Below are 57092 nucleotides of genomic sequence, written 5' to 3'. Positions count from 1 at the left end.
TCTCGACACTGCGCAAGTGGGGGATCGACTACGAGGACCTGTCCCGGGTGAACCCGGGGATCGTCGTGCTGCACATGACCGGTTTCGGACGGACAGGGCCTTACGCAGACCGGCCTGCGTTCTCCCGCATCGTCGAGGCGTACAGCGGGCTGACCTATGCGACGGGTGATCGGGACGGCCGGCCGATGCCTGCCGGAGCGCCGATCGCCGACCATGTCGCAGGCGTGTACGGCGCGCTGTCCCTCATGCTGGCGCTGTTCCACCAACGCACGACAGGGCGCGGACAGCTCATCGACCTGAGCCTGGCCGAGTCGCTGATTCGGGTGCTGGACGGCTACTACGTCGGCTACGTCGAGACGGGCTATGTGCCGGAACGATCGGGTACGGCCAACCCGGTCATCGCGCCCCATGACACCTACGAGTTCGCCGACGGCGTGTGGGTGCAGCTGCCGTGCAGCACGCAGAACATGTTCGAGCGGTTGTGCTCGATCCTCGACCTCGGGCATCTGGTCGACGACTCCCGGTTCCGGACCAACGCGGAACGGGTGGCCCACCGTGAGTCGCTGGACGGCGAACTCGTTCCCCGGTTCGCGGCGATGTCGAGCGAGCGGTTCCTGGCGCTGGCCGACGAAGCCGGCATCGCGGCGGCTCGGGTCAACTCGGCCGCGGATCTCCTCGGCGACGAGCATGCCGTCGCGCGAGGCATCCTCGAAGAGGTGTACGACGAGAACCTGGGTCGTCTGCTGCAGATGCAGGCCGTGGTGCCGCGGCTCTCGGTCTCGCCCGGCGCCATCCGTTGGCCAGGTCGCGAGATGGGCCAGGACACCGACACGTTGCTCGCCGGACTCGGCTACGACGCCGAGCGCATCCGCGCCCTGCGCGACAGCGGAGTCGTCTGAGTCCTCGCCGCCCCGCCGGTGCGCCGGCCCTCCGCGTACGACGACAGGTCGTCCGTGCGCGGCAGCCTGCCCGCGCGCGGTCGCAGCAGGGCAAGTGCGGCCGGTGTCCCTTGTGACCCTTGACACAAGGCGCGGATCAGGTAAATTGTTGGCTGACAACCAAGTGTGATCTCAGTGAAAAGGAACCACCGGATGAGATCGAGAATCCGCCGCCTCGCGGCATCAGTGGGATCAGTCGTCATGGTCGCCGCACTCGCGACCGCCTGTGGCGGGACGGCGCAGTCGGACGGCGATGCCGGGAAGCCGGCCAAGGGCGGCACGCTGCGCGTGGCGTTGGCGGCCCAGCCGTCGTCGTTCAACCCCGTGCTCGGGAACTCGGGCAGTGCTGACTTCATCGTCCAGTACTCGATCTTCGACACGCTGACGGAGTTCAACTCCGAGACCGGCGAGGTCGACCCGCGGCTTGCCGAGTCGTGGACGTTCAGCGACCCGACGACCTTCGTGATGACGTTGCGCGCGGGCGCGGCGTTCCACGACGGGTCGCCCGTGGACGCCGAGGCCGTGGTCTGGTTCCTGAACCACGCCCGCGGGCCGGAGGGGGGCGGTGCCCAGGTCGACTTGGCCAAGGTCGAGTCGGCGGAGGCGACGGGCGAGCTCGAGGTCACCGTCCAGCTGACCGAGCCGTTCACGGGCCTGCCATGGGTCCTCTCCGGCCGCTCGGGGATGGTGATGTCCCGCGCCGCCTACGAGAAGGACCCGGAGGGCTTCGCCCAGCACCCGGTGGGAGCCGGACCCTACCGCTTCGTCAGCTACAAGAAGGGGGCCAAGATCGAGCTCGAGCGATTCGAGGACTACTGGAACCCCGACGGGATCTATCCGGACGCGGTCGAGTTCACGATCTTCCAGGAGCCGACGACGATCCTCAACGCCATCAAGAGCGGCGAGCAGAACCTGTCCTTCAGCGTCTCCCCGAAGGACGTCGCGCAGCTCGAGTCCGATCCGAGCGTGAACGTGACCACGGGCAGTTCGTACCTGTTGGACCAGATCCACATGAACCGCTCGAAGAAGCCGCTGAACGATCCACGGGTACGCCGGGCGCTCTCCCTCGCCCTGGACCGTGACGTCTTCGTCAAGGCCGCGACCTTCGGACTGGGCGAGCCCGGCTACCAGTTCTTCCCGGAGGACAGCCCTGCGGCCGCGCCGTCGATCGCCGTGGACAACGCCCCTGACCTCGACCAGGCTCGCTCGCTGATGGCGGAGGCTGGCTACGGCGACGGCGTCGGTCTCACGATGCTGACCCAGACCAGTGAGATCGAGGTACGCAAGGCGGAGGTTCTGCAGGCGCAGCTCGCCGAGATCGGCGTCGAGTTGGACATCCGACCGACCGAGTTGACCCAGGCCGTGGCGGAGATGTTCCAAGACCAGTCGGCGGATCTGTTCTTCGCCTACGGCGTCAGCCGCGCCGATGTCGGGGACACGATCAACGCCACCTTCGGCGCGGAAGCGTTGTACAACCTGCCGCACGAGGAGCACCCCGCGGTGATGGAGAAGCTGGCGGAGGCCAACGCGACCTCGGACATCGCCGAGCGCAACAAGCACCTGCAGGCCGCGGCCGAGGCGATCGCGGACGAGAGCCTGCTGCTGCCGGTGGCCTTCAACCCCTTCATCGCCGTCACGACCTCGTCGGTCCACGGAGTGCGGGTGGACGCGGTGCTCAAGCCGCGACTCGACGGCATCTGGATCGAGAACTGATCCCACGGACCCAGGGCGCCGGGGCGGTCGGCGGCGAGCCGCACCGACCGACCCGGCGCCTCCCGAGACACCACGAAGGAGTGTGGGCGGTCTTGCTTCGGACATGTGTGCAGCGAGCGGGTTCCATCGTGCTCACCCTCGTCTTGGCGACGGTGATCACCTTCGGCCTGCAAAAGCTCGTCCCGGGCGACCCGGCCCTGGCGATCGCGGGAGAGGACGCGACCGCGCAGCGGGTCGCCGAGATCCGGGCTGATCTCGGTCTCGACCGCCCTTTCGTGGTGCAATACCTCGACTGGCTTCGGGGAGCAGTGACCGGGGACCTCGGTACGACGATCCGCGGTGACGCCTCGGTCTGGGATCTCATCGGCCAGCGTCTGCCGGCCACCTTGACCCTCGCGGCAGTGGCACTGCTCTTCTCGATCATCATCGGTGTCGGCGCCGGCGTGGCGGCCGCCTTGCGGCACGGCTCGAAAGCCGACACCGCCGTCACCGCCGTCGCGACGCTGGGGGTCGCCGTACCGAACTTCTGGCTCGGGATGGTTATCGTCGTCGTGTTCGGCCTCACGCTGAACTGGCTCCCGGTGAGCGGCTATGCCCTGCCCTGGGAGGACTTCGCCGCGTGGGCACGACACGTGACCCTGCCGGCGATCGCGCTGGGCACCGCCGGAGCCGCCGAGATAGCGCGCCAGGTGCGCAGCGCCCTCGTCGAGGTGCTCCGGTCGGACTTCATCCGCACGCATCGGGCCAAGGGCCTGCCTCAGCGCGCGGTGGTGTGGCGCCACGCGATGAAGAACGCGAGCCTGCCGCTGGTGACCGTCGTCGGACTCCAGATCAGTCACCTGCTGGGCGGCACGGTCGTCATCGAGTCGGTGTTCGCCATCCCGGGCATCGGGAGCCTGATCGTCCAGTCGGCCAACCAACGGGACTACCCGGTGATCCAGGGCGTGGTGTTCGTGACCGCCCTGCTGATCATCCTCACCAACCTGGCCGTCGACCTCGTCTACCGCTATGTCGATCCACGGATCGGCGTCCGGCCGGCACGACGGGCCGGGCTGAGGCGAGCACAGCGAGGAGTCACGGTATGAGCGCGTCGACGAGTCGTGTCACCGGCGTGCCCGGGACCGGCGGCCTGCGCGCCGTACCGCTGCGACTGTGGCTGTGTCTGGCCGTGCTCGCCGTGCTCGCCTGCTGCGCGCTCCTCCCGAACGCGCTGGCACCCTATGACCCGAACGCCCAGGATCTCGGCAACATCCTCGACTCGCCGTCGAGCGCCCACTGGCTCGGGACCGACGACGTCGGCCGCGACGTCTTGAGCCGGCTCATCGCTGGTACGCGCACGTCGCTCGCAGCCGGCTTCATCGCCGTCGCGGTGTCGGTGCTGATCGGACTGCCGGTCGGTATCGTCGCCGGCTACTTCGGCGGCTGGGTCGATGCTGTGCTCATGCGGGGGGTGGACGCGGTCCTGTGCTTCCCGCCGCTGATCCTGGCCCTCGGTGTGGCGGCGGCGGCCGGCCCCGGACTGGTCAACTCGATGGCCGCCGTGGGCATCGTCCTCTCGCCGTCGTTGGCGAGACTGATCAGGGCGCAGGTGCTCGCCGTCAAGGAGCGGCCCTACGTCGAGGTCGCGCGGTCCTTCTCCTGCGGTCCGTTCCGTATCGTGTTCCGCCACATCCTGCCCAACGCCATGCAGCCGGTGCTGGTCCAGGCGGCCATCTTCCTGGGGGTGGCGCTCATCGCCGAGGCCATCTTGAGCTTCCTCGGCCTGGGTGTGCAGCCGCCGGCCGCGAGCTGGGGCTCCATGCTCTCGCGCGCCTTCGCGTTCATGCCACAGGCGCCGCGCCTGATGTTCCCGCCCGGCATCGCGATCGTGGTGACGGTGCTGGTCTTCAACATGATCAGCGACCTCGCCCAGGAACGATTCGACCCGCGTGCCCGGGATCGGCGCGCGTGAGGCCACCCAGATGAGGGAGTCCCCCATGAACGGCAGTGAAGCCGTCCCGCCGAGTGCGAGCCTTCCGGCCGCGCCGACTCTGCGGGTCGAGAACCTGAGCGTGTACCTCCGGTCGCCCGCAGGGGAGGTGCAGGTCGTCCGCGACGTCAGCTTCACCATCGGTGCGGGTGAGGCGGTGGGGATGGTGGGGGAGAGCGGCAGTGGCAAGTCGGTCACCGGTCTGGCGCTCATGCGGTTGCTCGACCCCGCCAAGACCCGTGTCGAGGGGCGGGCCTATCTCGGCGGGCGTGACATCCTCGCGCTTCCCGAGCGGGAGATGCGTGCCGTCCGCGGACGGGAGATGAGCATGGTGTTCCAGGAGTCAGCGACTGCCCTCGATCCGGTCTTCACCGTCGGGACGCAGCTGGTCGAGACGATCCGGGCGCACCGCGACGTGTCCGTGAAGCAGGCGCGGCTACGCGCGATCGAGCTCCTCGACGCGGTGGGCATCGCGATGCCAGCGCGACGTTTCGGCGAGTATCCACATCAGATGTCGGGTGGCATGAAGCAACGCGTCATGATCGCCATGGCCCTGGCCTGCGACCCGGACCTGATCATCGCGGACGAGCCCACCACCGCCGTGGACGTGACGATCCAAGCGCAGATCCTGGACCTGCTGGGACGGCTGAGCAGGGAGCGGGGCGTCGCGATCCTGTTCATCACCCACGATCTCGGTGTCGTCGCGGAGTTCTGCTCCCGTGCTCTCACGATGTACGCCGGAGAGGTGGTCGAAGTGGCGGACGTCGCTGGCCTCCTGGCCGCGCCGGCCCATCCGTACACCGCCGGTCTGATCCGCGCGATCCCGCGTGCCGATGACAAGGGCCGTGACCTCTACGAGATCCGTGGCACGGTTCCGTCGCCCACCGAGATGCCGGGTGGATGCAGGTTCCGGCCGCGGTGCGACCACGCCGGCGACGTCTGTGGCAACGAGCAGGCACTGGTGACCATCGCGTCCGAGCGCAAGGTCCGCTGCGTCCGGTCGTCCGAGATCGAGTTCGAGGGGGTCGGATGACTACCGCAGCCGAGGATGTTCCGTTGCTCGCCGCGCGCGATCTCCGGGTCGACTTCCGTGTCGGTGGTGAGCGACTGCGCGCCGTCGACGGCATCACCTTGGACGTCGCCAGGCGGGAGACGCTCGGGTTGGTGGGCGAGTCGGGGTCCGGCAAGTCGACCTTCGGGCGAGCGGTCATGGGTCTGGTTCCGCTGTCGGGCGGGCTTCTCACCTATGACGGTGTGGACCCCAGCGACCTGGGGCGTCGCGAGCGACGACAGCTGCAGGCCCGCTATCAGATGGTCTTCCAGGACTCGTCGGCCACGCTCAACCCCCGACGAACCGTGCTGGACAGCGTCATCGAGCCGCTGGTCGTCCATGGTCGCCTGTCGTCCCGGCAACGTCAGGCTCGAGCGGTGGAGCTGCTGGAGCGCGTCGGTCTCTCCGAGGCACACGGACGTCGCTACCCCCATCAACTCTCCGGCGGCCAGCGGCAGCGGGTCAGCATCGCCCGTGCGCTCGTGCTCGACCCCGAGCTTCTCGTGTGCGACGAGTCGGTGGCCTCGCTGGATGTCGCATTGCAGGCACAGGTCCTCAACCTCCTGAGCGCGCTTCAGCGGGAGCTCGGGCTCTCGTTCGTCTTCATCACCCACGACCTCGGGGTGGCCGGGCACATGTCGGACCGCCTGGCGGTGATGTACCTGGGCTCGCTCGTCGAGATCGGCCCCGCGGGCGCGGTCACTTGCGATCCCCGTCATCCGTACACCGCGGCGTTGCTCTCCGCCCAGCCGGAGCCGGTGGTGGGCGGCCGGTCACGGGAGCGGATCGTGCTCACGGGTGAGCTGCCCAGTCCGACCGACCCGCCCTCGGGCTGCCGCTTCCGCACTCGTTGCCCCATGGCCCAAGACCGCTGTGCCGAGCAGGCGCCGGAGTGGCGCGAGGTGGCGCCGGGGCATCGGGTGGCCTGTCATTTCGACTTTGACGGTCGATGGGACCTCGCCACGATCGGCACGAGAGCGTCGGTCGGCTCGGTCCCTCCTGGACCGCCGGTCGCTGCCAGTTGAGCGGACGAGAGTACTGTTGTCAGTACCAATCACGTTACTGAGGTACTCAATCTGCTGGGAGGAACCATGCCCGCTCGCCGCCTGATGGCGTCCGAGGAGACCGCCGACCTGCTCCGCCTGGCCCGCCAGCTCGCCACCGACGAGCTGCTGCCGCGCGCCGCCGAGGCGGAGGCGGCGGGCGTCTTCCCCCGCGAGGTGTTCCGGCTGCTCGGCCGCTCCGGCTTCCTCGGCCTGCCCTACCCGGAGGAGGTCGGGGGTGCCGGGCTGCCCTACGAGGTCTATCTGCAGGTGCTCGAGGAGATCGGCGCCGTCTGGTCGAGCGTCGGGGTCGGTGTCTCGGTGCACGCCCTGAGCTGCTTCGGCCTGGCCACCTTCGGCACCGACGAGCAGCGCGCGGCCTGGCTCCCCGAGATGCTGGGCGGCGAGCTGCTCGGTGCCTACTGCCTCTCCGAGGCCCATGCGGGATCCGACCCGGCGGCCATGCGGACCCGCGCCCGCCGCGACGGGGACGCCTATGTGATCGACGGCGCCAAGGCCTGGGTGACCCACGGGGGACAGGCCGACTTCTACAAGGTCATGGCGCGCACCGGCGACGGCCGCGGTGACATCTCCTGCTTCCTGGTCCGCGGCGGCACGCCCGGACTGAGCGCCGACCCGCCCGAGGACAAGATGGGCCTGATGGGCTCGACCACCGCGACCATGCGCTTCGAGGGGGTCCGGGTGCCCGTCGAGCAGCGCCTCGGCGACGAGGGTCAGGGCCTGCGGATCGCCCTGGCCGGCCTCGACGCGGGCCGGCTCGGCATCGCGGCCGTCGCGACCGGCCTGGCCCAGGGTGCCGTCGACCGCGCCGTGGCCTACGCCCAGCAGCGCGAGGCGTTCGGACAGCGGATCATCGACCACCAGGGCCTGGCGTTCGTCCTGGCTGACATGGAGGCGGCCGTCCAGTCCGCCCGCGCGACCATGCTGCACGCCGCCCGGCTCAAGGACCTCGGACTGCCGTTCTCCCGCGAGGCCTCGATCGCCAAGCTGGTCGCGACCGATGCCGCGATGAAGGTGACCACCGACGCCGTCCAGGTGCTCGGCGGCGCGGGCTACACCAAGGACTTCCCGGTCGAGCGCTACATGCGCGAGGCCAAGGTGATGCAGATCTTCGAGGGCACCAACCAGATCCAGCGGATGGTCATCGGCCGCTCGCTCGACCGCGAGTCCGGCGGCGCGATCGTCAGCGCCTGAGCCGCGGCCTCTCCGGGGCCCGAGCTGCGTCGTACCCGGCATTCGGGTCGGATCCGGGGCGGTCCGGCGACCCGGATGCAGGGTAGGACGTCCCTGGCCGGTCCCGGCACGCCCTAGGGTGGCGCCGTGAGCGACGCGGAGCTGCCCGAGCCGGTGGAGCGCCGGCTGCAGCGGCTGTGGGCCGAGGCGGCCGAGCGGGGCGGGCCGATGCCCAGCGAGATCGCGCTCGCGTCGTCGCTGGAGATCAGCCGGCCCGCCGTACGCGAGGCCCTGGTGCGGCTGGAGGAGCGCGGCTTCATCCATCGCCGCAAGGGTGCTGACACCGCGGTCAACAGCTCGCTGCTCGGCATCCCCGCGCGCTTCGAGCAGCGCCTCGAGAGCGCCGAGCTGATCGCCGCCATGGGCCGCACGCCGTCAGTGCGCGTGGTGTCGGCCGAGATCGGCGAGGTCACCTTCGACGAGGCCCGCGAGCACGACGTCTCGCCGCGCCAGTCCGTGTTGCGCACGACCAAGGTCTGGTCGGCTGACGACGAGCCGGTCCTCGTGGCCCGTGACGTGGTGCCGGTCCTGGCCCGGACCGACCCCGCCGGCCTCGACCCCGCGACGCCGATGCCCGAGCTGGCCCGGGTCTTGGTGGGCGAGCAGGTCGGCTGGGAGCTGGTGTGGCCCGGCGCCGACGGACTGTCCGAGGATGAGGCCGTCCTGACCGGCCGCCCGGTGGGCGAGCCGGCCATGACCCTCGACGCGACGGGGATCAGCCGGTCCGGCACGGTCTGCTACTGGACGCGCGAGCTGCACCTGCGCGGCGCCTTCCGCTACGCGCTGGTGCGCCGGGCCGACTGGTAGTCGCTACCTCTGCAGCCGCGTCGTCGTCTCCGACTCGGCGACCACCCGGCCCTCCCGGATCACCCACCGCGGCCGGGCGTGCTCGGTGAGCACGTCGCGCAGCCGGCCGTCGGGGTGGATGCAGAGGTTGGCCGGATTGCCCTCGCCGATCGCGTGGTCCGGTACGCCGAGCACGTCGGCCGCGCGCGTCGTGATCATGTCGAGCAGCAGCCGCTGGTCGGCGCCGGTGAGGAAGCGGAGCGTGTGGGCGGCCAGGAAGGCCACCTCCAGCATGCTGTGCCGGCCGAACGGGTAGTACGCGTCCTCGATGTCGTCCTGGCCGAGCGCGACCGGGATGCCGTCCTCGAGGAACTCCCGCACCGGCAGGTGCAGCGGGCCGGTGTGCGGGTCGGACACGAAGCCCAGGCCGGCCGCCTGGGAGAGGTCCATCAGTCGCTGCAGGGTGGGCTGCGGGTAGGTCGCCAGCGCCCGCGCGTGGCAGGCGACCCCGCGACCCTCCAGGCCGTGCTCGAGCATCGACTCGGCCAGCATCTGGGTGGTCCGCAGTCCCGGGTCGCCCGCGTCGTCGACCAGCATCGCCACGCGCCGGCCCTGCTCGGCCGCGAGCCGACAGGCCCAGGACACGTGCGCCTGCGCCTCGGCGTCGGTCATCTCGATCCAGGGGATCCCGCCCACGACGTCCGCGCCCATCCGCAGCGCCTCCTCGCACAGCTCGGCGGCGCCGGGGTCGCGGAGCAGCCCGTCCTGCGGGAAGGCCACGACCTGGAGGTCGAGCAGGTCCCGGTACTCCTCGCGCACGGCCAGCACTGCCTCCATCCCGACCAGCCGGGCGGTGGTGTCGACGTCGACGAACGCCTGGATGTGCAGCACCCCGTGCGCCACGGCCGCGTCGAGCGCGCGCCGGATGTTGGGCTCGAGCCAGTCCCGGTCGTACTGCCGCTTCACCTGGCTCGCCTCGCGCACGATCGAGCGCAGCGCGGCACCCATGTTGCCGGACGTGTACGCCGCCAGCGCGCCGTCGCCCGCGCGGTCCAGCGTGTGCACCTTCTCCAGGTGCATGTGCCCGTTGACGAAGGACTCGGTGACCAGGCCACCGCCGGCGTCGATGGTCCGTGCGGCTCGCGCGCCCTCCGGGGCCGTGGCGCCGACGTGGGCGTAGCGGCCGTCGCGGATCCCCAGGGCGACGGGGGATCCGTCGGCCAGGCGGGCGTCGGTGACGAGCAGGTCGTACGCCGCGCTCATGCCGCCGCCTCGAACGCGATGGACTCCTGCAGGGTGAGCCCGCGGCGCAGGGTGTTGCCGACCGGGCAGGTCTCGATGCCCTGCCGCAGGGCGTCCTGCTGGTCGGCGGTGAGGTCGCCGTGCACCGTGACCTCGGCGATGATCCGCGAGATCCGCAGCTCCCGCTCGCCGGGGTCGAGTGGGCCCGAGGTCGGTCGGTTGATCCGCAGCGAGAGCCGGATCTCGGCCCGGTCGTAGTCGAAGCCGTGCTGGCGGGCGACACCCCGCAGGGTGCCGGCCATGCAGCCGCCGAGGGCGGACAGCACGAGACCGAACGGGTTGGGCGCCGTACCGCCGCCCTCGAACTCGCGCGGTTCGTCGATGACGACGGTGTGCTCGCCGCCGACGACGGCGAGCGAGGCGAAGTCGGCCAGGCTGTGCACGACGACATCGCGGTTGGCCGACGCGTGGGTGGGTGCGGTCACGGTTCCTCCCGGGGTTGACGATTTGTCTGACAAGACAGTCGTCACCTGTCAGACAGGTGTCAAGGGCTCGGGGCGGGTCCGGCCACCGGCTCGTCAGGTGTCGACGAGCCGGGGCAGGCGTTCGGGTCAGGACTTGCCGTCGAGCTCACTCGTCCAGGCGTGCCAGGACCTCGGAGCAGTGCTGTCGGAGGGCGGGCAGGGTCCGCTCGGCCACTTCCGGAGTGCCCGGCGCATCGGCGATCTCCGCCAGCGCGGTCTCGAATGCCCCGGGGAAGGCCTCGGCCATCGTTGCGACGCGCTGGGTGAGCAGGTCGGTGTCGAGCTTGAGGATCCCGGCGGCCTTCCGCCACTGCTTCCCCCGGATCCTGCTGAAGATCCGTTCGCCGCCGATCGAGAGGGCGACGGTGCGCTCGACGGCTTCGGGGTCGTAGGTCAGCCCCGACGCGAGGTCGTAGAGCGGGGCGATCGAGCGATTGCCGTCGGGAGCGAGGATGAGCGAGATGTTCTTGGCATGGCCGTCCGGGGCGCCGGCGACCAGGTTGACGGCCAGGAAGTCGGCCAGGGCGCGGAGGCCGTCCTCGGGATCCGTCAGCTGCTTGCGGACCAGGTCGGCCATGTCGCGGAGGCCCGGGCCGCCGACCGACTCGTACTTCCTCTCCGGAAGGCGCCCCAGCGCTTGGCAGAAGTCTTCCTGATGGAGGCGGAACACCTTGTCGAAGACGGTCACCCGATCGAAGCGGTCGATGACGATCGCCCACTGGTCCTCGAAGGGCAGGAGTCGGCTGTCCGCGACGCTGACGCCGGTCGCGGCGGCGGCGCGCATGGTGACGTGCTCGACGAGGGCCTGGTGGTGCAAGACCTTGATGCCGGGCTTGATGATGTGGGTGGTCGCAGCCGAGCCGCCGGCCTCGTGCCACTGGTCCTCGAGCCAGGTGAGGGCGAACTTCTCCTGCTGCCCGCCGAGCGACCAGTGCTCCCCTGGCGTCGTCCAGGAGGCGGGCTGATCCTGCAGGATGCGTAGGCGGTCCGCGATGTCGTGCTCGGTCAGCGGCGTCAGCTCGGCCGCACGCTGATGGAGCTCTTCCGCACGGCCCTCTGGGGTGAACTGGACGGCGCCCGGGCAGTCCCAGCCCATCGCCGCTAGGAGGCCGAAGGCGTCGTCGGGCGCGATGTCGAGGCCGGCTGCCCATCGCTGGCGGGTCTGGAGATTCTCGGGAGCAGTCCGTGCAGGTACGGAAGGACGCGATCGGCTCGATAGCCCTGGGGCGTGATGGGAAGGCGTGACGACAACGGTGCGCGCCCCGACGCGGCGTACTCGGCGGTGTAGGTGAAGTCGGGATCGTCGGAGCCGGTGCGCTCGAGGTGCCCGACCAGCTGACCGTAGAGGAGGACGGTCAGCCGCTCACTCATCGTCATCTCGACGCTCGGTGGCGGTCCAGGCTCGAGACCGAGCATCCATGTCGCGATGGCGTCGGGTCAGGAGGGATTCCAGGGCGGCGGCGTACGCCGGGTCGTTCGGCCCCTCCGGCGTCGGCTGTTCGTCGTCGGTGGACGCCCGGCGGAGGACCAACGTGAGGTCGAGGGCGCGGAGCAGGCGCATGACGCTCTCGAGCTCCGCCGTGCGGTGGCCGGCCTCGAGGCGGGCGAGCCAGGATCGGGAGAGGGAGGCGCGCTCGGCGAGTGCCTGCTGGCTGAGGCCGGCGCGTTTGCGCTCCGAGCGGACAGTCGAGCCCAGCTTGGTCCAGTCGGGAATCTCGATGTCGGGCATCCGTGCCTCCTGATGTCTTCGTACGAGGACATCATCTCTCTGTCCTCGTACGAAGACAACCTGTCAATGTCCTCGTACGAGGACAGGCGCGACATGTCCTCGTACGAGGGACGGAAGAGGTCAGAAGTTGCCCTCGACCGGTACGACGCCGGCGCGGTGCCGCTGCGCGAGGTCGGCGTAGTAGGGGGCATTGGTCTCGACCCAGAACTGGGCGCCGGTGCCCTCGATGGGCCGCTTCGCCTCGGCGGGCGCCCCGGCGGCGAGCACGCCCTCGGGGATCGCGGTGCCGGGCGTGATGACGGCGCCGGCCGCCACGAGCGAGCCCGCGCCGATGGTGGCGCCGTCGAGGATCGTGCTCGCGTTGCCGAGCAGCGACTTCTCGCCCATGGCGTCGCCGTGGAACACGCAGCCGTGGGCGACCGTGGCGTTCGGGCCGATGTCGACGACCACGTCGGGGGCGCCGTGGACGACCGAGTTGTCCTGGATGTTCGAGCCCTCGCGCACGATGATCGTGCAGATGTCGGCGCGGAGCACGGCGCCGTACCAGACGCTGGCGCCCTTCTCGACGCGCACGTCGCCGATCAGTGTCGCGGTCGGCGCGACGAACGCCTCGGGGTGGACCTGGGGCCGACGGCCCTCGAACTCGTAGAGGAACACGGCCCCACGGTAGGGGGCGGGAGGGGGCGGCCCGCAGGCGGTGCCGCCACCGGTCCCGGCCTGTCCCCGGCCCGAGCCCGGCACGGCCCGGTCCGGCGGTCAGGGCCGCAGGTCGAGGAGCCGCTTGACCTTGCCCTCGCCGCCGAGGCCGGTGAACTCCGCGAGTGTGCCGGCGGGGACCAGCTCCACGCCGACCCGGGTGCCGAAGGCGGCCTTGATGCCGTTCTCCATGTCCTTCTGCAGCGCGGGGTCGCTGCCGGTGACCCGCTGCTCGACGCGGACCGTCATCACCTCGCGGGAGCCGAGTCCCTCGCCCTCGACGCCGACCACGCACAGGAACTCGCCGGTCGTCCGCTCGTCGCCCATGACGACGTCCTGGGCCGCGCGCGGGAAGACGTTGTTGGCGCGGAACTTCACCATCTCGTCGCTGCGGCCCAGGAAGCCGGAGAACTTCGCCGTGCGGATGCCGCAGGAGCACAGCTCGCGCGCTCGGGTCTGGATCAGGTCCTTGAGGTCGTAGCGGATGATCGGCGGCACCGAGCGGTGCAGACTGGTCACGACCAGGTTGCCGGTCCGGCCGTGCCCGAGGACCTCGTCGGTCTGCGGGTCGAGGATCTGGACCACCGCGGTGTCCTCGTTCATGTGCATGCCGTCCTGCGCGGCGCACTCGAACCCGATCAGGCCGACCTCGTGGGTGCCGTAGTTGTCGTAGACGGGCACGCCCCAGGTGTCCTCGAGCAGCCGGCGCAGGTGCCCGGCGGTGTCGACGCCGAGGTAGGAGTGGATGAACCGGGTGGCCAGGTCCCGCCGGAGGTCGATGCCGGCCTCGTCGGCTGTCTGCGCGAGGATCTTGAGGTACTCGCCGAAGGCGACCCAGCCGGTGGTGCCCCACTCGCGGGCGAGCTCGAGCTGGCGCAGGCTGCTGGTGACCAGGCCCGAGCCGGTGGTCATCGAGATCGCGCCCAGCCAGTTGTAGGCCGCGGTGTGCGCGCACCAGGCGATATTGGCGAGGCTGTTGGTGAGCGTGATCTGGAGCAGCTCGTGGGGACGGGCGCCCTGGGCCCACAGCGCCCGGGCGTACTGGACCGCCTGGACCTCCCAGGCGACGGGGTCGAACAGCGTCGGCCGGGGCAGGCCGGTCGTGCCGCCGCTGGTCTGCAGCTTCAGCGGGAGGCTCGGGTCGGCCAGGGCGAAGGCCTGGTGCGACCCGAAGGGCGGCGCGGACTCGATGCTCTCGCGCAGGTCGTCGCTCGTGAACGCCGGAACGGCCGCCAGGTCGTCGAGCCCGCGCACGTCACCGGGCTCGAGGCCGGCGGCGGACCAGCGGTCGCGGTAGAAGGGGATCCGCCAGGCCTCGGACATCCGGGCGAGGAAGCGCGTCTCCTGCAGGGCGCGCAGCTCGTCGTCGCTCATCGCCGCGGTGTGCTCGGCGTAGTGCGGCGGGGGCGGGAAGTCCGCCATGAAGGCCGGCCAGTCGACCGACGACCAGTAGTACGGGATCGACGTGCTCGTCATGCCGCGGGACCTGCCTTCTGCATACTCGACTCCATGGTCAGTTTTCCGACTAGCCGGACGGTAATGTGAGCCCGCTCTCGCGTCAAGAAGACGATCCCGGCGCCTCGCCGCAGTTGACAACTGTGCCGCGCGTCACTCAAAGTATCGACGACTTGGTCGAAAAAGCGACCGACGGGTTGGATTCGGGGATGACCCGGTGACTACGCCGAGAGGGATCGAGATGAGGAAGACATGGCGCAGCGGCCTGCTGGCGGCGGGTCTGCTGGCGTCCGCCGGACTGACGGCGGCGTGTGGCGACAGCGGTGCGGACAGCGGTGACGACGCGTTCGTCATCGGCGTGATCGAGGACAAGTCGGGCGGCTCGACCTTCTACTCGCAGACCTCGGTCGGCGCGCTCAAGGTGTTCGTCGACGCGCTCAACGCCGGTGAGACCGGCTACGGCGCCGAGCTGGTCGGCTCCGAGAAGGGCATCCTCGGCCAGGACGTGGACCTGATCTTCGAGGACGACCAGAACAACCCCAACAACACCACGCTCAAGGTGCGCTCGCTCCTCGACCGCGGCGCCGACGTCATCTACTTCACCTCCGGCTCCAGCTCCACGCTCCAGGGCCGCTCGGTGTGCACGCAGGAGAAGGTCTTCTGCTTCGCGCCGACCAACGTGAACGCGGCCATCGTCGAGGCGCCCAACAACGAGTTCGTCTTCACCGCGGCACCGCCGTCGAGCCTGTCCGCCCAGGTCTACGTCGACGCCTGGAAGGACGCCGGATACCGGACGATCGCCTTCTTCGACGAGGAGACGGCCACGTCGGTCGCCGTCGCGGACGCCTACAAGGCCGTCGCGGAGAAGGCCGGGCTCGAGGTCGTCGCCGAGGAGACCCTCGCCGCCGGCGGTCGCGACGTCACCGCGCCGGTCGCGCGCGTGCTGGAGAAGGACCCGGACGTCGTGTTCGACGCCACCCAGCAGGCCGCCGAGGCCGGGGCGCTGTTCAAGGGCCTGCGTCAGGCGGGCTCGACGGTGCCGATCTGGTCCCAGAACTCCCTCACCGCGCAGCCGCGCGCCTGGGAGATCGCGGGCGCGGCCATCGACGGTGTGCTGGTCGTCGACCCGCTGTCGCCCACCAACCCGCGCGCGGTCGAGGTCGGCCAGCTGCTGGCCGACGGTGGCAACGACGAGCACCTCACGTTCATCCAGACCTCGGTCTGGGACGCCCTGTTGCTGACCAAGAAGGCCTTCGAGGACGCCGGCGAGCTCGACGGCGCGAAGGCCGTGGCCGCGCTGGAGGAGATCACCGACTTCCCGGGCGCGACCGGCCAGGAGAGCTTCCGCTACTCCTTCTCCGCCGACCGGCACAACGGCTCCCGGGCCGACCAGAACGTCGTCGTCGAGTTCGCCGACGGCAAGCCCGGCAAGCTGCCGGCCGAGCTGCAGCCGGCGGCCGAGTAGCCCATGGACCTGCAGGTTCTCGTGTCGGGCGCGCTGGCGAGCTGTCTCTACGCCACGCTGGCGCTCAGCTACTTCCTCATCGTGCGGGCGACCCGGCTGGTCAACTTCGCGGTGGGCGGCTACGGCGTGTTCGCCGGCATCGGGATCGCCTACCTCGTGGCGCGGGGGTGGCCGACGCTCGGGGCGGTCGTCGCGGGCCTGCTCGCGGCGGTGGTCCTCGCCGTCGCCACCGAGCTGATCGTCGTACGCGTCATGGAACGACGTCAGTCCGGCCTGGCGACGATCGAGATCGCCATCGTCGCGGTCCTCTTCGTGATCGAGCAGGGGGCGGGGCTGCTGTTCGGGCGGCAGCCCACCCTCGTGCTCACCTGGCTGGAGGGCGACGTGCGGATCGGGGACACCCGGGTCCCGCACCAGGCCATGCTGACCCTGGCGCTCACGGTGCTGGTGTTCGGCGCCGTGGCCTGGTGGCTGTCCCGGGCCCGGTTCGGGCGGATGCTGCGTGCGGTCGGCGACAACCCCGGTGCGGCTGAGGTGCTCGGCCTGCCGGTGGCGCGGGTGCGGGCGATGGGCATGGTCGTGGCCGGACTGGCCGCCGGTGTGGCGGGGGTGCTCGCCACGACGCAGTCGGCGCTGACGGTCGAGGCCGGGACGTCGTTCACCCTGCTCGGGTTCATCGCGCTGGTGCTGGGCGGCACCGCCCACGTCTGGGCGCCCCTCGCCGGAGGTGCCCTGCTCGGGTTCCTCGAGGCGCTCAGCGCCCGGGTGCTCGGCAACGACGTGCGCGACTACATGCTGCTCGCGCTGGTCCTCGTCGTCTTCACCTTCCGACCCAAGGGTCTCTTCGCCGTGAGGGAGCGGACATGATCGACCGCCTGCGACGCGCCGCCTTCAGCGGCTCCTCGATCGCGCTGGTGCTGGTGGTGCTCGGCCTCCTGTACGCCGGCAGCAGCGCCTACCGCCAGGAGCTGGCGATCCTGGCGCTGACCTACGCCTTCCTCGCCGTGGGCATGTACCTGCCGCTGGCCCTGACCGGGCAGCTCTCCCTCGCCTACAACGCCTACTTCGCCATCGGCGCCTACGCCGTGGTGATCTGGTCCAACGAGACGACCTCGGCCAGCCTGTACGCCGTACCGGTCGCGGTGGCGATCTCGATGGCCGCCGCCCTCGCGCTCGGGCTGGCGACGGTGCGCCTCACCGGCTTCCACCTGGCCGTCTCCACGCTCCTGTTCGGCATCGCCGTGCGGCAGTGGATCCTCTCGGAGGACGAGCTGACCGGCGGAGTGCTCGGTCTCGGCGGCGTCCGCCCGCCGGAGCTGTTCGGCTGGGCCCCGGACCGGGACGCGATGGTCGTGGTCGGCGCGCTCGCGCTGTGGACGATCTGCGTCGCGGTCGGCCGGGTCCGGCGTACCTCGGTCGGTGTCGCCCTCCGCGCCCAGCAGGACGCCCCGGCGGCCGCGGCCGCGGCGGGATTCCCGGCCCGGGTGTCCTCGCTGCTCACCCTGGCCGTCGGCGCCGGGGTCGCGACGCTCGGCGGCTGCTTCTTCGCCTATCTCAACGGCTTCGTGCTGCCCGACTCGTTCACGGTCTCGGTCGCCTTCCTGGTGCTGTTCATGCCGGTGCTCGGTGGCCTGCGCACACCGTGGGGCGCCTTCCTGGGTGCCGTCCTGGTCATCTGCTTCACCGAGGCCTTCACCTTCTTGAAGGGGCCCGGCGCGCTGACCTTCGGCGCCCTCACCCTGGTGGCACTCGCCCTGGCGCCGGCCGGACTGCTCGGGCTCCTCGCCGCCGGCTCGGACCGGATCGGCGACCGGCTGCGGCGGCGCGGGGGAGCGGACCCTGCTCCCCGGGACCGCGACGAGAGCGACGAGAGGAAGGCGGTGTCGGCATGAGCGCACTGCTGGAGGTCCGCGGCGTCACCAAGAGCTACGGCGGCGTCGAGGTGCTGCGCGGCGTCGACCTCGCCGTCGCCCAGGGTGAGATCCACGGCCTCATCGGCGCGAACGGCGCCGGCAAGTCCACGCTGATCGACATCCTGTGCGGCCAGAACCGCCAGGACGCGGGAGAGATCGTGCTCCGGGGCCGGCCGCTGACGGGCAGCCCCGGCCGGCGCAGCCGCGGCGGGCTCGCGCGCACGTTCCAGCAGCCTCAGGTCTCGGCGGCCCTGACGGTCGCGGAGAACATCTCGCTCGGCCTCGCCGGCCAGGAGCTCGCCGGGCTGCCCCGGATCGTCGGCCGGATCGCCCGCGACATCCTCACGCCCCACCGCTCGGTCGACCCGCGGGTCGTGGCCGCCGCGGAGGCAGTGGGCCTGGACCGGCTCGACCGGCTCGTCGGGTCGCTGTCCTTCGGCGAGATGCGGCTGGTCGAGGTGGCGCGGGCCTTGGTGGCCTCGCCCTCGCTGATGCTGCTCGACGAGCCGTTCCCCGGCGTCGGCGACCGCGGCCTCGATGCCACCCTCGCCGTCCTGCGCCGACTCCGCGCCGCCGAGCACAGCGTGCTCCTCGTCGACCACAACGTCGATGTCGTGCTGGGCCTCGTCGACCGGGTCAGCCTGCTCGTCAAGGGCGTGATCGCGTTCGTCGGCACGCCGGCCGAGTGCCAGCGCAGCGAGGTCTTCCGCAGCGTCTACCTGGGAGAGCGAGTCCGATGAGCCAGTCACTCCTGTCCGCCGAGGGCATCGGCGTCACCTACGGCAAGGCCCGCGCGGTCCACGACGCCGGCCTGTCCTGCCCTGCGGCCACCGTCACCGCCCTGCTCGGGCCCAACGGCGCCGGCAAGTCGAGCCTGCTGCACGCCCTGATCGGCGGCGTCCGCGGCGCCGGCGGTTCGGTCCGCCTCGCCGGGGAGAGCCTCGACGGGCTCAGCCCCAATGCCCGCACCGCGCGGGGCGTCAGCCTCGTCCCGCAGGGGCGCCACGTGTTCCGGTCCCTGTCGGTCGAGGAGAACCTCGCCGTCATCGCGGACTCGCTCCGGCTCCCCCGGGAGACCATCGGCGAGGCCCTCGACCGGTTCCCGATCCTGCGGACCCGGCGCAAGGTGCTGGCCGGCCTCCTCAGCGGCGGTGAGCAGCAGATGCTCGCCATCGCCCGGGCGCTGATGTCGGGCCCACGGGTCCTGCTGCTCGACGAGCCGGCGCTGGGTCTGGCGCCCAGCATCGTCGACGAGCTGATGGCGACCGTGCGCGAGGTGGCCGGAGCCGGCGCCGCCGTACTGATCGCGGAGCCGTCCCTGGCGACCCTGCGCATCGAGGCCGACCACGGGCTGGTCATGCAGCGCGGCCGGGTGGTCGCGCGCTGTGCCGGGGCCGAGCTCGACCAGACCTACCACGACGTCCTCGGCGTGAGCGTGTGAGCGCCGCGCGTCCCACCGCACCAACCCACCAACCGACACAGGAGAACAATCCGGCATGAGCGTTTCAGTCAACGGCATCAACATCGCGGTCCGCGACCTGCCCGCCGCGACGGACCGTTACGAGCGGCTCTTCGGGGTGAAGGGCGAGCACGTCGGTCCCGAGGGCTTCGCCTTCCCCGGCCTCGAGGGCACCAAGATCGACCTCGACGGCTTCATCCTCAATCTGATCACCTCGACCGAGGACGGTACGTCGGTCGCCCGGTTCCTCGAGCGCAACGGGGAGGGCGTGTTCCTCTTCTCGGCGAAGGTCGACGACATCGACGAGGCGGTCGAGGAGCTGCGCGCGATCGGGATGCCCCCGCTCCTCGCCGAGACCATGCGCGGCGACTACGGCGCGGTGAACTTCATCCACCCGCGTGAGCTCAACGGCGTCCAGCTGGAGCTCATCGAGCACCCCTGAGCATCGAGGCCGAATCCTCGCCGCTCCGCGCGCCCGTCCGCCGGTACGTCTATCTTCTGGAGTTGTGACTGATGTTTCTGACCCGACCGGAGAGGACACGGCCGTGTCGGTGCGCAACGCGGTGATGCGCGAGCGGATCACCGGCGCCGCGGCCCGGCTGTTCCAGACGCGGGGCATCGGCGGTGTCACGATGCAGGAGGTCGCGGCGGAGGTCGGCCTGTCCAAGGCCGCCCTCTACCACTACTACCAGAGCCGTGAGGACCTGCTGCGGCACATCTTCGGCGACTGGGCGCGCGGGGAGGTCGAGAGCCTGCGGGCCATCGCGGAGTCGAGCGACGACCCCGCCTCCAAGCTGGCGGCGTTCGTCCGCCTGCACCTGAACTCGCTGGTCGACAACCTCGATCTCTACTCGCTCTCGTTCCGCGAGGAGGCGCAGCTGCCCGAGGACGTGCGGGAGGAGTTCCGCGCGCTCAAGCGGGACAACGACGTCCTGGTCGGCCGGATCATCCGGGAGGGGATCGCGTCCGGGGCCTTCGAGCCCGTCGACGAGAAGCTGGCCGTCTTCGGGATCGTCGGCATGTGCAACTGGCTGTGGAAGTGGTACCGGCCCGGCGTCGGCAAGAACGCCGACGAGATCGCCGAGACCTTCTCGCACCTCGTGCTGCACGGCCTGGTGCTCGACACCGCGGCCGGTCAGGACGCCGAGGAGTCCGAGCCGGGTGCGGGCGCGCTCGCCTACCACGCGCGCGCGATCCGCCACCACACCCGCCAGCTGGAGCTGCTCCTGCCCGGTCAGTGAGGCGGCGCCGGCACCCGCCGGGCGACGTACGTCTCCGCGACCAGGGTGAGGACCGGCTCGCCGGACCTGGAGGTCAGGGTGCACGCGAGCCGGACCAGGCCCATCGCCGGCCGGTCCAGGGTCACCGACTCCACCCGGGCGACGCCGGTCAGCTCGGTGTCCGCCCGGACGGGGCGGAGGAAGACCGCCTCGGTCAGGGCACGTCCCGCGACCACGTGCCAGTGCGCGTAGACGGACTCGACGCACAGGCGCTGCAGCACCGCGAGTGACTGGATCCCGCTGGCGATCACGCCCGCGAAGCGCGGGTGCGCCCGCTGCGCCGGGTCGACGTGGAACGGCTGGGGGTCCCACGCCGCAGCGAAGCCGACGATGTCGTCCTCGGTGAGGGTGTGTCGCCCGAGGCGGTACGCCGTGCCGGGCGCCAGGTCCTCGGCGTACGCGCGCGCCGGCGCTGGTGGGTCGATCTGTCCGGCGGTCATCCGCCCTCCTCGTCAGCGTTCCTCGGTTTCCTCGGGCGCCTTGACGGACGTGGCTGCCCATGCCGACAATACGTGAGCGACCGCTTAGTCGAAAATGCGACTCAATGGTCGGATTCCGAACCGCGACCTGGAGGACCCCGTCATGCCCGAAGCCGTCATCGTCTCCACCGCCCGCTCGCCGATCGGCCGCGCGGGCAAGGGCTCGCTGCGCGAGCTGCGTCCCGACGACCTGGCCGCACAGATGGTCCGGGCCGCGCTGGCCAAGGTCCCCGCGCTCGACCCGCGCGACGTCGACGACCTGATGCTCGGCACCGCCCAGCCGGCCGGCGAGGGCGGCTACAACCTGGGCCGGGCCGTCGGAGTCCTGGCCGGGATGGACCACCTGCCCGGCGTGACCGTCAACCGGTACTGCTCCTCGAGCCTGCAGACCACCCGGATGGCGCTGCACGCCATCCGCGCCGGCGAGGGCCACGTGTTCATCTCCGCGGGCGTCGAGACCGTGAGCCGGTTCGGTCACGGCATGGCCGACGAGAACCCCGGGACCCACAACCCCTTCTTCGCCGAGGCGGAGGCGCGCACCGTGGCGCGCACGACGGAGGGAGCCGGGCGCTGGACCGACCCGCGTGACACCGGCGCGCTGCCGGACCTCTACATCGCGATGGGCCAGACCGCCGAGAACGTCGCCCAGGTCACCGGGGTCACCCGGCGCGAGCAGGACGAGTTCGGCGTCCGCAGCCACCAGCGCGCCGAGGCCGCCATCGCCGACGGCTTCTTCGAGCGCGAGATCACCCCGGTGACCCTGCCCGACGGCCAGGTCGTCCGCACCGACGACGGCCCCCGCCCCGGTACGACGATCGAGGGGGTCGAGCAGCTCAAGCCGGTCTTCCGCCCCGACGGCACCGTGACCGCCGCCAACTGCTGCCCGCTCAACGACGGCGCCGCGGCGCTGGTCGTCATGAGCGACACCAGGGCCGCGGAGCTCGGCCTGACCCCGCTGGCCCGCATCGTGGCGACCGGCGTGTCCGGCCTCTCGCCGGAGATCATGGGCCTCGGTCCGGTCGAGGCCAGTCGGCGGGCGCTGGCCCTGGCCGGCATGAGCATCGGCGACATCGACCTGGTCGAGATCAACGAGGCCTTCGCCGCCCAGGTCATCCCGTCCGCGCGCGAGCTGGGCGTCGACGAGGACCGCCTCAACGTCCACGGCGGCGCGATCGCGCTGGGCCACCCCTTCGGGATGACCGGCGCCCGGATCGCGACGACCCTGATCAACGGCCTGCAGGCCCGCGACCAGCAGTTCGGCCTCGAGACGATGTGCGTCGGCGGGGGCCAGGGCATGGCCATGATCCTGGAGCGGCTGTCGTGACCGGCGCCCGCCACGGTCGGAGGTACGACGGCCGCACCGTCGTGGTGACCGGCGCCAGCCGCGGCATCGGGCTGGCGATCGCCCACCGCCTGGTCGAGGAGGGCGCCCACGTCTGCATCACCGCCCGCAAGGAGGGCCCGCTCGCCGAGGCCGTCGACGCCCTCGGCGGGCCGGAGGTCGCGCTCGCCGTGGCCGGCTCGGCCGACGACCCCGAGCACCAGCAGCGCGCCTTCGAGGAGACCGCGGGGCGGTGGGGACCGGTCGACTTGCTGGTCAACAACACCGGCGTCAACCCCGCCTACGGCCCGCTGCTCGAGGTCGACGAGCGCTCCGCGCGCCGGATCCTCGACGTCAACCTGTGGGGCGCGCTCGGCTGGGCCCGGCGGGCCTGGGAGACCAGCTTCGCCGAGCGCGGCGGCGCTGTCGTCAACGTCGCCTCGGTGGCGGGCGTGCGTCCCGCCGAGGGCATCGGGTTCTACGGCGCCAGCAAGGCCGCGCTGCTGCACCTCACCCAGCAGCTCGCCTCCGAGCTGGGCCCGCGGGTCCGGGTCAACGCCGTCGCGCCCGCGGTCGTCCGGACCCGGTTCGCGACGCCGCTCTACGACGGCCGCGAGGAGGATGTGGCGGCGGCGTACCCGTTGGGGCGGATCGGGGAGCCGGAGGACGTCGCGGCCGCCGTCGCCTATCTCGGCTCCGGCGACGCCGGCTGGGTCACCGGCCAGACGCTCGTCGTGGACGGGGGCCTGACCCTCGGCGGGGGTGTGTGACGGGTCAGGAGCCGGCGGCCCGCAGCCGGTGCTCGGCCCCGCGCCACGGCTTGACCCAGGTCATGTCCTCGGGCCGCAGCGGTTCGCCGCAGGCGCTGCAGGTCTCGGCCCGGGTGGTCTCCTGGCCGCAGGTCTCGTGCCGCAGGGCCATGTGCCCACCGCCCTCGGGCAGCCGGGTGTGCTTCTCGCCCCAGAGCGCGAGCTGGTGGAGCAGCGGGAGCAGGTCGGCGGCGGCCTCGGTGGCGACGTACCGCTGCCGGGTGCGGCCGTCGCGCACGTAGTCGACGGTGGCGAGCAGGCCCGCCTCGCGCATCGCCCGGAGCCGGCGGCTGAGCACCGCCTCGGAGATGCCGAGGTTGTCGCGCAGCTGCTCGAACCGGCCGCTGCCGTGCAGCACGTCGCGCACGATCAGCAGCAGCCACGGGTCGCCGAGCACGTCGAGGGAGCGGCGGACGGGACAGTAGTCGGCCGACCAGTCGGAGCGCAGGGCCATGCGTGCTAGCGTACCGGTCTGACTTCGCTCAAGAAAGCCTGCCATGACGTTCACGACCGCCCGGCCCGCCACCCGCCGCGGCCTCCACCCCGCGTGGGCCGTGGCGGCCGTGGCCTTCCTCGCGCTGATCGGCGCGGCGGGCTTCCGCGCCGCGCCGGGCGCGCTGATGGTGCCGCTGCACGACGAGTTCGGCTGGTCGACGAGCGTGATGTCGCTGGCGGTGAGCATCAACCTCGTGCTGTTCGGGCTGACCGCGCCGTTCGCGGCGGCGCTGATGGACCGGTTCGGCATCCGGCGGGTCGTGGCCGCGGCGTTGAGCCTGGTCGCGCTGGGCACGGGCGGCAGCGTGCTGATGACCGCGTCCTGGCAGCTGCTCGTGAGCTGGGGCGTGCTCATCGGCCTCGGCACCGGCTCGATGGCGCTGGTCTTCGCCGCGACCATCGCGAACCGTTGGTTCGAGCAGCGCCGCGGACTGGTGATGGGCGTGCTGACGGCAGGCTCGGCGACCGGCCAGCTGATCTTCCTGCCGGTCGTCGCGGCGCTGGCCGAGGGCGCGGGCTGGCGCCCGGCCTCCCTCGTCATCGCGGGGGCCGCGCTGGCCGTCGTACCGGTGGTGCTGCTGGTGCTGCGCGACCACCCCGCCGACCGCGGCGTGCTGCCCTACGGCGCCGACGCCTCCTGGACGCCTCCGCCGCCGGTCACCGGCAGTGCCACCCGCCGCGCGCTGGGGGGCCTGGCGTACGCCGCGCGGACCCGCGCGTTCTGGGCGCTCGCCGGCGCCTTCGCGATCTGCGGGGCCACGACCAACGGCCTGATCGGCATCCACTTCATCCCCTCGGCCCACGACCACGGGATGTCGGCCACGACGGCCGCCGGCCTGCTCGCCGTGGTCGGCGTCTTCGACATCGTCGGCACCGTGGCCTCCGGCTGGCTCACCGACCGGTTCGACCCGCGGATGCTGCTGGTCGCCTACTACCTCTTCCGCGGCCTCGGCCTGCTCCTGCTGCCGAGCCTGCTCGCGGACGCCGTCCACCCGAGCATGGTGCTGTTCATCGTGATCTACGGCCTCGACTGGGTCGCCACCGTGCCGCCCACCGTCGCGCTGTGCCGCGAGGCCTTCGGCGAGCGCGGCACCATCGTCTTCGGCTGGGTCTTCGCCGCCCACCAGCTCGGTGCCGCCGTCGCCGCCCTCGGGGCGGGCGTCATCCGCGACACCCTCGGCGCCTACACCTGGGCCTGGTGGGGCGGCGCGGCGCTGTGCGCCGTCGCCGCCGTCCTGTCCCTCATGCCCGCCCGGCCCGGCGCCCGAATTCACCGACCCGTCGCAGATTGAATCTGAGAACGCGCCGACCCGGCGCAGATCAAATCGCAGAACGCGCCGACCCGGCGCAGATTGAACACACGACAGTTCAGTCTGGGCCGGGTCGGTGTTGATCTGGGTTCAGTCTGGGCCGGGTCGGCGTTGATCTGAGTTCAGTCTGGGCCGGGTCGGCGTTGATCTGAGTTCAATCTGCGACGGGTCGGGGTCAGTCCTTGATCTCGCAGACGACCTCGCCGTTGCCGATCGTGGCGCCGACCTCGGCGGACAGGCCGGTGATGGTGCCGGCCTTGTGGGCCTTGAGCGGCTGCTCCATCTTCATCGCCTCGAGGACGACGACGACGTCGCCCTCCTCGACCGTCTGGCCGTCGGTGACGGCGACCTTGACGATGGTGCCCTGCATCGGCGAGGTGACCGAGTCGCCGGAGGCCGCGGCGCCGGCCTTCTTGCCGGCCGCGCGCTTCGGCTTCTTCGCGCCGCCGGCAGCGGCGCCGGCGCCGAGCCCACCGAGGCCGGCGGGGAGGACGACCTCGATCCGCTTGCCGCCGACCTCGACGACGACCTTCTGCTTCTCGCCAGGCTCCTCGGCCTCGCCGGCGGCACCGCCGTACGGCGTGATCTGGTTGTCGAAGTCGGTCTCGATCCACGTCGTGTAGACGTCGAAGGAGCCCTCGCCCGACGGCGTGGACGCGCCGACCCAGGCCGGGTCGTTCACGATGACCTCGTGGAAGGTGATCGCGGTCGGCATGCCGTCGACCTCGAACTCCGCGAGTGCCCGGCGGGACCGCTCGATCGCCTGGGTGCGGCTGGAGCCGGTGATGATCAGCTTGGCGATCAGCGAGTCGAAGGCGCCGGGGACGGTCTCGCCGACCTCGTAGCCGCCGTCGACGCGCACGCCCGGGCCCTGCGGCGGGTTCCATGCGGTGAGGGTGCCGGGCGCCGGCATGAAGTTGTTGCCGCCGTCCTCGGCGTTGATCCGGTACTCGATCGAGTGGCCGCGGATCTCCGGGTCGCCGTACCCGAGCTCCTCGCCGGCGGCGATGCGGAACATCTCGCGGACCAGGTCGATGCCGGTGACCTCCTCGGACACGCAGTGCTCGACCTGGAGGCGGGTGTTGACCTCGAGGAAGGAGATGGTGCCGTCGGCGGCGACGAGGAACTCGCAGGTGCCGGCGCCGACGTACCCGGCCTCGCGCAGGATCGCCTTCGACGACTCGTAGAGGCGGGTGTTCTGCTCGTCGGTGAGGAACGGCGCGGGCGCCTCCTCGACCAGCTTCTGGTGGCGGCGCTGCAGCGAGCAGTCGCGGGTGGAGACCACGACGACATTGCCGTGGGAGTCGGCCAGGCACTGGGTCTCGACGTGGCGCGGCTTGTCGAGGAACTTCTCGACCAGGCACTCGCCGCGACCGAACGCGGAGATCGCCTCGCGGGTCGCGGACTCGAACAGCTCGGGGATCTCCTCGAGGGTGCGGGCGACCTTGAGGCCGCGACCGCCACCGCCGAAGACCGCCTTGATGGCGACGGGGAGGCCGTGCTCCTTCGCGAACGCGACGATCTCGTCGGCGTCCTTGACCGGGTCCTTGAGGCCCGGGGCCAGCGGGGCGCCGGCGGTGAGGGCGATCTGCTTCGCCTTCGCCTTGTCGCCCAGGCCCTCGATCGCCTGGGGGGAGGGGCCGATCCAGATCAGGCCGGCGTCGATGACCGCCTGCGCGAAGAGCGCGTTCTCGGCGAGGAAGCCGTAGCCCGGGTGCACCGAGTCGGCGCCGGACTGCTGGGCGACCTCGATGATCTTGGCGATGTCGAGGTACGTCTCCGCGGGCGTCGAGCCGCCCAGTGAGTACGCCTCGTCGGCCAGGCGCACGAACAGCGCGTCGGCGTCCGGCTCGGCGTACACGGCGACCGAACCGATACCCGCGTCCTTGGCGGCACGGATGACCCGCACCGCGATCTCGCCACGGTTGGCGATCAGGACCTTCTTCAACGACATGGTGTGGCCTTCCAGTTCAGCGGGGCAGGGCGCTGGCGCGCCAGGCGCCGCGTCCGGGGTTCGGGTGGGAGCTGGCGGTGGAGCGCAGGCGGCGAGCCGGGTTGGTCCACTCCGAGCGTGGTGCCTCGGGCGCCGGCGCGCCACCGCCGACTGCAGAGAGCACGGCGACGATCGCGGCGACCTCCTCCGGCGTGGTGCCCGGGGTGATGACACGGAGGAGAGGCACGGAGCTCGCTGCGCTCGCGCTGTCCATCTGTTCCGGCGGAGCCAGGCTCGCTTCGCTCGCGGCTGCGCCGGTCACAGCGGGATGTTCCCGTGCTTCTTGGGCGGCAGGACCTCGCGCTTGTTGCGCAGCAGGCGCAGCGCCTTGACCACCTCGGCGCGGGTCTCCGACGGCTTGATGACGCCGTCGACGTAGCCGCGCTCGGCCGCGATGTAGGGGTTGGCGAGCGTGGTCTCGTACTCGTCGATCAGCTCGGCCCGCTTGGCCTCGACATCACCGCCGGCCGCCTCCAGCTCGGCGAGGGTACGGCGGTGCACGATGTTCGCCGCGCCCTGGGCGCCCATCACCGCGATCTGTCCGGTCGGCCAGGACAGGTTGATGTCGGCACCGAGGTGCTTGGACCCCATGACGTCGTAGGCGCCGCCGTAGGCCTTGCGGGTGATGATCGTGACGAGCGGGACGGTGGCCTCGGCGTACGCGTAGATCAGCTTGGCGCCGCGGCGGATGATGCCGAGGTGCTCCTGGTCGACGCCGGGCAGGAAGCCCGGGACGTCGACGAAGGTCAGCACGGGGATGTTGAAGGCGTCGCAGAACCGGACGAACCGGGCGGCCTTCTCGGACGCGTCGATGTCGAGCGTGCCGGCGAACTGCATCGGCTGGTTGGCGACGACGCCGACCGAGCGGCCCTCGACCCGGCCGTAGCCGACGATGATGTTGGGCGCGAACAGCGGCTGCACCTCGAGGAAGTCGCCGTCGTCGACGATCGTCGCGATGACGTCGTGCATGTCGTAGGGCTGGTTCGGCGAGTCCGGGATCAGCGTGTCGAGCGCGAGGTCCTCGGCGCTGGGCTCGAGGTCCGCCGTGTCGTCGTACGTCGGCGCCTCGTCGAGGTTGTTCTGCGGCAGGAAGGCCAGCAGCGCCTTGACGTACTCGAAGGCGTCCTCCTCGTCGGAGGCCATGTAGTGGGCGTTGCCCGACTTGGTGTTGTGGGCCCGGGCGCCACCGAGCTCCTCCATCGTGACGTCCTCGCCGGTGACGGTCTTGATGACGTCGGGGCCGGTGATGAACATCGCGGAGGTCTGGTCGACCATGATCGTGAAGTCGGTGACGGCGGGGGAGTAGACGTGGCCGCCCGCGCAGTTGCCCATGATCATCGAGATCTGCGGGATCACGCCGGAGGCGTGCACGTTGCGCTTGAAGATCTCGCCGTACAGGCCGAGCGAGACGACGCCCTCCTGGATCCGGGCGCCGGCGCCCTCGTTGATGCCGATGATCGGGCAGCCGGACTTGATCGCCAGATCCATGACCTTGGTGATCTTCTCGCCGTAGACCTCGCCGAGCGAGCCGCCGTACACCGTGAAGTCCTGTGAGAAGACGCAGACCTGGCGACCGTCGACGGTGCCGTAGCCGGTGATCACGCCGTCGCCGTACGGACGGTTCTTCTCGAGCCCGAAGGCGGTCGAGCGGTGGCGGGCGAACTCGTCGAGCTCGACGAAGCTGCCCTCGTCGAAGAGCAGCTCGATGCGCTCGCGGGCGGTCTTGCGTCCCTTGGCGTGCTGCTTCTCCTGCGCCTTGGCGGCGGGAGCGTGCACGGCCTCGTCGGTGCGGCGGTCGAAGTCCGCCAGCTTGCCCGCCGTCGTGTGCAGGTCGATCTCCGTCATGAAACTGAGTATCATCCATTGATACTGGAGTTCACAAGTAGCCAGCGCTCAGGAGCGGAGTGGGTGTGACGCAATCGCGTGAGGAGGACCGTCGCGGCAGGAGTGCCGCCGCGGCGATCGTCGACGCCGCGTTCCGCCTGTTCCACGAGTTCGGGTACGACGAGACCAGCGTCGACGACATCGCGGCTGCCGCGGGTGTGAGTCGCAGCTCCTTCTTCCGGCTGTTCGGGTCGAAGGAGATGGTGATCTTCCCCGAGCACGACGCGATCCTCGCGGCGGTCGAGGAGCGGCTCGCGGCCTCGACCCAGAAGAGCGCCATCCTCGCGGTCTCCGACGCCGTGCGGGTCGTCCTCTTCCACTACATCGCCGAGGGCCCGCATGCCCGGCGGCGCTATCAGCTGACCTCCACCGTGCCCGCCCTGCGCGAGCGGGAGCTGATCAGTGGGGCCCGCTACCAGCAGCTGTTCCGGCAGTACATCAGCGCCTGGGGGGACGGCTCGGAGGAGTCCGAGCGCCGCGCCGAGCTGATGGCCGCCGCCGTGGTCGCCTCCCACAACCACGTGCTGCGCCGCTGGCTGCGCGAGGAGTGCGAGGACCCCCACCTCGAGATCGATGAGGCGATGGCCCAGGTCAACGCGCTGTTCGCGCCCGACCCCGTCGCGGCCCCCCGGGCGATCGTCGTCGTCCGGACCGATCAGGATCTCGACGCCGTCGCGGAGCAGCTGCGCTCGCTGTGAGGCCCGACCGGGCTGGACGAGCGGCGCGGGGGTACCGCGGCGCCATGCCGAGCGTCGAGCGCGTCGTCTTCGTCCCCCGCCCTGTCGAGAAGGTCTGGGACTACCTGACCGACTTCACCACGACCGAGGAGTGGGACCCGCCGACCGTCAGCACGGTGCGCACCGGAGGCGACGGCGGCGTCGGTACGACGTACCGCAACGTCTCCACCTTCCTCGGGCACGAGACCGAGGTGGAGTACGAGGTCGTGGCCTGCGTCCCGCACGAGCTCTTCGAGCTCACCGGCTCGGGGTCCGGGGTCGACCTCCAGGACACCCTGCGGTTCGCCGAGGACGACGGGCTCACCACGGTGACCTACCGGTCGGAGATCAACCCGCAGGGCGTGGCCAAGCTCGCCTCCCCGTTGGTCAAGGGCGGCCTGGAACTGCTCGCCACGAAGGTCGCCGAGCGGCTCGAGGAACGCCTGCTCCGCCTCTGAGACCGCGGGGACGCCGCCGGCGGGCTGTCGAACGGAGGAGTAATTCCGGTCAGGGTGAAAAAGGGCCGGTGGATCTCTCGCCAAGAAGCCCACCGAGAGGACAGGATGTGGCCTGGCGCACATCCGCGCCTTCTCTCTCGGAAGGGTCCACCCATGCCTCAGCTCAACCGGCGGCTGCGTGCCGCCAGTGTCGCGGTCGCGGCCGGCCTCACCCTGGCTGGCCTGTCCGCGACCGGATCCGGCGCCCTCGCCGCGCCCGGTTCCGTGCCCGGCGCCGCGCCCGTCGACGGCCCGCCGTCCACCCCGGTGCCGATCGGCACGCCTGACGGGGTCGTGTCGGCGTACCTCCTCAACGCGAAGAAGGCCAACCCCGGCCAGACCCGCCTGGTCGAGCGCGCGGTCGCCCGGGCCGGTGGCGTCGTGGTGCAGACCTGGCCGCAGATCGGCGTCGTCGTCGCGCACAGCGACCGGGCAGCCTTCCGCCCCGACGTCCGCGCGTACGCCGGCAACGCGCTCGAGTCGGTCGGCGCGACCCGCACCGTCCCCGTCAGCGAGGGCACGCCGGACGGCGTGCAGGCGCCCTGGGGCCCGGGTCGCGGCCAGGACCACTCCGCCGCTCCCCGGACCGAGGGCGACGCCGGGTCCGAGGCCACGCTCGCCGTCACGCCCGACCCGCGCGAGGCCGAGCAGTGGGACCTGCGGATGATCAAGGCCGACCGGGCCCACGAGATCACCGACGGCTCCCGTGACGTCGTCGTCGGCGTCCTCGATTCCGGCATCGACCCCGACCACCCGGACCTCGTCGCCAACATCGATGTGCGCGACTCGGTCAACTGCAGTGACGCCGGCCGCCCGGACACGTCGCCGACCGGCTGGCACCCGACCACCAGCGACCACGGCACCCACGTCGCCGGCACCATCGGCGCGGCGCGCAACGGCACGGGCATCGTCGGCGTCGCGCCCGGCGTGCGGATGGCCTCGGTCAAGGTCGTCAACGACGCCGGCTTCATCTACCCGGAGTACGCCGTGTGCGGGTTCGTCTGGGCCGGCAGCCACGGCATGGACGTCACCAACAACAGCTACTACGTCGACCCGTTCGAGTTCTACTGCGACGACCAGCCCGACCAGTACGCCGCCAAGGAGGCCGTGCGTCGCGCGGTCGCCTGGTCCACCGGCCAGGGCGTCGCGCACGTCGCGGCGGCCGGCAACTCGTCGTACGACCTGGCGAACAAGACGGTCGACAACGGCAGCCCGGACGACGCCGACGTCCCGGTCCAGCGCACCATCAACAACGGCTGCCACGACATCCCGACCGAGCTGCCGGGCGTCGTGACGGTGTCCTCGCTGCAGCGGTTCCCGGCGGACACGATGGAGAACCGGCTCTCCGGCTTCAGCAACCGCGGCCTGGGCGTCATCGACGTCGCCGCCCCCGGCTCGGCGATCCTGTCGACCATCGTGAACAACAACGGGTACGGCCTCAAGAACGGCACCTCGATGGCCTCGCCGCACGTGGCCGGCGTGCTGGCCCTGATGAAGTCGGTGCACCCCGGCTGGACGCCCGCGCAGATGGTCGCCCGGCTGCGTGCCCAGGCCGACGACCACCCCTGCGGTACGACGACGGCCGGGGCGCCGTGCGTCGGGACCGATGCCGAGAACAGCTACTACGGCGACGGCGTGGTCGACGCGCTCGACGCCGTGAGCTGACCCGGGACCGGGGACCCGGGTCGACCGGTGGCCGCCTGCGGGCGGTCACCGGTCACCAGGCAGACTCGATGCGTGACCACGACCAGCGCGCCGCCGAGCGAGGAGTCCGCCGAGGACCCGTCCGCGTTCGACCGGTCGCTCGTCCCGTTCCTGATGAACTACAAGTTCGGTCTCGACGAGATCCTCACCAAGATCAACATCCTGCGTGAGGAGCTGGCCTTCCGGGGGACCGGGAACCCGATCGAGCACGTCAGCTCGCGCCTCAAGACCCCCGAGAGCCTGCGGGTCAAGGCCGCGCGGATCGGCTGCCCGCTCGACCTGGACGCGATCGGCGAGCAGATCGTCGACATCGCCGGCGTCCGGATCGTCTGCAGCTTCATCGCCGACGCCTACCAGGTGCTCGACATGCTGACCACGCAGCCCGACGTGACGGTGCGCGCCATCAAGGACTACGTCGCGAACCCCAAGCCCAACGGCTACCGCAGCCTGCACGCCATCGTCGAGATCCCGGTGTTCCTCTCCGAGACCGCCCGCACCGTGCCGGTCGAGCTGCAGATCCGCACCGTGGCGATGGACTTCTGGGCCAGCGTCGAGCACAAGATCTACTACAAGTACGCCAAGGACGTCCCTGGCGAGCTGGTCGAGGAGCTGTCCGCCGCCGCCCGGGTCGCCCACGACCTCGACACGCGGATGGCCGAGCTGCACCGCATCGTGCACGGCTGATCCCTGGCCGGGGAGCCGCGCCCTAGGCTCGACCGGGTGAGCCACGAGTTCGTCGTCATCGCCGGCGCGGGTCTCGGCATCAGCATCGCGGCCGCGGCCTTCGCGCGGCGGACCGGGGTCGCGGCGCCGCTGCTCCTCGTCGCCCTCGGCATCGCCGCGAGCCTGGTCCCCGGTACGCCGATCCTGGAGGTCGACCCCGAGCTGATCCTGGCCGGCGTACTGCCGCCACTGCTCTACGCCTCGGCCGTCCAGCTGCCCGTGCTCGACCTGCGCCGCAACCTGTCCCTGATCAGCTGGCTGTCGGTCGTGATGGTCATCGTCTCGTCGGTGTGCGTCGGGCTGCTGGTGCACGCGGTGTTCCCGTCGATCCCGCTCGCGCTCGGCATCGCCCTGGGCGCCGTGGTGAGCCCGACGGACGCCGTCGCCGCGACCGCGGTCGGACGCCGGGTCGGCCTGCCGCCGCGGCTGATGACCGTGCTCGAGGGGGAGAGCCTGGTCAACGACGCGTCCGCCCTGGTCGTGCTGCGTACGGCGGTCGCGGTGGTCGGCACCAGCACCGCGTTCAGCGTCGGCGGCACGGTCGGGGACTTCACCTGGGCCGTGGCCGGCGCGGGCCTGGTCGGCTGGCTGGTCGCGTGGGCGACGGTGCTGGTGCGCGAGCGCCTCGACGACCCGGTGCTCAACACCACGATCTCGTTCATCACGCCGTTCCTGGCCTATGTGCCGGCCGAGGAGGTGCATGCCTCCGGCGTGCTGGCGGTGGTCGTGGCCGGACTGGTCACCGGCGCGATGGGCGCGAAGCGGTTCAGCGCCCGGGACCGGCAGACCCAGACCACGACCTGGGCGACGATCAACTTCATCCTGGAGAGCGGCGTCTTCCTGGCCCTCGGCTACCAGCTGCCCGCCCTGGTCGACGACGCCCGGGCGGAGACCAGCGCCGGCCAGGTGGTCGGCATGGTGAGCCTGGTCCTGGCGGCACTGGTCGCCCTCCGGTTCGCCGGCCTGGCCTGGCCGGCACTGGTCGGCCGGTTCGGCCCCGGCGACCGCCGCGCCCGGGCCCGGGAGCGACTGGACCAGATCGAGCAGCACGTCTCCACCTGGGAGCCGAAGGACGACCGTGAGGAGAACCGGCTGCGCTGGGCCCGCCGGCGGATCGCGCGCGCCAGCGCCGACGTCGCCTTCGAGGAGCGCGAGCCGATCACCGCGCGTGGCTATCTGGTGCTGGCCTGGGCCGGGATGCGGGGCGTCGTCACGCTGGCCGCGGCGCAGACGATCCCCAGCGACACCCCGCACCGCAACACCGTGGTGCTGGTCGCCTGCCTGGTCGCGATGGTCTCGCTCGCCCTGTTCGGACTGACCCTCCCGGCGCTGATCCGCCGGATGCGGTTCCCGACCGACGACCCGGCCGAGCGCCGCGACGACGTACTGACCCTGATGCGCCAGATCGGCGAGGACGCGACCGACGCCCTCGGCCCGCTCGACGAGCAGCGGATCGACGGGGAGCCGCTGGACCCCGAGGTCGTCGAGGTGCTCAAGGACCGGTTCCTGCCGATGCTCCTGGCCGGGGTACGCCGCGGCGCGGCGAGCCGGCCCGGGCAGCGGGAGCAGGCCTTCATCATCCAGCGCCGCTACGTCGACGCGCTGCGCGACGGGCTGCTGCGGGAGCGATCGGTCGGCGCGTTCAGCACCGAGACCTACAAGCAGGTCGAGGCGATCCTCGACCGGGAGGAGCAGCGGCTCGGCTCGGCGACCGGGTGACATCCGGGGTGACAACCGTCGCGGTGGCTCCGCGACGGGTGACGGCGTGCCCACAATCCCTCCATGCACAGCAGGCTCCCGGTCGTCCGGCGCACCACGGAGTTCGACGCGCTGGTCGAGCACCGGCTCACGCGCCTGCGCCGGGAGATCGACGAGGCCCGGGACCGGCTGGCCGACGAGCCCGAGATCGAGATCCTGACCCATCTGTGTGGGGTCCTGACCGGTCTGGGCGACGCCCTGTCGCGCCAGGCGGGCGCGCGGTGACCGCCGTGGGTTCACGGGGCTGAACCCTCTCCGGCCTCGTGGGTTCACCCGGTTGAACCGTCCGCCCGGTTCGGGGTAGATGCCGGGGGAGATCGGGGGCGATGCCGTATCCCCCGGCAGCGTGGGTCGGTATCCGTGGTGTCGGGCCGCGCCGCCCTCCCCTCGGGACGGGTGCGTGGCCTGCCCTCCTGCACCGACTCGGAAAGGTCCCCCCACCTTGAGGAAACTCCTCCCCGGTCTCTCGCTGGCGCTCGTCGCCGGCGCGGCGGCCGTCGTACCCACGGTCGCGCTGGCTCCGCCGGCCGCCGCTGCGCCCGGGAACCCGGGCGTCCCCTCCGCTCCCGTGGTGATCTTCCACGAGGACTTCGAGAACGACATGGCCGACGGCGAGGTGGTCACCCTCGACGACTACGTCGGCGCGAACGGCGAGACGTACGCCGCCGAGGGCGCATGGGCCAACCCCGCCCAGCAGAACGGCTTCGTGCTCGACGGTACGTCGAGCGATGCCGCCCAGCAGGCGGTCGGCAACACCGGCAGCTACGGCCAGCTGCGGAACCTCGCGACCACGATCGGCGCCGTGAACGGCTCCGTGCCGCCGGAGTCGAACCACGCCGCGGCCGCCTTCACCGGCGGCGGGGACCCCGGCCCGAACCTGGTCGAGTTCCGCACGGAGCAGCCGATCGCCTACAACGCGACCAACCGCTTCCTCACCTTCTCCGCCAACACCTCGGTGATCAACTGCCACGCGGCCCACCCGCTGCTGCGGTTCTACCTGGACAACGGCGTCACCGAGATCCCGGTCGGGGCGAGCGCCCTCGACCCGTGCCCGAACGGCGCCCGCACGGTGACCTCCGACGGCATCCTGTTCTCCGGCACCGAGCTGGGCGTGGTGCTGCGCAACGAGCAGGGCAGTGCCTCCGGCAACGACCACGCCTACGACGACATCGTCGTCAGCGACGCGACCCCGCAACTGGACAAGGCGTTCGCGCCGGGGACGACGCCGGCCGGCTTCCCGACGACGCTGACCTTCACGGTCACCAACACCTCCGAGCTCGCGGCGAAGAACGGCTGGTCGTTCACCGACAACCTGCCCACCGGCCTGCAGATCGCCCCGGAGCCGCGGTTCACGACCGACTGCGCCAACGGCACCGTCACCGACGGCGGCGCCGCCGGCGACACCAGCATCGCGGTCGAGGGCGACCTGACCGCGGGCCAGGAGTCCTGCACCCTGTCGGTCGACGTGGTCGCCCCCGGCGCCGCCGTCGGCGACACGTTCACCAACGACGCGTCGAATATCGACGACCTGGTCGGGCTCTACCCGCCGGGACCGAGCACGCTGACCGTCGGTCCGCGAGCGCTGCCCGAGATCGGCTGCGAGCCGGCCGACGCGCGCGCGACCCAGCGGTGGTGGTACTTCGGCGCCGGCGCCGGTCTCGACTTCGGCACGTCCGGTACGGCGGCGCCGTCGGTGACCCCCGCCACCGGCGTCAACTCGGTCGAGGGCACCACGGTCGTCACCGACGCGGCAGGCAAGCTGCTGTTCTGGTCCGACGGCGTCAAGGTGCTCAACAAGAACCACCAGGTCATGCCGAACGGAGCCGGCCTGACCGGCAACTCGTCGGCCACCCAGACGGTGGCGGCCTTCCCGTCGCTCAGCGAGCCCGGCACCTACTTCGTGGTCGCCACCACCGGCGCCTCCGAGGTGGGCGGCACCGGCCACCTGAGCTACTCGGTGGTCGACATGGCGCTCGACGGCGGCCTGGGCGACGTGACCGCGGTCAAGAACGTGAACCTCGCCCCGGCCAACGGCGCCTCCGAGCAGCTGACCGCCATCCCGAACGCCACCGGCGACGGCTTCTGGGTCGTGACCGCGCAGGCGTCCTCCCCGAACGTGCGTGCCTACCTCTTCGACGGTGACGGTCCGGCCGACCCCGACGGCGCCGGTCCGCTCGCGGTGGGTGACTCGGTGGTCAGCGTCATGCCGACGCCGAACTACAACCAGTACGGCACCCTCAACCTGAGCCCGGACCTGTCCACGGTCCTGCTCACGACCGGCAACGCCGCCGGCGCGTCGCGGATCCGGCTGATGGACTTCGACGCCGCCACGGGTCGGTTCGCGCAGCGCTACGAGTGGTCCACGCCGGTCGGGCTCGGCGGCAACATGTACTCGGCCGACTTCTCGCCGTCGGGTGACTACGTCTACGCCACCCGGATCTTCGGTGGGGCCCACCTGTTCCGCTACCAGATCGACGGTGCCGCCGACGGCGCCGCGGTGAAGGCGAGCGAGTACGACTTCGGCCAGTACCACTCGAACGGCGGACAGGTGAAGCGCGGCCCCGACGGCCGGATGTACGTCGTCAACCGAGGTGCCGCGGTGCTCGGCGTGATCGACAGCCCCGACGCCGCCGACCCGGCCGACGCCGGCTTCGACGCCGCCGGCGTCACCCTCGCGGGTGGCACGACCAACGGCTGGGGTCTTCCCCAGATGGTGACCGGCTGCCCGATCACGGCGGCGCTGGAGCTGGTGAAGACCAGCGCGCTGACGACCGACAACGGCACCGTCGGTCAGGCCGATGCCGGCGACGTGATCACCTACACGTTCACCGTGACCAACACGGGCAATGTGCCGGTCACCGACGTGTCGATCGCCGACCCGCTCCCCGGCCTGAGCGCCGTCAGCCCGGCCACCGTCGCGTCGATCGCTCCGGCGGCCGACGCGGTGTTCACCGCCACGTACACCGTGACCCAGGACGACGTCGACAACGGCGGCCAGATCGTCAACGCGGCCACGGCGAAGGGCACCGACCCGGACGGCGAGCAGGTCGTCACCCCGCCCGGTCCGACGACCACGACGACCACGACGATCGCGCCGGCCGATCCGGACGTGCAGCTCGTGAAGTCGGCCGCCATCACCACCGACGAGGTGCCGCTGGGCAAGGCCGACGACGGCGACGTCATCACCTACACCTTCACCGCGACCAACCACGGCAACGCCACGGCGTTCGACGTCTCGGTCGACGACACCCTGCCGGGCCTGGGCACCATCAGCCCGGCGAACGTGCCGTCGCTCGCTCCGGGCGCCTCGGCGGCCTTCACCGCGACGTACACCGTCACGGCCGCCGACGTGAAGGCCCAGAAGATCGAGAACACCGCCTCGGTGGAGTCGACCGGCCCGACCCGCGGTGGCGTGACGCCGCCGCCGGTGACGTCCTCGTCGAACACGGTCAACTCCGCGACCGGTGCGCTCGGCGCCCCGTCGATCCTGACGAGCACCGACAGGAAGGTCGCGCTGAAGGTCGGCAAGTCCGGCCAGACCAAGCCGGTCGGGCTGAGCGACTCGGTGACGGTTTCCGGCCTCGTCCCCGGCGGCAACACGCAGGGCATGGCCACGCTGTACGGCCCGGTCGCGGCCCCGTCGGATGCGATGTGCACACCCGAGAACCTGGTCGGCACGGTCACCTTCACGCCGGTCAACGGCACTGTCGGCACGCCGTCGGTGAAGGTGTCCGAGCCGGGCTACTACACCTGGGTCGTCTCCACGGGCGCGGACCGTCGCAACCTCGCGGCCACCCACGCCTGCGGCCTGCCGTCGGAGACCACGCTGGTGCACCGGGCCGACTACGGCAAGGTCAAGATCGAGACCGGGTACGCCGGCACCGACGCCTCCGTGCACGGCCGCAAGGTCCGCCCCAGCAAGGTGTCGATCAAGGCCCTCGGCATGAAGGCCAAGCTCGACACCGTGGGTGTGCGCAAGGGCTCGATGGTGATCCCGGGCAATGTCGCCAAGGGCGGCTGGCTGGGTCGGTCGGCCCTGCCGGGCGACCTGGTCGGCTCGACCGTGATCGCCGGGCACGTCTCGGACCGCTCGGACCGACCGGGCGCCTTCGGCAAGCTGCGCAAGGCCAAGAAGGGTCAGGTCGTGACCGTGCGCGCGAGCGACGGCACCGTGCAGAAGTACCGGATCGACCGCGTCTACACCCAGCCGCGGAAGCAGGGCTTCTCCGGCGCGGAGGTCTCCACCACCGGTGAGCACCAGCTGACCCTGGTGACCTGCACCGGCAAGGTGACCTACGCCAACGGCCGCTACCACTACACGAAGAACCTCGTGGTGGTCGCGACCCCCGTCGGGTGATCCCGCGGTGAACACGGGGCACCGGGGAGCCGGCAGCGATGCTGCCGGTCACCCCGGTGCCCCTGCGGCCGTCGTCCTGCGGCACGATGCGGGCAGGGCGGCCGCCCCCCGGGCCGCCACTCCTCTCCCCCCGAGGTGCTGACCGTGCATGCCGGTGCGATCGCCCGACCCCGCCTGCTCGACCTGCTCGACGTCGACCCGGCGCCGGTCACGGTGCTGCAGGCGCCGTCGGGCTACGGCAAGACCACGCTCGTCCGGCAGTGGGCCGCCGGCCGCCGTCCCCCCGAGGAGCGGCTGGTCTGGGTGGCGCTCAGCGCGGAGGTCGAGTCCGACCGCGCCTTCTGGACCACCGTCATCGCCGCGGGCCGCCGGCTCGGACACCTCTCGCCCGAGCGTGCCGGCGTGGTCGCCGACGACGTCGATGCGCAGGACGACCCGGTCCCCGTGCTCCGCGACCTCCTGCTCGGCCGCCGGCCGGTGACGCTGATCGTCGACGCGTACGAGTACGTGCGCGAGGCCACCGCACAGGTCGACAGCGACATCCTGCGCCTCACCGCCGAGCTGCCGCAGCTGCGCATCGTCGTCACGACCCGGGCCGGCACGACGCTCGCGGACCCGGTGCACCAGGTGCGGGACGCCGTCCGGCTGATCGGGGAGCGGGACCTCGGCTTCACCTCCGAGGAGACCGCCCAGCTGTTCGCCGAGGACCTGCCCGGCGAGCTGGCGGCGGTCGCGGGGGACGTCCACCGCGACACCCGCGGCTACCCGCTCGCGATCCGCGCGGCGGGCCTCGCCCTGCGGTCACGACCGCAGCCGCCGACGCGCGGGTCGGACGAGTGGCGCGCGATCGTGGCGCAGGACCTGAGCTCGCAGATGCACGACCCGGCACTGTCCGCCTTCGTCCGCGACACCGCGGCGGCGCCGTACTTCGACCTCGACCTGGCCCAGGCCCTCACCGGCCTCGAGGACGCCGCCCCCGTCGTGGAGCAGCTGGAATGGAGCGGGTTCGGGCGCTGGGTGCCCTATCTCGCCGACCGCCCCGTCTTCCAGTACGTCGACTCGCTGCGGGAGGCCGTCCGCGGCGACCTGCGCGCCAACGACTCCGACCGGTACCGGCGCAGCGCGGGCATCGCGGCCACCTGGCTGCACGACAACGACGAGCACGAGCAGGCGCTGGAGCTGGCCGTGGATGCCGGTCGGTACGAACTGGCCGGGCGGATCTTCCGCAGCGTGCTGCTCAGCGCGCCGGAGAGCTACACGACCGACCACCTCGACCTCCAGCTGAGCAGGATCCCCCGGGCGGCGCTGGCCCAGCACCCGTCGCTGGCCTTCGCGCGGGGGCTCGCGCTGCTGAGCAACCCGGCGACCCGTGGCGCTGCCGTCGAGTACCTCCTCCGCACCGCGGAGCAGACCCCGGCCGACTGGCGCTCGCTGGACCGGCCCTCGGCCTTCTTCCAGCGGGTCGCGAAGTCGGCCTGTCTGCGCTATGTCGGCCGCTACCTCGAGGCCGGGCCGGCCGCGCAGGCCGCCCTCGACTTCTACGACGACATCGACATCGGCGACGACGGGCGGCTCGTCGAGCTGCGGGCGATCGGCCTGCGCCAGCTGGCCTACTCGTTCTTCCAGGTCGGCGAGCTGGAGCGGGCGCACGAGGTCGTCGCCCGCGCGATCACCACCGCGACCCGTCCGTGGTCGCGCAACTACACCGTCGTGTACGGCGTCGGGCTGTCCGCCATCGCCGGCCGGTCCCGCGAGGCCGCCCACACCGCGCGGCTCGTCGACGCGCGGGCCTGGCCGCGCGACCACGCGCACACCTACGTCAACGCGCTCGGCCGGATCGGCAACGCGATGCTGCGCCTCGACGAGTTCGACTTCACCGGCGCCCTCGCGGAGTACGACGACTGCGACTCCTTCGTCCAGACCGCCGAGTTCTGGCCGTTCCTCACCTGGACCCTGCTGCAGGCGCGGCTCGGGCTGGGCGAGTCGGGTCCCGAGGCCCAGCGGGTCGCCGACGCCCTGCAGGCCTGGCCGCCGCCGCCCGGCGTGGGGGAGAACTTCGGCACCTCCGCGCTGCACGGTCTGCTCGCCGTCGCCTGGCTCTCCGACGGCCGCACCCGCGAGGCCGCCGAGCTGCTGCGCCGCCCGACCCGCTGGCCCGGTCAGGTCGCGCCCGCACAGGTGCTGAGCCGGCTCACCGGCGGCGACGCGGCCGGCGCGCTGCACGTCGTACCCCGGCTCGAGTCGCTGCCCGGGCACAGCATCCGCTCGCGCGCGGGGCTCGCCACCCTCGGTGCCGCCGCCGCGCTCCGCGCCGGGCACCCCGACGCGGCAGGCGCGCTGCTCGACCGGGCTGCGTCGCTGCACGTCGAGCACGGGGTCCGCGCCCACCTGTTGCACGTGCCCGGCAAGGACCTCGAGGCACTGCGCGACCTCGCCCGGCACTCCGGCCGCGCCGCGGCGAGCGCGTACCTCGACGTCGACGTCGTCGGCACCATCGACCCCGGCGTCGCGGTCAGCCCGCTGACCGCGCAGGAGCTCGCGGTGCTGCGGGCGTCGATCGACCACCCGCGCCGCGGTGACCTCGCCGCGGCGCTCCATCTCTCCCCGGAGACGGTGAAGTCGCACATGCGCAGCATCTACCGCAAGTGGGGGGTGAACACGCGCGAGGGCGCACTCGAGCGGGGGATCCGGCTGGGCCTGCTCGGCGACGGCGAGCCCGGGTGAAGTGCGGGGTGAGATGACCTCCCTCGGGGTGTCCGCATGCCGGGCGGCGACGAGAATCGGGACCGGGCCCCCGGAAGGGGCCCATCCCCCCAGTACGCGGCCCGGGCGACGTCCCGGGTCGCGTCATTTCCGGGGCTCCGGTCCCGGGGCAGGGGCGGCATGATGTGCGCATGCGTGCTGTCGTGTGCCACCAGGCCGAGCTCACCGTCGAGACCCTGCCCGACCTGACGCCGGAGCGGGGGCAGGTCCTCATCGACGTGGAGCGGTGCGGGATCTGCGGGTCCGATCTGCATGCCCGGGTGCACTGCGACGAGACCGCCGCCGACGTCGCGGAGCTCGGCTACGACCACTTCATGCGGTCCACCGACCGGGTCGTCATGGGCCACGAGTTCGTCGGCACCGTCGCCGACTACGGCCCCCGCACCCGCAAGGCCTTCCCGATCGGCACCCGGGTGGTCGCGCTGCCGGTGCTGCGCGCGGGCGGGTCCACCCATCTCACGGGGCTGAGCCCGCTGGCCTCCGGCGGGTACGCCGAGCAGGTGCTCGCCGTGCCCTCGATGACGATGCGGGTCCCCGACGGCCTCGACGCCGACGCGGCCGCGCTCACCGAGCCGATGGCGGTCGCCCTGCACGCCGTACGCCGCGGCGAGGTCGGAGCGCGCGACACCGCCGTGGTGATCGGGTGCGGCCCGATCGGGCTCGCGGTGATCGCCATGCTCAAGGCGACCGGGGTGCGGCACGTGATCGCCAGCGACCTCTCCGCCGGCCGGCGGGCGCTGGCCGAGCGGATGGGTGCCGACGTCGTCGTCGATCCCGCCGCGGACTCGCCCTGGGCCTCCTTCGCCTCGTCCAAGCGCTATCTCACCGAGGCGATCGCGCTGGCCGACCTCGGCATCGACGCGATGGACAAGCTGCGCGCCGTACCCCTCCTGCCGTGGGCGCACCTCATGCGCGCCGCCGAGAAGGCCGGTGCCACCCCGCGCGGCCCGATCGTCTTCGAGTGCGTCGGCATCCCCGGCATGATCGAGCACGTCATCGCCCACGCCCCGCTGCTCTCGCGCGTGGTCGTCGTCGGCGTGTGCATGGGCCAGGACTCCTTCCGCCCGTCGATGGCGATCAACAAGGAGATCGACCTGCGCTTCGCCTTCGCCTACGACCCCAGCGAGTTCCACCAGACCCTGCAGTGGATCGCCTCCGGCAAGGTCGACGTCCGCCCGCTCGTCACCGGTGTGGTCGGGCTCGACGGCGTGGCCGGGGCGTTCGAGGACCTCGGCGACCCCGAGCGGCACGCGAAGATCCTGGTGGATCCGTCGGCCTGAGAGGGCTGCGGGTCAGGCTGCGGGGTGCCGCAGCAAGTGGGCCTTGACGATCCTCAAGTCGTCCTCGACCGAGCCCAGGCGGTGGTCGACGGAGTCGATCCGCACGCCGAGCACCTCGGCGACGTGGTCGATCTTGGCGTCGAGGCGCTTCTCCAGTTGGTCGAAGCGCGAGTCGACGGCACCGAACCGAGCATCGACCGCGTCGAACCGAGCATCGGTACGCGCCTCCAGCGCGTCGATCCGGCCGCCCAGGCGAGCCTCGGTCGCGATGATCTGCGCAACGGTGTAGCGCGTCGAGAGGGTTAGCGCGGCGAACATGATCGCGCTGAACACCCCGAGCAGGGTCCAGATCTGCGGGTCGTTCACCAAGTCCACCTCTCCAGTGTGCAACGGGTGTCGTGATCGTGCCACCGGCGAGCGCGTCGACGAAACGGTGTCGGGCGACCTGTGGAGAACGACTTCAGCCGCGCGCGACCGTCCGGCCCGCGGCCCTCCCGGAGAAGATGCAGCCGCCGAGGAAGGTGCCCTCGAGTGCGTTGTAGCCGTGCACGCCGCCGCCGCCGAAGCCGGCGACCTCGCCGGCGGCGTACAGGCCCGGGAAGGGCGAGCCGTCGGGGCGGACGACCTGGCTGTCGAGGTTGGTCTCGATGCCGCCGAGGGTCTTGCGGGACAAGATGTTGAGGCGGACGGCGATCAGCGGGCCATGGGCCGGGTCGAGGATCTTGTGGGGCTTGGCGACGCGCATGATCTTGCCGGTGCGGTCCTTGCGGCCGTTGTGGATCGCCATCACCTGGGCGTCCTTGCAGTAGGCGTTGTCGATCTGCCGGTCGCGGTCCTCGATCTGCTTGCGCAGCACCTCGACGTCGAGGACCCTGCCGCCGCGGGCGATCCGGTTCATCCCGGCGACCAACTCGTCGAGGGACGATGCGACGACGAAGTCCGAGCCGTGCTCCTTGAACGCCTCGACCGGACTGGTGGCACCCTTGCCGAGCCGCTCCTTGAGCATCATCTTGACGTCCTTCTCGGTCCAGTCCGGGTTCTGCTCCGAGCCGGAGAGCGCGAACTCCTTCTCGATGATCGACTGGGTCAGCACGAACCACGAGTAGTCGGCGCCGGTGGCGAGGATCTGCTTCATCGAGCCGATCGAGTCGGCACCCGGCACGCCGGACATCCCGGTCAGCCGGTGGCCGTCGGCGTCGAACCACATCGACGAGGGGCCCGGGAGGATCCGGATGGCGTGGTCGGGCCAGACCGGGTCCCAGTTGTGGATGCCCTCGACGTAGGCCCACATCCGGTCCTTGTTGACCAGGTTGGCGCCGGCGGCCTCGGTGATGGCGAGCATCCGGCCGTCGACGTGGGCGGGTACGCCGGCGATCATGTGCTCCGGTGCGGGCCCGACCCGGTCGGTGGGCCAGTTGGCCCGCATCAGCTCGAAGTTGTGACCGATCCCGCCGGACGTGACGACCACGGCCGGGGCGCGCAGGGAGAACGCGGAGACGACCTCGCGGGACGACTTCTCGCCGCGGGCCAGGTCGGACGGCTCGAGCACCGAGCCGCGCACGCCGACGCAGGCACCGTCCTCGACGATCAGGTCGTCGACCCGGTGCCGGAAGGCGAACCGCACCAGGCCGGCGGCCTCGGCGGCCTCGACCGGCTCGAGGAAGACCCGGACCACCTCGGGGCCGGTGCCCCAGGTGAGGTGGAAGCGCGGCACCGAGTTTCCGTGGCCGCTGGCGGAGCCGTCGCCGCGCTCGGCCCAGCCGACGAAGGTGAGTGACCTGAGCCCGAGCTCGCGCAGGTAGGCGCGCTTCTCCCCGGCGGCGAAGTCGACGTACGCCCTCGCCCAGCGGCTGCCCCAGTGGTCCTCGCCCCGCTCAGGGCCCGCGTCGTCCGGGTCCGAGCCGATCCGGTCGAATGCCGCCGAGCCCTGCCAGTCCTGCCAGGCCAGCTCGGCGGAGTCCTTGATCCCCATCCGGCGCTGCTCGGGGGAGTCGACGAAGAACAGCCCGCCCAGCGACCAGTGCGCCTGGCCGCCGAGGTTGGCCCGGTTCTCCTGGTCGAGCACCAGCACCTTCTTGCCGGCCCGGGTCGCCTCGTAGGTCGCCACCAGCCCGGCCAGGCCGGCCCCCACCACGATCGCGTCCGGCTCGAATCCCTGCTCCACGCTGCCCGCACTCACGCGGGGGAGCCTGCCACACCGGCGGCCCCGGCCCTTGTAACTAAGGGTTACCGCGCGAAAAGGGGCGCAACAACACCCGGGTAGTAGCAACAGCGCCCGGGTAGTCACGGACGACATGACGTGGCAGGACGGGAGTGGCCCGCGCCACACTTCCTTGCCAGTGGCAAGGAACACGTTCTAGTTTCCTCGGGTGCCCGCTCCGAGCGATCAGGTCGCCCGCTACGCCCGCTTCGTCGTACGGCGGGCCGGGTGGGTCGTGCTCGCCTGGCTGGCGCTGACCGCGGTGATGAACGTGGCGGTTCCGCAACTGGAGGAGATCGCCGGCCGCGACTCCTCGCCGATGGTGCCGAGGGACGCGCCGTCGATGCGGGCGGTCGAGCTGATGAACGAGCAGTTCAGCAGCGGTGACAGCGAGAGCCTCATCGTGGTCGCGATGGAACGCACCGCGCAACTGACGCGGGCGGACCGGGCCTACGCCGAGTCGCTCGTGACCGAGCTCGCGAAGGACCGCGAGGACGTCGCGTTCGTGCAGGACGTGCGGGATCCCGCGCTGCGCAAGGCGCTGACCAGCGAGGATCGCCAGGCGCGCTATCTGCTGGTCGGCATCACCGGCGCGACGGGAGCGCCGTCGTCGCTGCGGCAGGTCGCCGCCGTCCGCGACATCGTCGGTGCGCGGGCGCCCGACGGCCTCACCGTCGAGGTCACCGGGCCGACCGCGACGGTGGTCGACCTCGCGACCGAGACCGAGCACAGCGTCGTCCGGATCACCGTCGTCACGATCGGCCTGATCGCGCTGATCCTGTTCCTCATCTACCGCTCCTTCGCCATCCCGGCGCTGATCCTCGCGGTCGTCGGGCTCGGTCTCGGGCTCGGCCGCGCGGTCGTGGCGTGGTGCGGTCTGCAGGACATCTTCGCGGTCTCGACCTTCAGTGGGTCGTTCCTCACCGCCATCGTGCTCGGCGCCGGCACCGACTACGCCGTCTTCCTCGTCGCGCGCTACCACGAGCAGCGCCGGCTCGGCGTCGAGCCGACCCGGGCCGCCGCCATCGCCGCCACCCGGGTCGGCTCGGTGATCGCGGGCTCGGCCGTGACCGTCGTCCTCGCCACCCTCGCGATGGCGCTCGCCGACCTCGGCTTCTTCAACACCACCGGGCCCGCCGTCGCGGTCAGCATCGCGGTCAACCTGCTCGTCAGCCTGACCCTGACCCCGGCGCTCCTGGCGCTGGCGGGCCGCCGCGGCTGGGCCGAGCCGCGGGTGTCCCGGGCGGCCGGCGTATGGCAGCGGGTGGCCGGCCTGGTCGCCGCGCACCCGGTGCGGATGCTCACCGCGTCGCTGCTGCCCCTGGCCGCGTTGGCGGCGCTGTTCCCCCTCGCCGACCTGTCGTACGACGTGCGCGACCCGCTCCCGGACGGCGCGGAGAGCAACCGGGGCTATGCCCTGCTCGCCCGCCACTTCCCGGTCAACGAGGTGCTGCCGGACTACGTGCTGGTGCGCGCCGACCACGACCTGCGCACCAGCAGGGACCTCGCCGTCCTCGAACGTGCCGCGGCCGCCGCCGCCCAGCACGACGGTGTCGAGCTGGTCCGCAGCGTGACCCGCCCGCTCGGCGTACCCATCGCGGAGGCGTCGGTCGCCCACCAGGCCGGCCTGGTCGGCGACGAGCTCGGCCGCGCGCAGGGGGAGGTCGCCGAGGGAGCCGGCGGCGCGGCGCGGCTGGCCGACGGCGCCGGGCAGCTCGACGCCGGGGCCGGGCAGCTGGCCGACGGTGCCGGTCGGGCGGTCGAGGGCGCGGACCGGATCGCCGCCTCGACGGGCAGGCTGACGAAGGGGATGGACCAGCTGCTGGACGGGGCGGACGCGGCGATCACCGGGACCGGTGACCTGCGTGCCGGCGCGAGCGGCCTCGCCGACGGCCTCGACGCGGCCGCGGGCCAGGTGCAGCTCGCCGTCGACGGTCTCGCGCTGGTCCACGACGCGCTCGCCACCAAGAGCCTCACCTGCGGGCTGGACCCGGCGTGCCGGCAGGCGCGCACCGGGCTGAAGCAGATCTGGGAGGCCGAGCGGGATCAGCTGCTGCCCGGTCTGCAGGAGGCGGCGAAGGGCGCCCGGTCGCTCGCGGACGGCACCGGCGACCTGCAGTCCGGCCTGCAGCAGCTGCGGTCCGGACTGGCGAAGGCCCGCAAGGGCAGCAGCCGGCTCGCCGACGGTCAGCGGGTGTTCGCCGACCGCCTCGGCGACCTGTCCACCGGCGCCGAGGAGCTCGCCGCGGGCGTCGATCGGCTGCACGGCGGGACGCAGGAGGTCGCGGCCTCCCTGCCGGAGCTCGAGGACGGCCTCGCGGCCGCGGCGCGGCACCTGCGCGAGACCCGATCGGGGGCCGACGACCCGATCAGCGGCGGGTTCTACCTGCCGCCAACGGCGCTGCAGGACCAGGACTTCGCTGCCGCGATGCGGCTCTATCTGTCCCCGGACGGCCGCACCGCGCGGTTCGCGGTACTCGGCTCGACCGATGCCTTCGGGCCCGAGGCCTCCGAGCGGGTCGACGAGATCCGTACCATCGTGGAGACCTCGTTCAACGGCACGCGGCTCGACGAGGCCGAGGTCGTCACCACCGGTATGGCGAGCACCAACGCCGACCTGCGGCGCTACTCCGTGTCCGACCTGGAGGTGATCGCCGGCTTCGCGCTGGTGGCGGTCTTCCTCGTCCTGCTCCTGCTCCTGCGCAGCGTGGTCGCGGCGTTCGCGCTGATGGCGACCGTCGTGCTGTCGTACGGCGCCGCGATCGGTCTCTCGGTGCTGGTGTGGCAGTACGGCCTCGGCATCCAGCTGGACTGGACCGTCGCGGCGGTCGCGTTCGTCGTCCTCGTCGCGGTCGGCGCCGACTACAACCTGCTGCTGACCAAGCGGATGCACGAGGAGGCGCCCGACGGCTCGGCGGCCGGGATCGCGCGGGCCACCGCGGTCACCGGCGGCGTCATCACGTCGGCAGGCGTGATCTTCGCGGTGTCGATGATGGCGCTGCTGGCCGGCCGGGTCACGACCATCGGCCAGGTCGGCTTCACCATCGCCGTCGGGCTGCTGCTCGACACCTTCGTGGTGCGCTCGCTGCTGGTGCCGGCGCTGGCCACCGTGCTGGGCCGGCACCTCTGGTGGCCGCAGCGGGCTGCGCCGGGTGACGGGGCACGGGCCGAGGCGGGTGACGGGGTGGGCGATGGGGCAGGATCGTCGGCATGAGGAACGGCGACCTGCGCCAGCGGCTGCTCCGCGCGGCCGAGCAGGAGATCGCGACCTGCGGCCTGGCCAAGGCCAGCCTGCGCGCGATCGCCCGCCGGGTGGGGGTCTCGCACCAGGCCACGGCCCACCACTTCGACGACCGCGCCGGCCTGTTCACCGCATTGGCCGTCGAGGGCTTCGAGCTGCTGCTCGACCGCACGCGTGCGGCGGTGGCCGGTGTCCCGGCCGAGGGTGGGCAGCAGGTGGTCGCCTCCGCGGTCGCGTACGTCGAGTTCGCCGCGTCCCGGCCGACCATGTTCGACGTGATGTTCCGGCCCGAGCTGTTGCATGCCGACGACCCGCGGCTCGGCACCGCCCGGCTGGCGCACCGGATGCTGCTGCGCGAGCTGGTCGGCGCCGCCCAGGCCACCGGCTGGGCCGCGTCGGTGCCGACCGAGGAGCTGGCCACCGTGGGGTGGGCAGCGGTGCACGGGCTCGCCGTGCTCCAGCGCGACGCCCAGCTGACAGCCGTACCCACCGGGGTGGAGGTGGACCCGGCGCGGCTGGTGGCCCAGGTCGGCCGGGCGCTCGACGCACTGGGGTGATGTAACTAAGTGTTACAGCATCTCGACTGCCCGGGTGCTGTGGCTACTACCCGGGTGCTGTTGCGCCGGAATTCGTGGGGTAACCCTTAGTTACAAGCGCTGCACCGCGAGCCGGGTCGGGGCGGCCCGCCCCCGCAGCACCGTCTCGCCGTGACCGACCCAGCGGACGGCCTCGGCTGGGTCGGCGGCGGCGACGGAGTCCCAGGACGCGAGGACCCGGCCGGGGACGTCCTTGGCGAGGTCGGTGAGGCGGGCGGCGGAGTTCACGGCGTCGCCGATGACGGTGTACTCGAAGCGCTGCTCGTGGCCGACATTGCCGGCGACCACCTGCCCGGTGGCCACCCCGATCCCGGCCGCCACCTCGGGCACCTCGGTGGCCAGCCGGTCGGCCATCGCCCGGGCGGCGGAGAGGGCGGCGGTGGCGTGGTCGGCCAGCTCGACGGGGGCGCCGAAGATCGCCAGCACCGCGTCGCCGATGAACTTGTTGACCAGACCGTGCTGCCGGTCGACCTCGTCGACGACGACGCCGAAGAACCTGTTGAGGACGGCGACGACCTGCGCGGGCCCGTGCTCGGTGGCGTACGTCGTGGAGCCGACCAGGTCGACGAAGAGCACCGAGCACACCCTGGTCTCGCCGCCGAGCTCGATCTCGCCCGCACCGAGCGCGGCCGCCGCGGCGGCGACCTCCTGGCCGACGTGGCGGCCGAACAGGTCGCGGATCTGCTCGCGTTCGCGCAGGCCGTGGACCATCGAGTTGAAGCCGCTCTGCAGCTGCCCGAGCTCGGTGCCGTCGTACACGACGATGTCGGCGTCCAGGCGGCCGTGCTCGACCTCCTGCATCGCGTCGCGCACCGACAGCAGCGGGGCGACCACGGAGCGGGCGTTGAGGTCGGTGAGCAGGAACCCGAAGACCAGCACGATCCCGCACACGATGATGGTCACGACGGCGAGCTGGGCGAGGGTCGCGTCCGATCCGGCGGGGGTGAGCGCGAGGATCGCGGCGATGAGCAGGCCGACGATCGGCGCGCCGGTGCCGAGGGTCCAGAAGATCGCCATCCGCGGCCCGACGCCGACGCCGCGCACCCGCTGGGTCACCTTCACGTCGGCGAGCGCGCGGGCCGCGATCGGGCGCAGCGTGAACTCGGTGAGCAGGTACGCGATGCCGGACACGACCACGGCGCCGATCCCCACGGTCAGGCCGGTGCCCACGGCCCGTGCGGGCTGCAGCAGGACGGTCAGGACGGTGAACAGGATGGTGCCCACCAGCCAGATGAAGAACTGCGCGGACGTCAGCGACAGCGGGACGCGCAGTGCCCGGGCCCGCTGTGAGTGGCCGGGGTCGACCTCCGGCTGGGTCGCCCACCGCAGCGCGCGCAGGGAGGACGTCGTCCCCCAGATCGCGCCGACGATCGCGGCCACGACGACATAGGTCGGGATGGCGATGGCGAGCGCCACCACCATCGCCCGGTTGGGCGGGGGCGAGGGGATGGCCCAGGTGTTGATGACGAAAACGACGAGCGCGCCGACCAGGTTGGTCGTCACCAGCATCACGGTCAGCAGCACCTGGATCCGGATCCGCAGCTGCCGTGGGCCCTGGTCGCGTGGGCCCAGGATCCGGGACCCGAAGGGCCCGCGCCGGAGGGAGCGGGACCGACGGGGCATGGCCCGAAGCGTAGTGCGGCTTGCCACCCTCTGATTGGATCGGCGACATGAGCGCCGCCGAGATCACCGAGGCCTACGCCGCCTTCCACGAGAAGGTCGCCGGCTTCGTCGCGACCGGCGACTGGTCCGGGTACGCCGACCTGTTCACCCCCGACGCCGTCTACGTCGAGCACGCGATGGGCACCTTCACCGGCCGTGACGAGATCCGGGACTGGGCCGTGCGCACGATGACGGCGTACCCCGGCCGGATGATGCCGGGGTTCCCGATCTCCTGGCAGGTCGTCGACGCCGAGCAGGGCCGGCTGGTCTGCGAGGTGCTCAACCCGATGCCCGATCCCGGTGACGGCACGATGCTGAGCGAGCCCAACATCACGATCATGACGTACGCCGGCGACGGGCTCTTCTCGCGCGAGGAGGACGTCTACAACCCGCTCCGCTTCCACGCGATGGCGCAGCGGTGGGCGCGGATCGCGGCCGATCACGGCAACGCGGACGCGGACGTGCTGACCTGGCTCGACAAGTTCGGCGGCGGCCGGTGACCGGCGCGGCGAAGCGGATCCTGCTGGAGATCCTTGGCTGGGTGCTGCTGCTCGCGGGCGTCGCCGCCCTGGTGCTGCCCGGCCCCGGGCTGCTGCTGATGGCGGCCGGCCTGGCGGTGCTGTCGCAGCAGTACACCTGGGCCGAGCGGCTCCTCGACCCGGTGATGCTGCGGGCGCTGCGGGCCGCAGCCGAGGGGGTCGAGACCTGGCCACGGGTGATCATGTCCACCGTCGGCGCGCTCGGCATCGGCGCCTTCGGCGTGCTGTGGCTGGTCGACCCGGACAGCCCGGACTGGTGGCCGATCGCGGAGCGCTGGTGGCTCCCCGGCGGCGTGTGGACCGGGATCACGCTGTTGCTGTCCTGCGTCATCGCGCTGGCCCTGATCGTCTACTCCTACCGGCGTTTCCACGGCAAGCCGGAGGCGGTCGCTGCCCTGGAGAGCAAGATCGACGAGGCCGACGACGAGGCCCACGAGCAGCGAGGGCGGATGCGCGACCGGGTCGAGGAGCGCCGGCACCGCGACGACGACGAGCGCTAGGGATGCCGGAGCGGGGTGGCGCCGGCCGGCGCCACCCCGCCCGTGACCGTCAGCGGACCTTCGTCCTGACGGTCACGCTCGCGGCGTCGAGCGCTGCCGAGCCGCCGTAGCCGACCTGGAGCGTGACCTTGCCGCGCGGCAGGCGCTTCTTCAGCACGACGGTCGCCCGGCCGTCGCGCAGCACTGCCTGACCGACGACCTTCTTCCCCCGCCGGACGACGATGGAGCCGTCGGCCAGGACCGGAGCGGTGACGGCGACCTTGACCTTCACCTTGCCCCGGGCCTTCGGCTTGGCCTTGGCGCTGACCTGCGCGGCGGCCCGGGCCACGGGGGCGGTGCCGGCGCTCTGCAGGGTCAGCGGCTCGAACTGCGGTCGCTGCACGGTCAGCCGCACGCCGATCGACCGGCCGGCGTCCGCCGCCCCGGGACGGTACGACGTCCCGGTGGCGCCGGCGATCGGCTGGCCGTCGCGCAGCCACTGGTAGGCGAGCTGATCGGTCGCGGCCCGCGGGAGCAGGGTCTCGACCAGCACCTCGCTCAGGCCGGGCACGACGGCCGTGAGGACGCCGCCGACCCGCGCCTCACCCGTGATCCGGACAGGTCCGTCGGCCTGGAGGGACTTGAGGATCGTGACCGGGCTCGACGTGGCCGGGACGCCGTCGTGGTGCTCGAGGACCGGGATGGACGCGTAGTGGATCGCGCTGCCCGCATCCTGTGGCCGTACGGTGTAGGTCGCCTCGTCGAAGCCGGTGAGCTCGGCGCCGTTGCGGTACCAACGGTGCTCGACCGTCGTCGGCCCCGGGGCGAAGGTCGCCGGCGTCGCGGTCAACGTCTCGCCCACGCGAGGTGTCCCCGAGACCGTGGGCGGCTGCTGGACGGTGAAGGTGCCCCTCCGGACGTGGTACGTCAGCGTCGCCTGTCGCGCGTTGCCCACCGGGTCGGTGGTCGTGACGACGAGCGTGCGCGTGCCAGGGGTGGCGGTGTTCAGTGGCGTGCCCGGGGGGACGCTCCCGTTGCAGGTCGCCACCCCGGAGTGTCCGTCCCAGCAGCTGAATCCGCTGAGGACCCGCTGGCCCAGCGCGTACTCGGCGCCGTGCGCCAGGTGGGGCGCGAACGTGATGGTCGGCGCCACCCGGTCGATGCCGACCCAGATCCGGGCATCCGCGCGGTTGCCGTTGTTGTCGGTGGCGACGATGTCGATCTGGGTCGAGCCCTCGTTGCTCACCGGGATGCTGCCGCGGTGACCCTCGAACATCTCTTCGTGCTCGGTGGCGCCGGTCATCGTGTAGCTGACCTGGCCCACGCCGGAGCTGGCGCCGCCGCCGGTGCCCTGGTCGACGACGAGGACCGGCACGGTGCGCGGCCCGGGGAACCAGCCGTCGACGCCGCCCGTCGGGTAGTCGATGTTGATCGTCGGCGGCGTCCGGTCGATCGCACCGGGCACCGGACCCGGGTCCCCCGGATCCTCGGGGTCCATCGGCTGGGCCGCCGCGGGGCTGGCGACGAGCAGTGCGGCGGCGGTCAGTGCGCCGAGGATGCGGGACCTTCTCATGACAGTTCCTCCTGGGTGATGCGGCTACGGCTCAGCGAGAGCCAGGCGCCGACGAGTACGAAGCCGGGCAGGGCGATGAAGGGCAGGCCCGGTACGCCGGTCGCGGCGACCGCGCCGAACGCGAGCAGGCAGACCAGGCCGGCCAGGACGGCGGGACCGCGGGTGACCAGGCCCTCGCGCAGGCCCATCCAGGCGATGCCGCCGAGCGCGACGGCGAGGGGGAGCGCGGCGATGAACGGGCTGAAGTCGTTCATCACGTAGTAGGTGTAGAGGCCGGCGTCGTCGTACGTGCCCTCCTCGATGGCGCCGTGCAGGTAGTTGCCGAGCGCGCCCTTCCAGCCGTAGGCCAGGGTCAGCGTGCCGGCCGCGGCGACGGCGCCGAAGGACACGACGGAGGCGCCGACGGACCAGTCGTAGCGTTGGCTGACCCGGCGCCGCCAGACGGCCGCGAAGACCAGGAGCGCAGCCACGCAGAGGAAGCCGCCGAAGCCGCCGATGCGGAACGGCAGGTGCTCGAGGTCGGGCATGTCCGCCACGGAGACGGTGTAGTCCGAGGACCGCTGCTCCCCGGCGGGACGCTGGTCGGTGAACAGGGTGCCGACCATGCCGAGCAGGCCGGCGGCGCTCATCCACAGCGGCCAGGCGTGGAAGCGGGAGGAGTCCACGGGCCCGGGTGCCTCCCGTGGATCGGTGGCGAGTGACATGGAGGTTCAGCTCTTTCGGGAGCGGCGCGTCGGCGCCGTCCGCCGTGCTCTACGGCGGTCCCGTCACCCTCGTGCGGCCGATGGCCCGGACGGCAGGTGCAGGCGTCCTCAGTCGGCCGGGCCGCTCTACCCGGGCCGCTCTACTCGGGCCGGCTCACGCCGATACCGGCCTCCCGGGCCTTGACGACCAGGGCGGCCCGGTCGGTCACGTCGAGCTTGGTGAAGATCGCGTACACGTAGTTGCGCACCGTCTTCGTGGTCAGCACCAGCACCCGGGCGATGGAGGCGTTGTCGTGCCCGCGAGCCACCAGCTCCAGCACCTCGCGCTCCCGGTCGGTGAGCTCGGCGAACACGCCGGCGCGGGCGCTGCGCGCGCCGGTCAGGAAGTCCACGGCACGGCCCGCGACCTGGGGGCCGAGCATGACGGCGCCGCCGGCGATCGCCCGGACGGCGCCCTCGATCTCCTCGGGCTCCGCGCCCTTGACCAGGTAGCCGCGGGCCCCGGCGCGCAGGGCCCCGAAGAGCGCCTCGTCGTCGCCGAACATGGTGATCACCAAGACGCCCGTCCCGGGGCGGCGGCGCAGGATCTCGCGGGTCGCGCTCGCGCCCGACCCGCCGGCCAGGTCGAGGTCCATGAGGACGACGTCGGGTGCGGTCGCGTCCACCACGGTGACCGCCTCCTCCTCGGTGGCGGCCTGGCCGACGACGTCGAACCCGGTCTCCTCGAGCAGCGACGACATCCCGATCCGGAAGACCGGGTGGTCGTCGACGACGACGATCCGGATCTGAGCGGGGTCGACCGGGCTCATGGCAGCACCATCCTCACGCGGGTTCCGGGGGCCTCCGGGCGAGACTCCACCACGACGCTGCCGTCGAGCTCGTCGGCGCGCTCGCGCATCGATGTCAGACCGACCCCGACGCGGGGAGCGTCGCCGAGCCCGCAGCCGTCGTCGACGACGTCGAGTACGACGCCCCCGCCGGCCGGTGCGCTCACGGCGAGCTCGACCGTCTCGGCCCGGGCGTGCCGGTAGGCGTTCATCAACGCCTCCGTCGCGACGTGGTAGACCGCGATCTGGTGGCGGGTGTCGAGCACCGCGGCCGGGTCGACGTACGTCCGGACCTCGAGGCCCGCACCGCGGAACCGCTCGGCGAGTACGTCGAGCGCGGCGGCGAGGTCGCCGTCGTCGAGCTGGGCCGGCAGGAGCGAGCGGGCCAGCATCCGGATGTCCTCGGTGCGCCGGGTCAGCTCGCCGCGCATCTCGTCCAGCAGCGCGGACGCGCCCGGTGGGTCGTGACGCAGCCGGCGCTGCGCGGCCGCCAGGCCGAGGCCGACACCGGCGATGGCCGGGCCCAGGCTGTCGTGCAGCTCGCGGCGCAGCATCCGGCGCTCCTCGTGCCGTACCTCGCCGAGGCGTTCGGAGGCGGCCTGCAGCCGCAGCTGGGACTGGACGAGGTCGAGACTGAGCGCGAGGACGTCGGACAGCGACCGGAGCACGCGCCGGGTGCGCCCGTCGAGACGTTGCCCGGGTGCCGCCAGCGCGGTCAGGTCCCCGACGTGACGGTCGTCCACCACGAGCCGGACGGTCGCCCGGTGCTCGGCCGGGGCCTGGGGGCGGTCGGTTCCGCTGCTCACCTCGATCAGGGGATCCGAGGCCGACACCACCGTCACCCGGCCCAGCCGCAGTCCGTCGCGGACGCTCTCGACCAGCGCCGGCAGCACGTCGTGCCGGCTCTCGCCCCGCACCTGCCGCCCGAGCTGGGTCAGCAGCCGGACCGGGTCCGCGGCGCCCCCGTGCACGAGCCGGTCCACCCGGTCCTGCAACCCCTGGCGCAGCGGGTGGATCACCAGGGCCAGGCCGGCGACGACCAGGGTGCGGGCGGTGTCGTCGCTGACCGGGAGCAGCCGGATGGCGAGGCCGACCGACCCGACGTAGAGGAGCGCGACCACGGACGACAGCAGGGCCCACACGACGAGCCGGGGTACGACGACGTCGGCGCCGCGGTCCCAGGTGCGCAGCACGACCACGACCACGGACAGGCACAGCAGCACCTGGGCGACGGCGAGGATCGGCACCCCGAGCGGCTGGACGGAGGCCCGGCCCCAACCGGGCGGCCAGAGCTGGAGCACGGCCATGCCGGCGAACATCAGTGCCACAGCCGCCACCAGGACGCCGTACGCCCGCGCACCGTCGCGAGGCTGTCCCCGCCACTGCCGGACGACGTCCGCGACCGCGAGCAGGCCGACGACCCCGGCGACTCCCACGCACGGCCACGCCAGGTGCATCGCGGCCGTCCCTGCGGCGGTGCCGTCGAGCGAGAGCGGGTTGGGGGGTGCGCCCGGCTGCTGGCTGATCGCCGTGAGCAGGGTGATGAGCACACTGGCGAGGACGCCGGTCGCTGCCAGCGCCCGCCGGACCGGGGTCAGCCGGTCCGGCCGCAGGAGCCACGGCAGCACGGTGATGGCCAGGAACCCACCGGGTGCGGCGAGCCAGCCGGACGCCTGCACGGCGAGCCCGGCGCCGGGGAGGCCCGGGTGGGTCCAGGTGAGGAAGCTCCACCCCAGCGCGGCGGCCGAGGCGGCGAAGCCGATTCCGATGAAGGCGGTGAGCGGGCCGGCCGGGTGGTGGCCGCGCCGCACGATCATGGCCGAGGTGGGCCCGGTGGTGAGGGCGACGAGGACGTAGAGCGCGAAGTAGCTCCGCTCGGCGTGCCACGGGACCTCGCCGAACGGTCCACCCGCCGCCAGCGTCATCGTGCCCGCGGCGAGGGCGAGACCCCAGGACAGGGCGACGATCCCCAGCGCGCGGCGACGCCGCCCGACCTCGTCGGGCCGGCACCCGACGCGCTCGTCCATGGGCCGCATTGTGCTGGATCCGGCGGCCCGGCGGGCAAGGTCCGCAGTCCTCGTTCGTCCGGGCCGCCCGGTCCTGCCGCCCGGTCCTGCCGCCCGGTCCTCAGGATCCGTCGAACGCGAGCCGGAACCCGCCGTCGCGCGGGTCCACCTGGAAGCCCGCGTCGCCGGCGCGCCCGCTGACCATCTCGTGGCCGAGGCCGGGCGGCTCCTCCCGGGTCACGTCGTACCCCTCGGCACCGGCGAGCGCGTCCTCGTAGTGGTCGAGCACCGCGGCCGCTTCCTGGTCGGTGGCGTAGTCGACGGTCTGCACGCTGCCGTCGCCGCCGGACACGGCGCACAGCACCGCGCCGGCGGGCGGCTCCGGCCAGCCGGCAGGCAGCGCCGCGTCGGCCAGGTCCGGCTCGCCCCACGCCATGGGGAACGCCGCGTCGCACTCCTCGGGCACGCCCGAGTCCGTCTGGGCGTCGGCGAGGTCGTCGGCCGCCTCGCTGATCTCGTCGTCGGCGGCCCCGCCACCGGCCGCGTCGTCGCTGCCGCACGCCGTGAGCGCGAGGACGGCGAGGGCCGCGGCGGCGGCCGCGACCGGGCGGGCAAGGGTGATGGACATGGCTCTCCTCGTTCGGGTCGGTCCGCGTCGC

General features: G+C 72.1%; 51 protein-coding genes (1 of these 51 cut by a window edge). 31 read left to right on the top strand and 20 right to left on the bottom strand.

Annotation, left to right across the window (positions count from 1 at the left end; genetic code table 11):
• From RB608_RS15770 to RB608_RS15735, 8 genes are all read left to right on the top strand, one after another.
• Window positions 1-899, top strand: partial view of a CaiB/BaiF CoA-transferase family protein gene (locus RB608_RS15770; protein ID WP_308088987.1) — the 3' portion only. The gene continues 295 nt to the left of window position 1, outside the view; the window shows 899 of its 1194 coding nt (coding positions 296-1194); its start codon lies off the left edge, out of view; it ends in the stop codon at window positions 897-899.
• Window positions 900-1139: 240 nt separating this feature from the next.
• Entirely contained in the window at window positions 1140-2651 is a 1512-nt protein-coding gene (locus RB608_RS15765; protein WP_308088986.1) for an ABC transporter substrate-binding protein, read from the top strand.
• An 80-nt stretch (window positions 2652-2731) separates the two neighbouring features.
• Entirely contained in the window at window positions 2732-3736 is a 1005-nt protein-coding gene (locus RB608_RS15760) for an ABC transporter permease (protein ID WP_308088985.1), read from the top strand.
• Window positions 3733-4602 (top strand): ABC transporter permease, encoded by an 870-nt coding sequence (locus RB608_RS15755; protein ID WP_308088984.1) that lies wholly within the window; start codon window positions 3733-3735, stop codon window positions 4600-4602. The genes RB608_RS15760 and RB608_RS15755 overlap by 4 nt, the downstream gene beginning before the upstream one ends.
• Window positions 4603-4627: 25 nt before the next feature.
• On the top strand, window positions 4628-5653 hold the full coding sequence (locus RB608_RS15750; protein WP_308088983.1) for an ABC transporter ATP-binding protein: 1026 nt from the start codon (window positions 4628-4630) through the stop codon (window positions 5651-5653).
• Window positions 5650-6696 (top strand): ABC transporter ATP-binding protein, encoded by a 1047-nt coding sequence (locus tag RB608_RS15745; RefSeq protein ID WP_308088982.1) that lies wholly within the window; start codon window positions 5650-5652, stop codon window positions 6694-6696. The genes RB608_RS15750 and RB608_RS15745 overlap by 4 nt, the downstream gene beginning before the upstream one ends.
• A gap of 66 nt (window positions 6697-6762) precedes the next feature.
• Window positions 6763-7929, top strand: a complete 1167-nt coding sequence (locus RB608_RS15740) for an acyl-CoA dehydrogenase family protein (protein WP_308088980.1) — start codon at window positions 6763-6765, stop codon at window positions 7927-7929.
• A 126-nt stretch (window positions 7930-8055) separates the two neighbouring features.
• Window positions 8056-8775, top strand: a complete 720-nt coding sequence (locus RB608_RS15735) for a GntR family transcriptional regulator (RefSeq protein WP_308088979.1) — start codon at window positions 8056-8058, stop codon at window positions 8773-8775.
• A 3-nt stretch (window positions 8776-8778) separates the two neighbouring features.
• On the opposite strand, the gene RB608_RS15730 is transcribed toward RB608_RS15735, so the two are convergent.
• From RB608_RS15730 to RB608_RS15705, 7 genes are all read right to left on the bottom strand, one after another.
• Window positions 8779-10017, bottom strand: a complete 1239-nt coding sequence (locus RB608_RS15730) for an amidohydrolase family protein (protein ID WP_308088978.1) — start codon at window positions 10015-10017, stop codon at window positions 8779-8781.
• Window positions 10014-10481, bottom strand: a complete 468-nt coding sequence (locus RB608_RS15725) for an OsmC family protein (RefSeq protein WP_308088977.1) — start codon at window positions 10479-10481, stop codon at window positions 10014-10016. The genes RB608_RS15730 and RB608_RS15725 overlap by 4 nt, the downstream gene beginning before the upstream one ends.
• 145 nt (window positions 10482-10626) lie before the next feature.
• The gene (locus RB608_RS15720; RefSeq protein WP_308088976.1) at window positions 10627-11616 is read right to left on the bottom strand and encodes a HipA domain-containing protein; all 990 of its coding nucleotides are present in this window, start codon (window positions 11614-11616) and stop codon (window positions 10627-10629) included.
• A gap of 5 nt (window positions 11617-11621) precedes the next feature.
• Window positions 11622-11891: a HipA N-terminal domain-containing protein gene (locus tag RB608_RS28320; RefSeq protein WP_392391011.1), complete on the bottom strand. Its 270-nt coding sequence runs from the start codon at window positions 11889-11891 to the stop codon at window positions 11622-11624.
• Window positions 11884-12249, bottom strand: coding sequence for a helix-turn-helix domain-containing protein (locus tag RB608_RS15715; RefSeq protein WP_308088975.1), 366 nt, complete (start codon window positions 12247-12249; stop codon window positions 11884-11886). Before RB608_RS15715 ends, RB608_RS28320 begins: the two co-directional genes overlap by 8 nt.
• 120 nt (window positions 12250-12369) lie before the next feature.
• A complete protein-coding gene (locus tag RB608_RS15710; RefSeq protein WP_308088974.1) occupies window positions 12370-12906 on the bottom strand; it encodes a gamma carbonic anhydrase family protein in 537 nt (178 codons plus the stop codon).
• A 99-nt stretch (window positions 12907-13005) separates the two neighbouring features.
• Entirely contained in the window at window positions 13006-14421 is a 1416-nt protein-coding gene (locus tag RB608_RS15705) for a hypothetical protein (RefSeq protein ID WP_308088973.1), read from the bottom strand.
• A 220-nt stretch (window positions 14422-14641) separates the two neighbouring features.
• On the opposite strand from RB608_RS15705, the gene RB608_RS15700 reads away from it, so the two are divergent.
• The 7 genes from RB608_RS15700 to RB608_RS15670 all read left to right on the top strand — a co-directional run bounded on the left by RB608_RS15700 (window position 14642) and on the right by RB608_RS15670 (window position 20478).
• Window positions 14642-15865, top strand: a complete 1224-nt coding sequence (locus RB608_RS15700) for an ABC transporter substrate-binding protein (RefSeq protein WP_308088972.1) — start codon at window positions 14642-14644, stop codon at window positions 15863-15865.
• 3 nt (window positions 15866-15868) lie between these two features.
• The gene (locus RB608_RS15695; protein ID WP_308088971.1) at window positions 15869-16732 is read left to right on the top strand and encodes a branched-chain amino acid ABC transporter permease; all 864 of its coding nucleotides are present in this window, start codon (window positions 15869-15871) and stop codon (window positions 16730-16732) included.
• Window positions 16729-17757, top strand: coding sequence for a branched-chain amino acid ABC transporter permease (locus RB608_RS15690; RefSeq protein WP_308088970.1), 1029 nt, complete (start codon window positions 16729-16731; stop codon window positions 17755-17757). Before RB608_RS15695 ends, RB608_RS15690 begins: the two co-directional genes overlap by 4 nt.
• Window positions 17754-18518, top strand: coding sequence for an ATP-binding cassette domain-containing protein (locus RB608_RS15685; protein WP_308088969.1), 765 nt, complete (start codon window positions 17754-17756; stop codon window positions 18516-18518). Before RB608_RS15690 ends, RB608_RS15685 begins: the two co-directional genes overlap by 4 nt.
• Entirely contained in the window at window positions 18515-19219 is a 705-nt protein-coding gene (locus RB608_RS15680) for an ATP-binding cassette domain-containing protein (protein ID WP_308088968.1), read from the top strand. The genes RB608_RS15685 and RB608_RS15680 overlap by 4 nt, the downstream gene beginning before the upstream one ends.
• Before the next feature lie 55 nt (window positions 19220-19274).
• On the top strand, window positions 19275-19679 hold the full coding sequence (locus tag RB608_RS15675; RefSeq protein WP_308088967.1) for a VOC family protein: 405 nt from the start codon (window positions 19275-19277) through the stop codon (window positions 19677-19679).
• 64 nt (window positions 19680-19743) lie between these two features.
• The gene (locus RB608_RS15670; RefSeq protein ID WP_308088966.1) at window positions 19744-20478 is read left to right on the top strand and encodes a TetR/AcrR family transcriptional regulator; all 735 of its coding nucleotides are present in this window, start codon (window positions 19744-19746) and stop codon (window positions 20476-20478) included.
• Here the strand turns inward: RB608_RS15670 and RB608_RS15665 are convergent.
• Entirely contained in the window at window positions 20472-20957 is a 486-nt protein-coding gene (locus tag RB608_RS15665) for a MaoC/PaaZ C-terminal domain-containing protein (protein ID WP_308088965.1), read from the bottom strand. The genes RB608_RS15670 and RB608_RS15665 overlap by 7 nt on opposite strands.
• A gap of 142 nt (window positions 20958-21099) precedes the next feature.
• Here RB608_RS15665 and RB608_RS15660 point away from each other — a divergent pair, with 142 nt between their 5' ends.
• Complete coding sequence (locus RB608_RS15660) at window positions 21100-22320, top strand: acetyl-CoA C-acetyltransferase (RefSeq protein ID WP_308088964.1); 1221 nt, start codon at window positions 21100-21102, stop codon at window positions 22318-22320.
• On the top strand, window positions 22317-23087 hold the full coding sequence (locus RB608_RS15655) for an SDR family oxidoreductase (RefSeq protein WP_308088963.1): 771 nt from the start codon (window positions 22317-22319) through the stop codon (window positions 23085-23087). Before RB608_RS15660 ends, RB608_RS15655 begins: the two co-directional genes overlap by 4 nt.
• 4 nt (window positions 23088-23091) lie before the next feature.
• Here the strand turns inward: RB608_RS15655 and RB608_RS15650 are convergent, their stop codons facing one another.
• Window positions 23092-23580 carry a helix-turn-helix domain-containing protein gene (locus RB608_RS15650; RefSeq protein ID WP_308088962.1) on the bottom strand — a complete coding sequence of 163 codons (489 nt, stop codon included), beginning with the start codon at window positions 23578-23580 and terminating at the stop codon, window positions 23092-23094.
• 43 nt (window positions 23581-23623) lie between these two features.
• Between RB608_RS15650 and RB608_RS15645 the strand changes: the two genes are divergently transcribed.
• On the top strand, window positions 23624-24913 hold the full coding sequence (locus tag RB608_RS15645) for an MFS transporter (protein ID WP_308088961.1): 1290 nt from the start codon (window positions 23624-23626) through the stop codon (window positions 24911-24913).
• A gap of 193 nt (window positions 24914-25106) precedes the next feature.
• Here the strand turns inward: RB608_RS15645 and RB608_RS15640 are convergent, their stop codons facing one another.
• The 3 genes from RB608_RS15640 to RB608_RS15630 form a co-directional block, all read right to left on the bottom strand.
• Window positions 25107-26885 carry a biotin carboxylase N-terminal domain-containing protein gene (locus RB608_RS15640; protein WP_308088960.1) on the bottom strand — a complete coding sequence of 593 codons (1779 nt, stop codon included), beginning with the start codon at window positions 26883-26885 and terminating at the stop codon, window positions 25107-25109.
• 16 nt (window positions 26886-26901) lie between these two features.
• Window positions 26902-27111, bottom strand: coding sequence for an acyl-CoA carboxylase subunit epsilon (locus RB608_RS15635; protein WP_308088959.1), 210 nt, complete (start codon window positions 27109-27111; stop codon window positions 26902-26904).
• 71 nt (window positions 27112-27182) lie between these two features.
• On the bottom strand, window positions 27183-28769 hold the full coding sequence (locus tag RB608_RS15630; protein WP_308088958.1) for an acyl-CoA carboxylase subunit beta: 1587 nt from the start codon (window positions 28767-28769) through the stop codon (window positions 27183-27185).
• A 65-nt stretch (window positions 28770-28834) separates the two neighbouring features.
• Here RB608_RS15630 and RB608_RS15625 point away from each other — a divergent pair, with 65 nt between their 5' ends.
• The 9 genes from RB608_RS15625 (at window position 28835) to RB608_RS15585 (ending at window position 42606) form a co-directional block, all read left to right on the top strand.
• Window positions 28835-29506 carry a helix-turn-helix domain-containing protein gene (locus tag RB608_RS15625; RefSeq protein WP_308088957.1) on the top strand — a complete coding sequence of 224 codons (672 nt, stop codon included), beginning with the start codon at window positions 28835-28837 and terminating at the stop codon, window positions 29504-29506.
• 44 nt (window positions 29507-29550) lie between these two features.
• Complete coding sequence (locus RB608_RS15620; RefSeq protein ID WP_308088956.1) at window positions 29551-29982, top strand: SRPBCC family protein; 432 nt, start codon at window positions 29551-29553, stop codon at window positions 29980-29982.
• A 153-nt stretch (window positions 29983-30135) separates the two neighbouring features.
• Entirely contained in the window at window positions 30136-31686 is a 1551-nt protein-coding gene (locus tag RB608_RS15615; protein WP_308088955.1) for a S8 family serine peptidase, read from the top strand.
• Between the two features lie 72 nt (window positions 31687-31758).
• A complete protein-coding gene (locus RB608_RS15610; RefSeq protein WP_308088954.1) occupies window positions 31759-32409 on the top strand; it encodes a GTP pyrophosphokinase family protein in 651 nt (216 codons plus the stop codon).
• Window positions 32410-32445: 36 nt separating this feature from the next.
• On the top strand, window positions 32446-34167 hold the full coding sequence (locus tag RB608_RS15605) for a sodium:proton antiporter (protein ID WP_308088953.1): 1722 nt from the start codon (window positions 32446-32448) through the stop codon (window positions 34165-34167).
• Window positions 34168-34230: 63 nt separating this feature from the next.
• A complete protein-coding gene (locus tag RB608_RS15600; protein WP_308088952.1) occupies window positions 34231-34431 on the top strand; it encodes a hypothetical protein in 201 nt (66 codons plus the stop codon).
• A gap of 217 nt (window positions 34432-34648) precedes the next feature.
• The gene (locus tag RB608_RS15595; RefSeq protein WP_308088951.1) at window positions 34649-38563 is read left to right on the top strand and encodes a sortase domain-bontaining protein; all 3915 of its coding nucleotides are present in this window, start codon (window positions 34649-34651) and stop codon (window positions 38561-38563) included.
• A gap of 144 nt (window positions 38564-38707) precedes the next feature.
• The gene (locus tag RB608_RS15590; protein WP_308088950.1) at window positions 38708-41287 is read left to right on the top strand and encodes a LuxR C-terminal-related transcriptional regulator; all 2580 of its coding nucleotides are present in this window, start codon (window positions 38708-38710) and stop codon (window positions 41285-41287) included.
• Between the two features lie 170 nt (window positions 41288-41457).
• Window positions 41458-42606 carry a zinc-binding dehydrogenase gene (locus tag RB608_RS15585; protein WP_308088949.1) on the top strand — a complete coding sequence of 383 codons (1149 nt, stop codon included), beginning with the start codon at window positions 41458-41460 and terminating at the stop codon, window positions 42604-42606.
• Window positions 42607-42618: 12 nt separating this feature from the next.
• Here RB608_RS15585 and RB608_RS15580 read toward each other — a convergent pair whose 3' ends face one another.
• On the bottom strand, window positions 42619-42981 hold the full coding sequence (locus tag RB608_RS15580) for a hypothetical protein (RefSeq protein WP_308088948.1): 363 nt from the start codon (window positions 42979-42981) through the stop codon (window positions 42619-42621).
• Window positions 42982-43066: 85 nt separating this feature from the next.
• Window positions 43067-44785, bottom strand: coding sequence for an FAD-binding dehydrogenase (locus tag RB608_RS15575; RefSeq protein ID WP_308088946.1), 1719 nt, complete (start codon window positions 44783-44785; stop codon window positions 43067-43069).
• Between the two features lie 190 nt (window positions 44786-44975).
• Between RB608_RS15575 and RB608_RS15570 the strand changes: the two genes are divergently transcribed.
• Together RB608_RS15570 and RB608_RS15565 are read left to right on the top strand one after the other, a co-directional pair.
• A complete protein-coding gene (locus RB608_RS15570; protein WP_308088945.1) occupies window positions 44976-48020 on the top strand; it encodes an MMPL family transporter in 3045 nt (1014 codons plus the stop codon).
• A complete protein-coding gene (locus RB608_RS15565; RefSeq protein WP_308088944.1) occupies window positions 48017-48604 on the top strand; it encodes a TetR/AcrR family transcriptional regulator in 588 nt (195 codons plus the stop codon). Before RB608_RS15570 ends, RB608_RS15565 begins: the two co-directional genes overlap by 4 nt.
• A 90-nt stretch (window positions 48605-48694) precedes the next feature.
• Here the strand turns inward: RB608_RS15565 and RB608_RS15560 are convergent, their stop codons facing one another.
• Entirely contained in the window at window positions 48695-50266 is a 1572-nt protein-coding gene (locus RB608_RS15560) for an adenylate/guanylate cyclase domain-containing protein (protein WP_308088943.1), read from the bottom strand.
• 47 nt (window positions 50267-50313) lie between these two features.
• On the opposite strand from RB608_RS15560, the gene RB608_RS15555 reads away from it, so the two are divergent.
• Together RB608_RS15555 and RB608_RS15550 are read left to right on the top strand one after the other, a co-directional pair.
• Window positions 50314-50805 (top strand): nuclear transport factor 2 family protein, encoded by a 492-nt coding sequence (locus tag RB608_RS15555; RefSeq protein WP_308088942.1) that lies wholly within the window; start codon window positions 50314-50316, stop codon window positions 50803-50805.
• Complete coding sequence (locus RB608_RS15550) at window positions 50802-51344, top strand: PGPGW domain-containing protein (RefSeq protein ID WP_308088941.1); 543 nt, start codon at window positions 50802-50804, stop codon at window positions 51342-51344. The genes RB608_RS15555 and RB608_RS15550 overlap by 4 nt, the downstream gene beginning before the upstream one ends.
• 49 nt (window positions 51345-51393) lie before the next feature.
• Here the strand turns inward: RB608_RS15550 and RB608_RS15545 are convergent, their stop codons facing one another.
• The 5 genes from RB608_RS15545 to RB608_RS15525 form a co-directional block, all read right to left on the bottom strand.
• Window positions 51394-52896, bottom strand: a complete 1503-nt coding sequence (locus RB608_RS15545) for a hypothetical protein (RefSeq protein WP_308088940.1) — start codon at window positions 52894-52896, stop codon at window positions 51394-51396.
• Window positions 52893-53600 carry a hypothetical protein gene (locus tag RB608_RS15540; RefSeq protein WP_308088939.1) on the bottom strand — a complete coding sequence of 236 codons (708 nt, stop codon included), beginning with the start codon at window positions 53598-53600 and terminating at the stop codon, window positions 52893-52895. The genes RB608_RS15545 and RB608_RS15540 overlap by 4 nt, the downstream gene beginning before the upstream one ends.
• A 140-nt stretch (window positions 53601-53740) precedes the next feature.
• Window positions 53741-54409, bottom strand: a complete 669-nt coding sequence (locus RB608_RS15535) for a response regulator transcription factor (RefSeq protein WP_308088938.1) — start codon at window positions 54407-54409, stop codon at window positions 53741-53743.
• A complete protein-coding gene (locus RB608_RS15530; RefSeq protein WP_308088937.1) occupies window positions 54406-56454 on the bottom strand; it encodes an ATP-binding protein in 2049 nt (682 codons plus the stop codon). The genes RB608_RS15535 and RB608_RS15530 overlap by 4 nt, the downstream gene beginning before the upstream one ends.
• Before the next feature lie 100 nt (window positions 56455-56554).
• Window positions 56555-57061, bottom strand: a complete 507-nt coding sequence (locus tag RB608_RS15525; protein ID WP_308088936.1) for a hypothetical protein — start codon at window positions 57059-57061, stop codon at window positions 56555-56557.
• Between the last annotated feature and the right edge of the window lie 31 nt (window positions 57062-57092).

Origin of the sequence: Nocardioides sp. LHD-245 (assembly GCF_030929495.1) — a bacterium.
Taxonomy (GTDB): Bacteria; Actinomycetota; Actinomycetes; order Propionibacteriales; family Nocardioidaceae; genus Nocardioides.
The sequence above is the reverse complement of the archived record's forward strand: the minus strand, read 5'-3'. Positions and strand labels throughout refer to the sequence as shown.

Excerpts from the sequence above, each read along its gene's own strand:
- RB608_RS15700 (WP_308088972.1), top strand. The coding sequence starts at position 14,642 with ATGAGGAAGACATGGCGCAGCGGCCTGCTGGCGGCGGGTCTGCTGGCG.
- RB608_RS15705 (WP_308088973.1), bottom strand. The coding sequence starts at position 14,421 with ATGACGAGCACGTCGATCCCGTACTACTGGTCGTCGGTCGACTGGCCG.
- RB608_RS15675 (WP_308088967.1), top strand. The coding sequence starts at position 19,275 with ATGAGCGTTTCAGTCAACGGCATCAACATCGCGGTCCGCGACCTGCCC.
- RB608_RS15525 (WP_308088936.1), bottom strand. The coding sequence starts at position 57,061 with ATGTCCATCACCCTTGCCCGCCCGGTCGCGGCCGCCGCCGCGGCCCTC.
- RB608_RS15530 (WP_308088937.1), bottom strand. The coding sequence starts at position 56,454 with ATGGACGAGCGCGTCGGGTGCCGGCCCGACGAGGTCGGGCGGCGTCGC.
- RB608_RS15745 (WP_308088982.1), top strand. The coding sequence starts at position 5,650 with ATGACTACCGCAGCCGAGGATGTTCCGTTGCTCGCCGCGCGCGATCTC.
- RB608_RS15755 (WP_308088984.1), top strand. The coding sequence starts at position 3,733 with ATGAGCGCGTCGACGAGTCGTGTCACCGGCGTGCCCGGGACCGGCGGC.
- RB608_RS15555 (WP_308088942.1), top strand. The coding sequence starts at position 50,314 with ATGAGCGCCGCCGAGATCACCGAGGCCTACGCCGCCTTCCACGAGAAG.
- RB608_RS15630 (WP_308088958.1), bottom strand. The coding sequence starts at position 28,769 with ATGACGGAGATCGACCTGCACACGACGGCGGGCAAGCTGGCGGACTTC.
- RB608_RS15680 (WP_308088968.1), top strand. The coding sequence starts at position 18,515 with ATGAGCCAGTCACTCCTGTCCGCCGAGGGCATCGGCGTCACCTACGGC.
- RB608_RS15535 (WP_308088938.1), bottom strand. The coding sequence starts at position 54,409 with ATGAGCCCGGTCGACCCCGCTCAGATCCGGATCGTCGTCGTCGACGAC.
- RB608_RS15640 (WP_308088960.1), bottom strand. The coding sequence starts at position 26,885 with ATGTCGTTGAAGAAGGTCCTGATCGCCAACCGTGGCGAGATCGCGGTG.
- RB608_RS15650 (WP_308088962.1), bottom strand. The coding sequence starts at position 23,580 with ATGGCCCTGCGCTCCGACTGGTCGGCCGACTACTGTCCCGTCCGCCGC.
- RB608_RS15740 (WP_308088980.1), top strand. The coding sequence starts at position 6,763 with ATGCCCGCTCGCCGCCTGATGGCGTCCGAGGAGACCGCCGACCTGCTC.
- RB608_RS15715 (WP_308088975.1), bottom strand. The coding sequence starts at position 12,249 with ATGCCCGACATCGAGATTCCCGACTGGACCAAGCTGGGCTCGACTGTC.
- RB608_RS15765 (WP_308088986.1), top strand. The coding sequence starts at position 1,140 with ATGGTCGCCGCACTCGCGACCGCCTGTGGCGGGACGGCGCAGTCGGAC.
- RB608_RS15600 (WP_308088952.1), top strand. The coding sequence starts at position 34,231 with ATGCACAGCAGGCTCCCGGTCGTCCGGCGCACCACGGAGTTCGACGCG.
- RB608_RS15615 (WP_308088955.1), top strand. The coding sequence starts at position 30,136 with ATGCCTCAGCTCAACCGGCGGCTGCGTGCCGCCAGTGTCGCGGTCGCG.
- RB608_RS15695 (WP_308088971.1), top strand. The coding sequence starts at position 15,869 with ATGGACCTGCAGGTTCTCGTGTCGGGCGCGCTGGCGAGCTGTCTCTAC.
- RB608_RS15750 (WP_308088983.1), top strand. The coding sequence starts at position 4,628 with ATGAACGGCAGTGAAGCCGTCCCGCCGAGTGCGAGCCTTCCGGCCGCG.
- RB608_RS15560 (WP_308088943.1), bottom strand. The coding sequence starts at position 50,266 with ATGCCCCGTCGGTCCCGCTCCCTCCGGCGCGGGCCCTTCGGGTCCCGG.
- RB608_RS15545 (WP_308088940.1), bottom strand. The coding sequence starts at position 52,896 with ATGAGAAGGTCCCGCATCCTCGGCGCACTGACCGCCGCCGCACTGCTC.
- RB608_RS15730 (WP_308088978.1), bottom strand. The coding sequence starts at position 10,017 with ATGAGCGCGGCGTACGACCTGCTCGTCACCGACGCCCGCCTGGCCGAC.
- RB608_RS15645 (WP_308088961.1), top strand. The coding sequence starts at position 23,624 with ATGACGTTCACGACCGCCCGGCCCGCCACCCGCCGCGGCCTCCACCCC.
- RB608_RS15620 (WP_308088956.1), top strand. The coding sequence starts at position 29,551 with ATGCCGAGCGTCGAGCGCGTCGTCTTCGTCCCCCGCCCTGTCGAGAAG.
- RB608_RS15665 (WP_308088965.1), bottom strand. The coding sequence starts at position 20,957 with ATGACCGCCGGACAGATCGACCCACCAGCGCCGGCGCGCGCGTACGCC.
- RB608_RS15540 (WP_308088939.1), bottom strand. The coding sequence starts at position 53,600 with ATGTCACTCGCCACCGATCCACGGGAGGCACCCGGGCCCGTGGACTCC.
- RB608_RS15685 (WP_308088969.1), top strand. The coding sequence starts at position 17,754 with ATGAGCGCACTGCTGGAGGTCCGCGGCGTCACCAAGAGCTACGGCGGC.
- RB608_RS28320 (WP_392391011.1), bottom strand. The coding sequence starts at position 11,891 with ATGAGTGAGCGGCTGACCGTCCTCCTCTACGGTCAGCTGGTCGGGCAC.
- RB608_RS15565 (WP_308088944.1), top strand. The coding sequence starts at position 48,017 with ATGAGGAACGGCGACCTGCGCCAGCGGCTGCTCCGCGCGGCCGAGCAG.
- RB608_RS15690 (WP_308088970.1), top strand. The coding sequence starts at position 16,729 with ATGATCGACCGCCTGCGACGCGCCGCCTTCAGCGGCTCCTCGATCGCG.
- RB608_RS15660 (WP_308088964.1), top strand. The coding sequence starts at position 21,100 with ATGCCCGAAGCCGTCATCGTCTCCACCGCCCGCTCGCCGATCGGCCGC.
- RB608_RS15720 (WP_308088976.1), bottom strand. The coding sequence starts at position 11,616 with ATGGGCTGGGACTGCCCGGGCGCCGTCCAGTTCACCCCAGAGGGCCGT.
- RB608_RS15585 (WP_308088949.1), top strand. The coding sequence starts at position 41,458 with ATGCGTGCTGTCGTGTGCCACCAGGCCGAGCTCACCGTCGAGACCCTG.